Raw genomic sequence first — 56,378 nt, forward strand, 5'->3', positions numbered from 1 at the left:
CGACCTGTGCCAGCGAGGTGACTGGGTTGGCGTTTGTGACTGCGCCCAACAAGTTTGAGGCTTTGGCGAGCCATGATGCAGCGGTGTTTGCACATGGTGCGTTGAATACGCTGGCGTGTTCCATGATGAAAATTGCCAATGACATTCGCTTTTTGGCGTCTGGGCCGCGTTCTGGTCTCGGCGAGATTTCTCTGCCTGCCAATGAACCGGGGTCTTCCATTATGCCGGGCAAGGTGAACCCGACCCAGTGTGAAGCCGTGACGATGGTTTGTGCGCAGGTGATGGGAAACCAGACGGTTGTGAGCGTTGGCGGATCTACAGGACATTTTGAGCTGAACGTGTTCAAGCCGGTTATTGCCAACAGCCTGCTGCAATCCATTGAGTTGCTGGCCCACAGTATGGTCAGCTTTGCAGACCGGTGTGTGGTTGGCATTGAACCGAACATAGACCGGATTGAGGAGCTTATGGAGCGCTCCCTTATGTTGGTGACAGCCCTTGCGCCCTCCATTGGCTATGACAAGGCGACCGAGATTGCCAAGACAGCCCACAAAAACGGAACGACCTTGAAAGAAGAAGCAGTTCGCCTCGGCTATGTGACTTCTGAGGAGTTTGACCGCGTTGTACGGCCTGAGAAGATGGTCAGACCGGGTTAGAGTGGTTTAGCCCTTTGGGAATTTGTGAGGCGTTTACGGGAACTGGATCCCGGCTCGGTGGCCGGGATGACGCAGATGTTTGTTGTGGTCATTTGGTTTTGAAGGTTGATTTTGCTTAGGAGTGTCTCAAGGCAGCTAATAATTTAGTTCATCTAACTAACATTTTCGGCAGAAAGCTTGCTGATAAGACGACTATTTCCAATGCGTTCTAATTCACTTGTGAGCCATAAAATGTAGTCTGCCTTACAATTCTTTGCCTCTTCTTGAATGTTTACCTCGTGAAGATCAAAGTCATCAGGAATTGAGAATTTGAGTTCACTGTTGATTAGATTTGCTACGACATAATCATAACCTGCATGATCAGAATGATATTCGATTGCATATAGGCCAAAGTGCTTTTTTATGAGTGGATCGATATTTTTATAAATAAACTCGGTACTTATTTTTTTGGCCGCTGAACCGACATTATCATTTCCACTAGGATGATAGAAATGCTGGATCGCGTTGCGTATCTTTCTAATGTCATCAAAGCTTTTTTGGTCAGGCAATCTCTCTTTTGTTACAGCCCAAAGCATTTTAGGTAGATGTTGGAAATCGTGACTCTTCGCTTTTTGTAACAATATTTCCAAGTCCAGTTCTTCTGAGGAATTGTTATCAAAGTCGAAAATATTTTTAAAAATTAATAGTGGGTGCTGTTGAGCTATTATTGCTTTTAAAAAAAGCTCACCAGCATGGGCTGCATTTAATACAGCCATATTGCCCCAATGTTCATTTCTCGGATCGAAATAGGTGGAATGCATATTTGCCTGGATAAGGGCCCCTAGTGCACTTTTGACGATATTGTTTGGTATCTCTTCGAAAATCTGATGCATGTGCGCTACCTCAAGGCCACTTTACCACTGGAGGCATGGAGGAGAGGATTGAGGCTACGTTGCCGCCTGTTTTTAGGCCGAAGATGGTTCCGCGATCGTAGAGCAGGTTGAACTCTACATAGCGGCCACGGCGGATGAGTTGCTCTTCGCGCTGCTCTTGCGTCCATGGGGTTTGGAAGTTTTTACGGACCAGCTTTGGATAGATATCAAGGAATGCGTTGCCGACTGATTTGGTGAAGTCGAGATCGGCGTTCCAGTCGCCGGTGTTGTGGCGATCATAAAAGATGCCGCCAGTCCCGCGTGATTCCTTGCGGTGCGGCAGATAGAAATAGTCATCACACCACTTTTTGAAGTGGCCGTAATCTGCGCCTTCGTGGCCTTTACAAGCGTCTTCCATGGCCGCATGGAATTCCACTGTGTCAGGGTCTTCCTGTGTGCGGCGCGCGCTTAGTACTGGTGTCAGGTCTGCTCCGCCGCCGAACCACTGCTTGGTGGTGACCACCATGCGAGTGTTCATATGAACGGCTGGTACATTTGGATTGTGCAGATGCGCGATGAGGGAGATGCCGGAAGCCCAGAAACGCGGGTCTTCGCTGGCGCCGGGGATCTGGTCGCGAAACTCAGGAGAGAACTCGCCGTGAACCGATGAGACATGAACGCCGACCTTCTCAAACACCCGTCCGTGCATGAGAGACATGACGCCGCCGCCGCCATGACCGCCGCTGTGATCTGTGCGGTCCCACGGTGTGCGCTCAAACCGTCCGGCTGGCTGATCTTTAAGGGGCCCGTCCAGCTCCCCAGTATCGTCCTCCAGCTTTTCAAAGGCCGCGCAGATGTTATCGCGCAGTTGGGCAAACCAAACCGAGGCCTCTTTTTTCTTGTCGTCTAAATCAGCTGGAAGCGTGTTTTGCAGGTCGCTCATAGTCCCTCCTGAAGACCGAATACACTTTGCGGTCTATGTAATAGAGGGGCGGGGAGATGTACAGCGCGGGAAAGCTGGCGAACTTCTCACTTATAGTGCCGAGTAAATCAGCGGGTAGTCTGTTGGCTCGCGGAACTTACCGTCGCATGTGTGTTTGGCGCGGTACTCAATAAGCTCCAGATAGCCCTCTGCTGTGAAGCGGTGGACCTCATACGACCCGCAGTCTGACAGGCCACGATCAACAGTGAAACTGGAGAGTGCTATGCGGTTCAGATCCCAGAAGCTGTTGAAGAGCACTTTGGCACTGGTGAAGGGTTGTCCTTTTGGCCGGTGTAATGAGAGAAGACGTGCCGTCGCTTTGCTCGTCTTCTCCACCCGTACATATAGGTTGGCAAGATTATGCATACCGACCGTGCAGGCGAATTCCAGAACCTGAATGCCATTGCCAAAATCGAACATGTTATGCCCGTCTCTGGTGTAGGCTTTTTCCCATTCACAGGGGTAGGCTTCGTTGAGCATGTGGAGATGGCGTTCTAGTTGTTTGATGTCGCGTTGCTGGGTGTGGAGTACTGGTTCAACAGGTGCTCCGGCGAGTGCAATGTGTGGCACTGCCAGTAGTATTAGGAGGCCACATGGATGAGCAAATTTCTTTGATAGTTCCTGAAACATTGCAAAATAAACCTAAACCACGCAAAGCGACGCATTAAACAATGCAGTCAGTTTAGGTTGCGCTTTGATTAGAAACAACCGGTTTGGCGCAATGCTTCTCCCAAAACCATGCCGGTCGAGACAGCCATATTCAGGGAACGCATGCCGTTTTTCATCGGAATTAGCAGCCGGGCATCGGCAATTTCATGAACTTCCTCAGGGACGCCGGAGCTTTCACGGCCCATGAGAATGATATCATCCTTCTTGAAAGGAAACTGAGTATAAGAGCGAGTTGCCTTGGTGGACATGAGGATAAGTCGACGTTTTTCGGCAAGCTGCCACGCGCGAAAACTCTCCCAATCCATATGGCGTTGCAGTTTTGCGCGCTCGATGTAGTCCATCCCGGCACGTTTAAGCGCATGATCGGAAAGAGGGAACCCAGCTGGCTCGATCAAGTGGACGGTGACATCCAGACACGCTGCCAATCGCAACAGAGTGCCAGTGTTTTGCGGGATGTCTGGCTGATAAAGGGCAATATCTGGCATTTTCGCAAATACTCACTGCTGGTTTGAAATGGCAAGGCCATGGAAACATCACATGGGCATCTAGAGGAACCCAGTGAAAATCTCCAGAAGAAACATGTAGTTTGCTGATTTTCAACGTAAATTACGGAATTCTTCCCTATCGGCAACAGGGAGTTGGATGGTGTTGATAGATGGGTGTTGCGAAAAAGATACACCGCAACCTAAAGTAATTTTGTGGAATATTAGGGGTAGGCACATCTGCTCCTTTATGGGTATAAGCATCTCGCACCGGCAGAGAGCCCTCCTCAAATTTGAAGAGACTCTCCGAGTTGCTGATCGCCAGATCAGCTTATTTTAACGTTGAACCAGGGAGACATGCATGAACATCGAATTTGTATTTGTGAACATCAATGTTCTCCTCAGAACCCGTGCGAGCGATACGCTTTGCGCTGAGTGCTTTGGTCTCTTCGTTTCCGCGTAACTTGCGGATTCACAACACTTTCTAACTCGTATTAACTCAATGCAGCTCCCTCAGGGACTTATTATGTCTAGGGCTGCATGTATGTTGTCGGAGTATCTCCTATGATTACGTCATTCATCTGGGCGCAGATTGCGTCCCGTGATGGTTCTACATCTCAGCACCCTGTCGACGGTGGTCGCTATGTGCATTCATCTGTCCGTCAAAAGACAACTCTTCCGCAGAGTATAATGCATGCGCTTTGGTTCTTGCTTATTAGCGCCGGAGTTGCATTTTTCGTTGTTGTTCCAACGCTTTACGCAGAGCTTTCCTCACTTGAAGTTGTTCGGGTTAACGGTGTGAGCGAAGTTGGTTCCCTGTTTCAAGGGCGTGTGATCGATACCTTGGTTGGAGCGTTTGTTGTTGGCGTTGGTATTGCCAGTATCATCTGGACATTCGCCAGGCCGCAGCGAGACAATCGTGATCCATATGAACAAGATGAGCGGCTGCAGTAAGCAGTCGCCATTCTCTTACCATGTTGACGTGGTAGCGCGCCCAGCAAACACATATCTTAATTAGGACTTGTCATGTTCTCGTATTTTGAGAAGCTTATTGATCCATTCAAGGTCGAGGAAGTTGAAACTCCTCCAAGTAGTTTCTGGAGCTTTATCTGGTATTATACTCGTCCGGTCGCGTTTCTACTGGTGATTGTAGCAGTGTTTGCTGCGATTATTGCTATACTGGAAGTTGTCGTCTTTACGTTTATGGGTGACTTGGTGAACTGGTTAGGCACTGAGGATCCAGAGACTTTCTTTGCTGATAACTGGGGGCATCTCATTTGGATGGGTGTTGTCCTTCTGATTATCTCTCCATTGGTCTCTACGATCTGGGAGTTGTTCTTCCATCAGGGACTTGTTGGTAACTATCCAATGCTTATCCGTTGGAAAGGGCATCGGCATTTGCTTCGGCAAAGCTTAAGTTTTTTCCATAATGACTTTGCCGGCCGCATCGCAAATAAGTTGATGCAAACATCTCTCGCTGTGCGGGAAGTTATAACGCGTATTGTCGATATTTTCGTCTACGTCGTTGTTTATTTTCTGGCAGCGCTCGTTGTGTTGGCAAGTGCTGACTGGCGGCTGGCTGTTCCTTTGGTCGGCTGGTTGGGTTTGTACTTTCTGGTCATGTACTTCTTCGTGCCGAAGCTGAAGACAATCTCAAAGAAACAAGCTGATGCTCGCTCTGTCATGACGGGCCATGTCGTTGATGCATATACGAATATCTCAACGGTAAAGCTGTTTTCGCATGCTTCTCGCGAAGAAGATTACGCAAAAGAGTCCATGTCAACTTTCATGGATACTGTGCATATGCAAATGCGCAATGTCACGAAACTCAATGTTTGCCTGACATTCATCAACAATTTGCTGTTGCTGTCCCTTGGTGCGGTCTCCATTTGGTTATGGAAAGGTGCGCTGGTGACGACTGGTGATATTGCACTGGCTATTGGCCTGGCGCTTCGCTTGCAAGGTATGTCTCAGTGGATCCTCTGGGAAGTTGCTGGTTTGTTTGAGAATATCGGCACTGTGCAAGATGGTTTGGGCATGTTGTCCAAGCCTACTGAGGTTCGTGATGCTTCTAATGCTAAGGCACTCAGTGTCACCAAGGCCGAAATCTCATTTGAGGATGTGAAATTCCATTATGGCAAGGGCAGTGGTGTTCTTGAGCAACTGACTCTGGCAATCAAAGCCGGTGAGAAGATTGGGATTGTTGGTCGATCAGGTGCTGGTAAATCCACGCTGATGAACCTGTTGTTGCGCTTTCATGATCTTGAGGGTGGTCGCATTTCGATTGATGGTCAGGACATTCGTGATGTCACTCAGGAGAGTTTGCGCCAGAATATCGGTGTGGTTTCTCAGGATACATCCTTGCTGCATCGGACTGTTTTTGAAAACATCATCTATGGCCGTGAGGGAGCATCTCTTGAGCAGGCGAAAGAAGTTGCTCGCCGTGCTCATGCGCTGGAGTTTATTGACGGCTTGAAGGATCCGAAAGGAAAAACAGGTTTCGATACTCTTGTGGGCGAGCGTGGGGTGAAGCTTTCTGGTGGTCAAAGACAGCGTGTTGCGATTGCGCGTGTGCTGTTGAAGGATGCGCCGATCCTTGTGCTGGATGAAGCTACATCGGCTCTGGATTCAGAAGTGGAAGCTGCCATTCAGGAAAGCTTGTTTGAGCTGATGGAAGGCAAAACGGTTATCGCGATTGCGCACCGTCTCTCTACGATTGCTGCCATGGACCGTCTGATTGTCATGGATGAAGGCAAGATCGTAGAAATGGGTACGCATGCAGAGCTTATCAAGTCCAAGGGCATTTACGATAATCTCTGGAACCACCAGTCTGGTGGTTTCCTTGCCCAAGTTGCGGCTGAATAGGAACTCTTCGCAGGGAATCAAGAGATAAACTCAAAGTGGTTCGGGAAAGATTTGCGTCTTGTGGTTCCCGAACCACCCTACTTTTGGCCCATGCTAGTTGTTTTTTGGCCTTTTTGATCCACTGTTTTAGCCCCTATTTGCAGGTTGTCTGCGACAATAAGTCCGCAACTTTTCAAGTGATCTGGACAAGTGCGACCTTTGGTGGCAGATAGCTGCTATCAATATAAGTGCGTATTTTGCGCATTTTCACCTAAGGGCGTTAACGATCCGCATATGGAAGCTAGGTCTAATCTAATTTCTGGTGTTGAACATGATGTCCGAATAGGTGTCTCTTTCAATTTTGTTTCGAGAGGACGCGACCTTGGAACACACGGACACGGCTGAACCGACTCGCCGCGATTTTCTGTACATCGCGACCGGTGCCGTGGGCGCGGTCGGTGTGGGAGCTCTGGCTTGGCCCTTTATCCATCAGATGAATCCGGATGCATCTGCATTGGCGTTGGCTTCTATTGAAGTTGATGTTTCTGCAGTTGAAGTCGGACAATCTATCACAGTCACCTGGCGTGGTAAGCCGGTCTTTATCCGTCAACGTACGGAAAAAGAGATCAGTGAAGCCACAAAGGTGTCTTTAAGTGATCTTCCGGATCAGTTCGCACGTAATGCGAACTTGCCAGATGACGCTGATGCAGCAGACGTTAACCGCGCAACAACAGGCAGAGAAGCCTGGTTGGTGATGGTTGGAGTTTGTACGCACCTCGGCTGTGTGCCGCTTGGTGAAGCTGGTGATTTTGGCGGCTGGTTCTGCCCATGTCATGGCTCTCACTACGACACTGCTGGTCGGATTCGTAGAGGCCCGGCACCAGAAAACATGCTCGTGCCGCCTTATAAGTTTGCTGAAAACGACACCGTCGTCATCGGTTAACCAGATCCCTCAGGAGGCAGCTATGGCTGGTCATTCTACTTATGAACCGCAAAGCGCACCTGCAAAGTGGCTGGAGCGCCGTTTGCCGGTTATCTCGCTTATGCGCGGGAGCTTTGTTGATTTTCCTACCCCGAAGAACCTAAATTACTGGTGGACCTTCGGCGGTATTGCTTTCTTCGTTTTGGCTGTGCAGCTCGTAACCGGCATCGTGCTGGCTATGCATTACACACCAAACGATACAATGGCGTTTTTATCCGTTGAGCACATCATGCGTGATGTGAACTACGGTTGGTTGTTGCGTTACATGCACGCTAACGGCGCGTCGATGTTCTTCATCGCAGTTTACATCCACATGTTCCGTGGCATGTACTATGGCTCTTACAAAGAGCCTCGCGAGATTTCGTGGATTTTGGGCGTTCTGATCTTCCTTTGCATGATGGCAACTGCATTCATGGGCTACGTATTGCCTTGGGGTCAGATGTCTTTGTGGGGAGCAACGGTTATTACGAACTTGTTCACTGCGATCCCGTTTGTTGGTGACAGCATCACGACTTGGCTGTGGGGTGGTTTCTCCGTTGGTAATCCAACTTTGAACCGCTTCTTCTCGTTGCACTACCTGCTGCCATTTGTTCTGATCGGTATTGTAATCCTGCACATCTGGGCATTCCATACCACTGGTAACAACAACCCAACTGGCGTTGATCCTAAGACTGAAAAAGACACAATTCCTTTCCATCCGTACTACACGATGAAGGATTTGCTGGCGATTGTTGTCTTCACGATCTTCTTTGCCTGGTTTGTGTTCTACCTGCCAAACTACATGGGGCACCCAGACAATTACATCCTAGCAAACCCATTGGTTACGCCCGCACACATCGTTCCTGAGTGGTACTTCTTGCCGTTCTACGCGATCCTGCGCGCTATCCCTGATAAGCTCGGCGGTGTTGTCGCAATGTTTGGCGCTATTGCAGTGCTCTTCGTTCTGCCTTGGCTCGACACATCGAAAGTTCGTTCCGCGACCTTCCGTCCTGTGTTTAAAGTCTTCTTCTGGCTGTTCGTTTTCTACAGTGTGATGCTTGGCTGGCTTGGTGCGATGCCTGCGGAAGGTGGTTATGTAATCGCTTCCCGTGTGTTTACAGCACTTTACTTCATTCACTTCCTGGTGATCCTGCCTGTTCTTGGCTTGATCGAGAAACCATCGAAAGTGCCTGACTCAATCAACGATGCAGTGCTGGGTAAGACCGGCAACGGCGCTTAAGGGCGGGGGATTTTAATAAGATGAAAAATCTAGTGTTCAAAAGCGCACGTGCTCTAGCAGTTATTGCAGGGCTTGCTATTGCTGGTCCGGCTCTGGCTGCTGGTGATGGTCCACACGTTGAGAAACAGTCCTGGTCGTTTGCTGGTCCTTTCGGCCAGTTTAACAAACCACAGCTGCAGCGCGGCCTTCAGGTTTACACGGAAGTTTGTGCTTCCTGTCACGGTCTGGGACTTGTCTCATTCCGTAACTTGGCTGAAGAAGGTGGTCCGGGCTTTAGTCCTGAGGAAGTAAAGGCACTTGCTGCTGAATACTCCATCGAGGACGGGCCCGACGGCGAAGGTGAAATGTTCGAGCGTGACGGTAAGCCGTTCGACAAGTTCCCATCTCCGTTCCCGAACGAGCAGGCTGCACGTGCATCCAACAATGGTGCACTTCCACCAGACCTGTCTTTGATTGCTAAGGCTCGCGCGGTTACCCGTGGCTTCCCTTGGTTTGTTCTGGACATGGCTACGATGTATCAGGAAAACGGTCCTGACTATCTGTATGGCCTGCTAACTGGTTACCATGACGCCCCCGAAGGCGTAGAGGTTCCTGAAGGTCAGTACTACAACCCTAACTTCATCGCTGGTGCGACGCTTGCAATGGCGCCACCACTCTATGATGAGGCAGTTGAGTACTCAGATGGTTCTCCGATGACCACTGATCAGTATGCACGTGATGTAACTGCATTCCTGATGTGGGCTGCTGAGCCTCATCTGGAAGCACGTAAGCAGATCGGGTTTGGCGTTTTGGCATTCCTGATCCTGTTCGCAGCTTTGCTGTACTTCACGAAGCGTAAGATCTGGCGCGATGTGGATCACTAAGATCTGATTGTGAAAATTTAAGAGGGGCTGCCTATCGGGTAGCCCTTTTTTTTGGTTCCTTTCTATCTACAGAGATGAAGGCCAATAGTTTTGTTAGAACCTGACAAGATATAGTAATAGCATTCTTGCGATCTGGGAGAGCACTATGAAGGCGGTATTGGGCATTATTGGGGGCTCAGGCCTTTACAATATTCCCGGCTTTGAAAACGCGCGATGGGAGCGTGTTGAGAGCCCGTGGGGAGAGCCATCTGATGATCTTTACGTTGGAGAAATTGATGGTTTGAGCGTTGTATTTCTCCCTCGTCATGGCCGAGGTCATGTGCATTCACCAAGTGCCATCAACTACCGTGCAAACATTGATGTATTGAAGCGTGCAGGTGTTACCGATCTCATTTCAGTCAGCGCATGCGGTTCTTTGAAGGAAGACTACGCACCGGGGACTTTCGTTCTTGTGGACCAGTTTATTGATCGAACATTTGCGCGTGAGAAGAGCTTCTTCGGGACTGGATGTGTAGCCCACGTTTCTGTTGCTGACCCGGTCTCCCCGCTGCTTGTTGATGTGGTGGAATCTGCTTGTAAGTCCGAGGGGCTGACCTACCATCGTGGCGGTACCTATCTTGCGATGGAAGGGCCTCAGTTTTCTTCTAAGGCTGAAAGCCATCTGTACCGGTCCTGGGGATGCGATGTCATTGGCATGACAAATATGCCGGAGGCAAAGCTCGCCCGTGAAGCGGAGATAAGCTATTCCACTATTGCGATGGTGACAGACTATGATAGTTGGCATGCTGGTCACGGCAACGTTGACATCAATTCCATCATCAAAGTTTTACATGAGAATGTGGATAGTGCGCAGAAGCTGGTACTCTCCATTGCGAAGAATCTGCCGAGGGAGCACGAAGCGTGCCCGTTGGGTTCTAACAACGCTCTTGATTACGCAATTATGACGGCTCCTGATAAACGAGATCCTGCTTTGATTGCCAAGCTTGATGCCATTGCAGGACGTGTCTTGTAAACTAACCTAGTATTTAACCTACGTTTTTGGCCCTTGTGCTGAAATGAAACGACTATGCGGAAATAAACATGACCGACACATTCAATGCGATCTCTGCTGAGCTGATGGAATCCATTCGGACCATTCCTGACTACCCTAAAAAGGGCATTCTGTTTCGTGACATCACCACGCTGCTAGGGAACCCTCGGGCCTTCCGCCGTGCAGTTGATGCACTTGTTCAGCCATGGGCTGGTTCCAAAATCGATCAAGTTGCTGGTATTGAAGCACGTGGCTTTATTCTGGGTGGTGCTGTTGCTCATCAGCTTTCTGCGGGTTTTCTGCCTGTCCGTAAAAAGGGGAAACTTCCTTTCGAGACACTCGAGGAAGAATATGAGCTCGAATACGGCACAGACACCATTGAGATCCATTGTGACGCGGTTAAAGAAGGCCAGAAGGTTATTCTAGTTGATGACCTGATTGCGACCGGTGGAACCGCAGAAGCCGCTGTGAAGCTGCTGAGACGCGCTGGTGCTGATATCGTTGCTGCTTGCTTCATCGTGGATTTGCCAGAATTGCAAGGACGTGCAAGACTGGAAGCGCTAGATATTCCTGTGAGGACTTTGGTGGAGTTTCCCGGTCATTGAGTGGCACGTTTTCAGAGGAAGGCCTGCAATTTTCTGAGGCCTTCAATAGTGATTTTGAACTGTTGTTGAAATGGCGGCGTGATGTACGCCATTTCAAGCAGGATACAATTGATCGTGAAATCGTTGATAATCTTTTGCGATTGACTGACCTTTCTCCCAGTGTTGGCAATAGCCAGCCATGGCGCTTTGTTGAAGTTTGTCAGGCCGAAAATCGGAATGCTCTCTACCAGAACTTCCAGGAAGCCAATGCAGATGCTCTTCAAGGTTACAAGGGCGCGCGTGCAGAGAGTTACGCGCAGCTGAAGCTGCAAGGGATGACCGATGCTCCTCTACAATTTGCAGTTTTTTGTGATGCAGGAACATCGCAGGGTAATGGTCTTGGCAGAAAAACCATGCCTGAGACCATGGCATACTCGTGTGTTAGTGCAATAAATTGCCTGTGGCTTGCTGCTAGAGCCAAGGGTATCGGGGTTGGGTGGGTTTCCATTCTCAATCCTGATAAAATTGGGCCGTTGTTTGGCGTGCCAGACCATTGGCGCTTTATTGCGTATCTCTGCATTGGTTATCCCGTTGAGAATAATGAAAAACCCGAGTTGCAGCGAACTGGATGGCAGGCACGTACTGCCACTGAATTGCGAATGCTCAAAGATATTGATCTAGTTGGCTCAGGAGCCAAGCAGGAGTCGCCTTCGTGTCAATCCAAATAAGAACTATTGAAGCAGAAGATCGGGAGCAGGTTATAAATCTGCTCGTCAATCGTTGGACAAGCACAGAGCAGTTGCTTGATGGTGAAATGGTTGATGCGTCTAAGCTGCCGGGATACCTGGCTTTAGATGAAGGACGCCTGGTTGGTATGATTACTTTGATCAAGCGAGATCTGGAGTGGGAGATCCTGACACTCGATTCTCTTCAACGATGGGGTGGTGTTGGGACACTTTTGCTGGATGCGGCAGTGGACGCGGCTCGTCAATCGGACATTGGCCGGATCATGGTACGTACTTCTAATGATAATTTGGATGCGTTTCGGTTTTATCAGAGACGGGGCTTTCGCTTAGAGAAAGTTGTTCAGGGCGTAATCGATGAAGAACGTAAGTTAAAACCCGAGATCCCAGTAACTGGTTTGCATGGAATTCCTTTACGTGATGAGGTGATTTTCGGGCGTGACATCACTGGAAGTCGTTCTTAGCTTTACATTATCTCAGTTGGAGAGTATTTTTTGTAAAATTTAATTAAAATTATACTTGAAGGATTGTGTTGTGATCGTCCGCATAATCGAATTAGTGCGACGTTATAGAACTATACGGCTCTCTTTGCTGGCAACTGTTTTGGATTGCTCTGTCGACGAGTTACTTTATGCCGTTGATGGGTTAGAGCATAATGACATTATGCGCGTTCGTGGCGATGCCCTAGTCTCTAATGAAGCTATTGCTGAAAGTGATATTAGCGTGCGTATGCATTCTCGTTTTGCTGAAAAAAGTGCGATTGGCCGTTTGGCGGCCGGTCTGATTCATGACGGTGACAGCCTGCTTATTGAGGCAGGTAGTACGCTCGCGTTTTTCGCCAATCATTTGAAAGAGAAGAAAGAGCTCTCTGTTGCAACGACGAGCCCGCTTATCGCAGAAAGCCTTGTTCGTCATACTAGATCTTGCCAGATTGAGCTGATAGGCGGAAAATTGGAGGCTCACACGACCGCGTTACATGGACCTGAAACACTGGCGCGAATTGCTGAGCTGGAGGTTGACTGGGCGGTTGTGAGTCCCGTGAGTATGTGTATTCAGAATGGGGCTTGTTACTTCCATCAAGCTGACGCGGACACAAGTTTGCTAATGCAGCGTCACTCGAAAAAATCCATGATGCTTTGCGATAGTTCCAAGTTTGGGGTGCCAAGCCGTTTTCCTGGGCATACAACACACGGTGTAGATGTGTTTATTACAGATAACAGCGGTGAATTAGGCTTTGCTGAAATTGAAAATAAACTCACGAACTCCCGTATTTTCCGCGCTCTTTCAAAGGGAACTGATACGGAAGAATTTATTTTATTGGATAGTTGAAAAATTTTAAGTTTTTTAGATGAAAATAATCGATGTTTACTCGTGGAATTCTAAGTTGGACCTAGGTCGCTTTCGATGATTAATGACTTAATGGTGGATGTGCTTGCCAATTTGGTTAAGCGACACCGACGCATCTCCTTATCCTCAGCGGCGGATATTCTGGGCATGGACCAGAGTGAACTCGCTAGTCTTGCGAGCAGTTTGTCCATTCGTGATGAGTTCGAACTCTTTGATAATTCAATCTGTTTTCTGATGCCTCGTGATCAAGACGCCTATCGTGTAAGGCTTCGCAGCCATTACATTGAAAAATATGCAATCGGGCGACTGGCGTCTTCCTTTTTCAAATCAGGGGATCATGTGGTTGTCGAAGCCGGCAGTACAATGACGATACTTGCGCAGCATATGGCGCAGGTCGGAAGGGTAAGAGTCTCAACGAATTCATACGCTGTTGCATCCATGATCATTGGCGCTGAATCTAACTCAGATATCCATCTCATTGGAGGCCACCTTTATACAGACGGGCAGGGGGCTTTGGGTCCGATTGCCCTTGAGACTGTTAAGGGGTTAAAGGCGGACTGGGGGGTCATTAGCCCCGTGGGATTGTCTGCTGACGGCAATATTATGTATTACGACGAGGAAGAGGCGGAGTTTGCCAGAGCGATTATCGCCTCTTGCCAACGCACAATGGTGCTTTGTAATTCCAGCAAGATTGGCGTGCCAAGTCGTTATGTTGCTGGTTCCTGCTCTAAGGTGGATCTCCTGATAGTTGATAGCGGAGTTGAGCCAAGCATTTTGAACCGGTTGGTTGCTCAGGGGCTCAACGATGTTCATATTGCGGACGTAGATGCAGAAGCCGCCAGTGAAATCGTTCTGTTAGATATTTAGTATTTCGATTGTCAGAATTGAAAAAAGGCACCGAAGGGTGCCTTTTTTATCTCGCGCTGCAATGTGCTGAGCTTATGTGTTGAACTTAAACAGAAGTACGTCACCATCTTGTACGATGTACTCTTTGCCTTCGTCGCGTGCTTTGCCGGCTTCTTTGGCTGGAACCTCGCCGCCAAGGTCAACGTAGTCTTGGTATGCGATGGTTTGTGCGCGAATAAAGCCACGTTCAAAGTCTGTGTGGATCACACCAGCAGCCTGCGGAGCTTTTGTGCCCTTTGGAATTGTCCAAGCACGGGTCTCTTTCGGACCTGCTGTGAAGTAGGTGATTAGCTCCAGCAGTGAGTAACCTGCGCGGATCAAGCGATCCAGTCCGGGTTCTTCCAGACCCATGTCAGCCATGTATTCACGCTGCTCTTCATCATCCAATTGAGCGATCTCAGATTCGATGGCTGCAGAAATAACGACAGCTGCCGCGCCTTGCTCTTCTGCCATTATCTTAACTTTGTCGGAGAGGCTGTTGCCCTTATCAGCAGAGCCTTCTTCTACATTACAAACGAAGAGGACAGGCTTGGAGGTTAGCAGGTTGAGCATTTCCAGCTGCTGAACGTCTTCCGGATCGGTCAAGCCGAGTGCACGCACTGGCCTGCCTTCTTGAAGGATGGCAAGCGCCTGTTCCATGATCGGAAGAGTTACTTTCGCATCCTTGTCTCCGGATTTGGCTTTTTTAGCGAGTGGTGTAATCCGTTTTTCGAGGCTTTCCATGTCTGCGACCATCAATTCGGTCTCAACAGTTTCAGCATCAGCGATTGGATCAATCTTGCCTTCGACGTGCGTGATGTCATCGTCTTCAAAACAGCGAAGAACGTGAGCGATTGCATCAACTTCACGGATGTTTGCAAGGAACTGGTTGCCAAGGCCTTCGCCTTTGGACGCGCCGCGTACCAGACCGGCAATGTCCACAAAAGTCAGCCGTGTCGGAATAATCTCTTTGGAGTTCGCTATCTCACGAACTTTAAGCTGGCGAGGATCAGGTACTGCAACGTCACCAGTGTTTGGCTCAATGGTACAGAAAGGATAGTTTGCTGCCTGCGCTGCTGATGTTTTAGTAAGCGCATTGAACAGGGTTGATTTGCCAACGTTAGGCAGGCCGACGATGCCGCATTGAAAACCCATTTACTCTTTTCCTTTTGATCCAAAAAGTCGCTCAAGCCCTATGGCGAGCGGCCCCTTACTTACTTGTTTATCCTGGTAGCCAACTGCCTTAGGAGCAGGTTTTGCCTTAAGCTCCTCGGTGGGGTTGGCTGTCTTATCGGTCTTTGCTTGCTTTTTGTTTTGCGCGGTTTCTCTGGATGGTTCCTTTTTGTTAGGCTTTCCAGATTGTTCCGGGCGTATAGCTAGCGTGACTTTGTTTGAAAACTGGCTGTCGTTGTCTTCAGCGAGTAGGGGGCAATTGTCTGCGATGGCGTTTAGCAAAAGATCCAGCCATTCCGCATCCACTTTTGCAAAATCACCGAGCACCCACTGATGCACACGGTCCTTGTGACCGGGATGACCGATACCAAGCCGTACACGGCGGTACTGGTCGGTGATGTGAGCTGTCATGGATCGCAAGCCGTTATGGCCGCCATGACCACCGTTTGCTTTTAACCGGAACTTTGCAGCGGGAAGGTCCAACTCGTCGTAGAGAACGACAACATCTTCTGGTGCGAGCTTGAAGAAGCGCATGGCCTCTCCCACAGATCGACCAGATTCATTCATATAGGTCGTTGGCTTCATCAGGAGAACTTTCTCGCCTGCGAGTGTTCCTTCAGAAACCTGAGCCTGAAATCTGGCCCGCCAAGGGCCAAAGGAGCTATGGCGGCGATGGATCGCATCAGCCGCCATAAACCCGATATTGTGACGATTATTCTGGTAGCTTGGGCCCGGATTTCCAAGGCCGACGAACAGCTTCATGGGTATAGCTCCACGCCCAAATTACTTAAGAATTATGCTTCGCCTTCTTCGGAAGCTTCGTCAGCTTCTTTCAGACCTGCTGGTGCAATAATCGTAGAGATTGTGAAATCACGGTCTGTGATAGTAGGTGTACAACCTGCTGGCAGAGTAACTGCAGAGATGTGCTGGGAAGAACCCAGATCAGCTTCAGCCAGATCAATCACAAGAGCTTCTGGAATTGCGTTCGCTGGAACGTTCATTTCAACAGTGTGACGCACAACGTTGATAACACCGCCGCGCTTCAGACCAGGGGAAGTTTCTTCGTTCAAGAACTTCACTGGAATTTCAACTGTCAGGGTTGAACCAGCACCAACGCGCAAGAAGTCAACGTGCATCAGTGTATCTTTTACTGGGTGCAGCTGGAAATCTTTCGCGATTACAGAAAGCTTTTCGCCGTTCAGGTCGATTGTGCCGACGTGAGACAGGAAACCGCCCTTGCTAAAGATCAGTGTTGATTCTTTAATCGGCAGATTGATTGATACTGCCGGTTTTTTGTCGCCGTAGATTACTGCTGGTACAAGACCTGCACGACGAGCTGCACGAGCGGCCCCCTTGCCGGCCCGTTCACGCACCGTTGCTGTCAGCTCATAGCTGTTTGCCATGGTGGAATCTCCTAGTTTGAATATAAAAGTAAGGCCGTGGGAGCGCCAAATTTGCACGCTCGACTACGGCCAACTTTGTACGTCTCCTCCAAGGGTGTCGACGTACGCGGCTCGTATAACTGAACTTGCCTTTGAGAGCAAGGGCAACTGCAGAGCCTCTATTAGAAAAACCGGAGCGAACTCCGGTTTCTCAAAGCGTGTTATCCAGGTCTGTTACGAGTCAAACAAACTGGAAACTGAACGTTCCTGTGCAGTCCGGCTGATAGCTTCGCCAATAAGTGGAGCAATGGAAATTGTGCGGATGTTTGGAGCAGCTTCTACAGCAGCGGTTGGCTCGATGGAGTCCGTGATCACCAGTTCCTTGAGCTTGGAGGCTGAGACACGTGCTACTGCGCCGCCTGACAGTACACCGTGTGTGATGTAGGCTGTGACAGATTTTGCACCAGCTGCAAGAAGTGCATCCGCTGCGTTGCAGAGAGTTCCACCTGAATCAACGATGTCGTCCACGAGGACACAATCGTAGCCGCTCACATCACCGATGATGTTCATGACTTCAGATTCTCCAGGCTTGTCGCGTCGCTTGTCAACGATGGACAGAGGAGCCTCGATGCGCTTTGCAAGTGCACGCGCACGAACCACACCGCCAACATCTGGAGACACAACCATAACGTTTGTGGTGTCATAGCGCTCTTTGATGTCTCGGGTCATCACAGGCGCGCCGTAGAGGTTGTCGGTTGGGATGTCGAAGAAGCCCTGAATCTGCGCAGCATGCAGGTCGAGTGTAAGAACTCTGTCTGCACCTGCATGTGTGATCAGGTTGGAAACAAGTTTCGCAGAGATTGGCGTACGAGGCGCTGACTTCCGGTCCTGACGGGCGTAGCCGAAGTATGGAACCACAGCAGTAATGCGGCGTGCTGAAGAACGACGAAGCGCATCGATGATGATGAGCAGTTCCATCAGATGGTCATTTGCAGGATAGCTGGTGGGCTGAACGACAAAGACGTCCTCACCGCGTACATTCTCCTGGATTTCAACGTAGATTTCTTGGTCTGCAAAGCGGCGAACCTGGCACTTCGCCAATGGTACATCAAGATACTTTGAAATCTGCTCGGCCAGGGCGCGATTGGAGTTACCCGCGACGATTTTCATAACCCGCAAGTCCTTCTTGGGCTTTGATCTCACCCGTTGACATTTGTCGGTGGTGAGGTTGAAATTTGCGTCCCTAGGTGGAACCCGATTTCTTCTGGTAAGGAACCCTGATGGGTCGCCTTGGGCGCCTTTTAGCAACCTCACCTTAAGCCGACAATAGCCAGATCACACAGCTACGTCGCTTTTTTGGTAAAGCTAAGCTGTGCAATCTTGTATCTATTTGATTTTGTTAGGTCACTTGCTGTGAAGCCATGCTTCTAAAGATGCAATAGTTCTTGAAGCGATTCTTTTCAAAGAATCGCCGGAAACTGTGTTCCATGGATCACCAGAGTTGCCACCGGTCTGCTCTTGACCATCGATACGGTGAACTCTGTTACCATTTGCATCAATAATATCAAATACATAGAAGATAGTGGTGGTGTATTGATCACCTGCCGCAGTCAAGAAGCCTTTGACCCGGTATGTAGCAGGTGCACCAACGCGGCGAACGAGATTGAGATTCGCTGCGCTTGCGCGATTCCCTAAATTTTCAGCAAGCTCGTCTGCGGCATTACCTGGTAATCCGGTCAGTTGCTCAAATGCAAAAGTTGCTTTTGCTGGGGCTACTGTTGGTGGTGCAGATTTGGTCTCAATCATGTCCCCGATGCTGGAAGGGGGAAGTGGATTTGCCGCACAGCCTGCAAGGATCGCCATTACGGCAATGATTAGTACCCGAGGTGAATGTACAAGCTTCAGCATGTCAGTCCTTAAAGTCCGCTCAGAGAATCAAATTGGGGTGCCCATAGATTCGTAAAGATTAATTATGGCAGTCTTTACCCTGCCTTCACAGGGAGGTCGAGAGAAAGCTGTGATAATGCTTCCGGCCCATCCTCATGAGTGATGTAAGATTGGCCCAATGTCATGGCTGTTTCGCTATCTGAGTCCATGATGATCATGTGCATAAACAGAACCATGTTCTCCTGAATTTCATGGGCATTCTCTTTGAACGCCAGATAAGGAGGTTCCATCCAAGTTGGTGTGAACCGAGCGCCAAGAGAGTATCCGCAGGAGTTTAAACGGTGAGGCATCAAGCCGCGGTCATCTAGAATATGTGCGTGGGCGGCAAACAAATCCCCAAATGTGTTTCCAACCTGCATGGCTTGTTCAACTGCGAGCAGGGCATCTTTGGCTGCGCGGTGCATTTCCAGATGGCGGGGCGTTGGTTCTCCGACAATGACGGTTCGCATGGAAGCTGCATGATAACGGCGGTAGACACCCGCCCATTCCAACGTCAGTTGATCATTTTCGGAAAGCGCTCTGCGGCCAGATTTATAGCGGCAGAGGAGAGCATCGCGTCCTGAGCCGATGACAAATTCATTGGCCGGATAATCACCACCGCCTTCAAAGATGACACTTTGCATTCTGGCGAGAATGTGCCCCTCACTTGCTCCGGGCTTGATTTCTTCCATGGCCGCAAGGAACGCCTCATCAGAGAGCTTTGCTGCTGTGCGCACATAGTCCAGTTCAGCTGGGGATTTGATCAAGCGAAGAGAACGAACGATGTCGGAGGCGTCTTCAACATCAGCAAAGGAGTGCAGGGACTCATCAAGCAAACGTCCATTGGCTGCTGTAAGGCCATGGGTGTCGTACTCTACGCCAATACGGGTGCCAAGAAGGTCTAGGTCAAACAACAGCTCTTTGACCTGTCCCACGGGGGACTTGCCAGCTACATCCATCCAAAGGCGGACATCTTTGAGGTTGGATGTGTTTTTAGCCTGTCTCAAATCTGCTGAGCGGGTGAGGAGGATCGGTTCTTCACCGCTGCGATAAATGAGGCACTGAAAGAAGCAGTAGCCGAAACTATCAAATCCTGTGAGCCAATACATGCTTTCCTGCGCGAAAATCAGCAGGCAATCCAAATTACGTTCTTTGAGTTTTACGTCCAGAGCCGCACGTCGCTCAGCAAATTCTTCCGGTGAAAAGTGCAGGGCCATGGCCGTCTCCCAATCCATAGTTTTGCAAAGCGATTTGTAACCGAGCCTACTCTGGCTAGTTTAAGAGTAAAATCAAGAGGTCAACATGATAGTTGATATCTGTCGCCCGTAATCTGGCTCTTTTCTGTGCGTGGTTCTTCGGTAGGAAAAAAACCTATCAGCATCTGCGTAGGTGCAGAGCTGCAAATCGACCACTTGTTTGAGGCCAAGAGTATCCAGCTGCGCTTTGATGAAGCCCGGTAGATCAAACATGCTGTGATCAGCTTGCTTTGAGGGACTGAAGTAGTGCTGGTTGTCCTCTGATCTATCGAGAAATCGCTGGACGAACTCTGGTCCGACCTCATAAGCCCCTTGGGAAATCATCGGCCCCATTACTGCAGTGATGCGATCAGCCTTAGCGCCTAATTGCTCCATTGCGATAATTGTGTTGGGAAGGATACCGTCAAACGCCCCTTTCCAACCAGAGTGAGCAGCTCCGATTACACCAGTTTCATGATCAGCAAAAATAATCGGCCCGCAATCTGCAGTTAGGATGCCAATCGCGAGATCTGGTGTGTTGGTCACGAGTGCATCGGCGCGTCTGTCGTCTGCTTCGGTAAATGGTGAGGAGACGGTCAGGACTTTGGAGGAGTGAATTTGATAGGGTGTTACCAGTTGGTCTGATGTGGTTCCCATTTGGGTGGCAACGCGCTTGCGGTTCCCCAGCACATGCTCGCGGTTGTCATCGGACCCAAGGCCAACATTCAGGCCTTTATAAATGCCGGTGGAAACGCCGCCTTCGCGTGTGAAGAAACCATGTGAGATGGTGGGGATCACCTCAAAGACTGGCGCTTTAATCATCGACTTCTCCCGCTTCTGTGGTCATTCAGCTGTTAAAAGGTATGGGCTGGATTGCACTTGCCGTCAGACACAAAACTTTGAAAAGCGTTCCCATTTTATCTGGTGCGGCGAGGCGTTCCACATCCTTGCGGATTTGGTCCTGATCGAGTGTGGACTTTCCTGCGCCTAACTGTCCAGCACGTTCCAGCAGGCCAAGAGCCAAAAGGAAGTCGCCTTGTCCAATCGGTCCATGCGCGTGAGCGCCTTCAGCTTTCGCTGCATTGGCAAGGGCTTGGAAATTGACGTGTGCTGTCAGATCAGCTTCACCACAATGCTCCAGAACAGAAACGTATTCATGGCTCTTCATTGCCTGGAAGCTGTCGCCAGTTGCCGTTTTGGAATAGCCATAATCAATGACTAGAGCTGCGCCGCCGTTCTCTTTGATCCGTTGTGCGATGCTTGACGCAATTGCGTTGGATGCCGGAGAAACCTCTAATGTGTCTCCCAGCTTTGCCTGCAGGTTGGCTTTGGCCACATCAACTGGAGACAAAGTGCCGGAGCCAATGCCAATAGCGAGTTCTTGGTCGTCATTAAGGCCAACACAACGCTCACGCCAGCCTGTATCTGTTAGCTGGTACTGGTGAATTGGCAAGGCATCGAAAAGCTCGTTGGCAACCAGAAGAGTTGGCCCTTTCGGGATGTTCTGAAGGTTGTCGTGCCACTTGATCTCATAGGCTTTAAGCTGTTTCTTTTGTACTTTGCGAAGAGATGGGCTTGTTTCTACGAGATGGATTTGGGTTTGTGCCAGCATCTGTGGGCGCAATGAGATGACGCGAAGGATGTCCTTCATCAAGGTTCCACGGCCCGGACCGATCTCGACCAGCTGGATAGGGTCTTTAAGATCCTGTGAAATCCACTGATGCAGCAACCATGCGCCGATCAACTCTCCGAACAATTGCGAAATTTCGGGTGCCGTCGTGAAGTCACCCTTTGTCCCGAATGGTTGCTGGGTCATGTAGTACCCATGCTTTGGATCAGACAGGCACAGGTTCATGTACTGGGCAATTGTCATTGGCCCATGATCAGCAATATGTTGCTTGATTTTGGCAAGAAGGGGCGTGGTAACTGTTCCGGTCATTTGGGGTTCTTTATTGTGCGGATGCGTTTTTTCGAAGAGCCCAAAGCACAACAAGTGCTCCGATGAGAACCATTGGAAGGCTTAGCAGCATGCCCATTGTCAGGAAACCTGACAGATAGCCGATGTGGGCGTCCGGTTCCCGGTAGAATTCCACGAATGTGCGCGCAAGGCCGTAGCCAATCGCGAAGCTCCCTGCGAGAACGCCGGGCTTTTTTAGTAAATGAAAGCGGTGAGACAGCACTCGAAGCACGATGAATAAAACCAGCCCTTCTAACCCGGCCTCATAAAGCTGGCTCGGGTGACGTGGTTCTGGCCCGCCATTTGGGAACACAACTGCCCAAGCAACATCCGTTGGGCGGCCCCAGAGCTCGGAGTTGATAAAGTTCGCAATGCGACCAAAAAACAATCCAATCGGCGCTGCAATCGCTGCCAGATCGAACATGGACCATACGGACAACCCACGTAGTCTGGAATAAAGGATCAGCGCAACAATCATACCCAGCAGGCCGCCATGGAAGGCCATGCCGCCTTCCCAAACTGCAAAGATATCTGCCGGGTTTGCGAGGTAATAGGGCAGGTTGTAAAACAGCACGTACCCCAACCGACCACCTAAAACGATGCCGATGGTGGCCCACATTACGAAGTCGTCAATGTCTGTCTCATTGGGATGTGATGCCTTGCCCCAAAGGCTGGTGTTGCGAACGGCGAGGATCATATAGCGCCAAGCCAGCAGGATACCGGCGATGTAAGCCAAGGCATACCAACGAATGGCCAGTGGTCCGAATTCGATCAGAACCGGGTCAATCATCGGGAATGGGATAGCGAGAAGCGGCATATGGAAACCTACAGTTATTGGATGTGCGAGCATTCCGATAAGTGAAGGGTCAGGTCAAGTGGTTTGTCGCTTGTGTTCAACACAACCTTTCGGCATTCACGTTACTGACAAGTTCTTTGTACTTCTGGGCTCAATTCTGCTCTCAGTGCTTGAATATCGAGGGCCGGACCAATACTTGTTTGACAGGTACAATATTTATGAGGACGCCATGAGCCAGTCTCCAAATCGCATGTTTGACGAGTTTGCCAAGCTGATGACCGACGCCGCAGGCGTTGCACAGGGCGCAAAGCGGGAAGTCGAAACCGCCTTCCGCGCGCAGATGGAACGTTTCATGGCAGATATGGATCTGATCTCTCGTGATGAGTTCGATGCAGTTAAAGATATGGCCGTGAAAGCTCTTGATGAAGTAGACAAGCTGGAGGAACGCCTTGCGGCGGCTGAAAAGCGCCTGGCTGCTTTGGACGAAAAAGCAGAGACCGAAGACAAGACGTAGGTCTGGCGGGAATTTACATGTGAATATGCTGTGGGCGGCCTTGAGTCGTCCACAATTTTCGCAATGAACTGTCTGTTCCCCCTATAGGGCAAACTCCAAAACTATCGGTATATTGGCAAAAAGGGGATTCGATGTGATGCATGAACAGTTCCTTCCGGAACTTCCTTTGTAGCGCACGGTTCTAGCCAAGAGCACGCAAGTGTCTGGTCCATGATCAATCAACCCACCTTTGCTTGGTGGGGGTAGAGTAACCATTCCTCAAACGGAAAGAGGACCGGAAATGAGCCTAATTGAGTTTGAAATGGAACGCCCCCTAAATCCGGTTGATACCATCGAGAATTTGGCAACCGGGAATGACTGGTCGTTTGAGCGTCTAGGCGATGACGAAATTTCTATTTCAGTCACAGGAACTTGGTGTGATTACCATGTCACGTTTTCCTGGATGGAAGAAGTAGAAGCACTGCATATGGCAAGTGCGTTTGACCTGAAAGTTCCAGCTCCGCGGAAAGATGAAATCGTTCGTTTGCTTGCGCTCGTTAATGAGCAGCAGTGGATGGGGCATTTTGATATCTGGGGCCGAGAAGGTGTTGTTATTTTCCGCCAGTCATTGTTGTTGGCTGGCGGCGCTGAAGCCAATCCTGCGCAAATAGAAGTCCTTCTTTCCAATTCACTTGATTCCTGTGAACGCTATTACCAAGCGTTCCAATTTGTTGTTTGGGCTGGCAAAACGGCGCAGGAAGCAATGGAAACAGTGATGTTTGAAACCGCCGGGGATGCATGAAATTAACGAATGAACGTCCGCTTGTTCTTATTGGAGCAGGTAAAATGGGCGGTGCTATGCTTGCGGGTTGGATGAAGCAAGGTGTTGCTGCCGATTGTGTTGTGGTTGTTGATCCTAATCCCCTTACGGAAATGGTGGATCTTTTCCGAGCTCATAGCATCAACTGGCATAAAACCGTGCCTGAAGGTGTTGTTGCCGGCGTGCTTATGCTGGCGATTAAGCCGCAAATGATGGAAGCCGTCCTACCGGCTCTGACGAGCCTTGCTGATGATCGCAGTGTTATTTTGTCCGTCGCTGCAGGAACAACAATTGCTCGTTTCAAAGATAATTTTGGTGCTGATCAACCCGTTGTGCGGGTTATTCCAAATACTCCCTCTCAGGTTGGGCGCGGCGTAACTGCGGGCTATGCCACTGCAGAACTTACGCAAGACCAGAGGGATCTGGTCAGTTCCCTGCTGGAATCTATTGGTGTGTTCCTTTGGGTTGATACGGAAGAGCAGATTGATTTTGCTACAGCTGTTAGCGGATCCGGCCCTGCTTATGTCTTCCATCTTGTGGAGGCAATGAGTGAAGCTGGGAAGCGTTTGGGGCTTGCACCTGAGCTTGCGGAAGCGCTTGCGCGTGGGACTGTTAGTGGTGCAGGGGAGTTGCTCTACCAATCACCTGAGGACGCGGCTGTCTTGCGCAAGAATGTAACGTCTCCGGGCGGAACAACAGCGGCGGCTCTTTCTGTCTTGATGGGGGATGATGCTCTCGCAGACCTTATGAGTGAGGCGGTTGCGAAAGCTGCTCATCGTGCCACTGAGCTTGCGGGCTAATTGTTTTCTTGTTTTGTTAACTTTTAAAGTAAAGCCTCGGTTACTAGCCTGAGGCTTTTTCTTTGTAACTGTATGGTTCCTGTGTGTATGATTAGGTGTTGATGCGTAGATAGACCGCCGGTCACACAGGAGCGTGCAATGCCTACCGAAAAGACCCATCAGAAAGTCACCGCAAGTTTTATCGAGCTGCTGGAAACTCATCGTGTTGATGAGGTGACTTATGCTGCGATAGCCGAAAATGCAGGTGTGAAGATTGACGTGGTTCGGGCATGTTGCAATGGAAAACTTGACCTCCTTGCTGCCTTTATGAGTGAGCTTGATCAGAAGGTTCTCAAAGAACGTGATCCTGATCTGATGACTGAGACTGCGCGTGATCGTCTGTTTGATGTTTTGATGTGCCGCATGGATCTTATGGAGCCACACAAAGAGGCGATTAGAAACGTTCGCAGGACCGCGCTTAAAGATCCCGCTTTCGCCATGCATATGCATAAGCTTGTGGTTCGCTCAATGAAGTGGATGCTTGTTGCGGCCGGTATTGAAGAGTTTGGCCTGCGCAGTGTCGGCATGTCCAATGCGCTTGCTGTTGGATTTGAGCGAGTAGGGCGAATTTGGCTGGAAGATGATGTTCCTGGGCATCCAAAAGCCATGGCTGCTGTTGATGACATGCTTGCAAATGGTGAAAAATGGATGGGACGGGCCTGCCGTGTCGAGAAGGTGGCTGCACCATTTATTGAAGGCTTCGGGAGATTGTGCAAGGGTCCGCTTCGGTCTCAAAGAGATGATATACGGCCTGATACTTCCAGCGATGGAGCCAGCGAAGTGAACCCATGAATTTGAAATATTGAGAAAATTATGGACCAAACAGAAGATACTAAAACGATTTCAATCGACGATTTCCTGAATGTTGATATTAGAGTTGGAACCATCATTGAGGCTGAAGATTTTCCTCAGGCTCGCAAGCCCGCCTATAAGCTGAAGATTGATTTTGGTGATGATATCGGTGTGAAGAAGACCTCCGCACAGATCACCGTGCATTATACAGCGGACTCCCTTGTGGGTCGTCAGGTACTCGCTGTGGTGAATTTCCCGCCGCGTCAAATCGGACCATTCATGTCTGAGGTGCTAACCTTGGGTTTGTCAGACACAAATGGCGATATTGTTCTGTTGAAGCCAGACCTTGCGGTGCCAAACGGGGGCAGAATGCACTAAGCGTAGTTTTTAGATCGGGATCCGCACCCGAACTCGAAGACCCCCGAGTGGCGATTGGCGGAGGAAGATTTCTCCGCCGTGACTTCTGACTATATCTCGCGCGATTGCCAACCCTAGACCTGAGCCACCGCTGTCCTGATTTCGGGCCGTGTCGAGCCTGTGGAACGGGCGGAACACATTCTCACGCTCTTCTCTCGGAATGCCGGGACCATCATCGTCTACAGTGATTATAAGCCAGTCCGGGGTGCGGTTGCCTTTGATGCGCAGTGTCTTGCCGTATCGTGCTGCATTTGAGATGACGTTGAGCAGACAACGGCGGAAGGCGCGACCTTTGACGATGACCAACGGGTCGCCATCGAAAGAGGATGCAACGTCCGCGCCTACGACTTCAGCTTCAACCTCCAGATCCTCCAACATTAGTGCAATGTCTACGGCGGCAGGTGGCTCATCGCCGTAGCCTTTGGAGAAGGACAGGTAGTCCTCCAGCATACGAGCCATTTCATCAACATCCCTGCGCAGGGCATCTGCTTCTGGAGATTGCGATAGAAGAGCCAGTTGCAAGCGGAAGCGGGTGAGAATTGTGCGTAGATCATGGCTCACACCCGCGAGCATTGTCGTTCGTTGATCAACATGACGTTCAATACGGCGGCGCATATCAACGAAAGCCAGTGCTGCTCTGCGAACTTCTCGGGCTCCGTGTGGGCGGAAGTTGGAGACTTGTCTGCCTTTACCGAATTCCTCAGCTGCATCGGCGAGCTGCTCGATTGGCCGGATCTGATTCCTTAGGAAAAGCACCGCGATGATGATGAGCACCAGAGACGTTGCGACCATCCACACAATGAAAATGTGTGAGTTGGAAGCATATGTCTGGCTGCGCCTTGCTATGATGCGGAGGGTTTTGTCTTCCAACTGAATACGGATTTCAACAAAGCGAGACGCACCGACCGTATCGATCCAGAACGGTCTGCCTATGCGCGCTGCAATCTCGCGGGTCATGTACCGATCAACCAGATCAAACAATGATTTAGGTCTTGCTGCAGGGAGAGGTTCTTTAGGAAGAACAGAGACTGACAGGCCTAACGCACCAGCACTGATGCGTTTCAGCGTCGCATAGTTGTCATCCTGGGCGTAGGTTTCAGTCATATCCACGACTGCAGCGATTTCCCGGACAACAGCCTCTGACAGGCGGCGTGTCACTAAGTCGTAGTGGCGCTCCAAAAATACAAAGGCGAGCACAGACTGCAAGATCAGGAACGGAATAACGATGATCAGCAGCGCACGAACGTACAGACCTTTGGGAAGGCGGTAGTGCAACCAGCTGGTAAACGCAAAGTAGGGCGTTAAAAGCGTTTTGACCCATTGTGGGAGTTTGAAACGTGCAGATAAGCCCATATTCGTTCCGTCGATTGAATGGTGCCTTTGAGAACCGGCATAGCAACTAGTTTGTAATTAAGCGATACCCTATCCCACGTACTGTTTGCAGGTACAGGGGATTGCCCGGGTCTTCCTCAATCTTTCTGCGCAGGCGATTAACTTGCACATCAATGGTGCGCTCACCTAAACTTGCGTCCGTACCGACGAGATCTGTCCGCGCAACAGTTTGCCCCGGTTTTTCGGCAAAGGTATTGAGAATCTGCTTTTCGCGATCTGTTAGGCGTACATGCTCTTCCTGCCGTTTTAACTCGCCGCGCTCTGCGTTGTATTGGAAGGGGCCGAAGGCAAGCACCTCCAGTTTCATTTTTGGCTTTGGACCGCCTCGCCGCAATATGGCCGAGATACGAAGAAGAAGTTCACGCGGCTCAAATGGCTTGGAGACGTAGTCATCCACCCCTGCCTCCAGCCCCTCAATGCGGTCTTCTGTGTCAGAGCGGGCGGTTAACATCAGAATTGGAACTGATTTGGAGCGGCGCAGGTCTTTTGCCAGCTCAATGCCGCTTTCGCCGGGCATCATTACATCGAGAATGAGCAGATCGAATTCCAGCCCGGATAGGCGTCGACGCGCCTCTTCGGCATCCTTGGCAACCGTTACGCGAAACCCGTTTTCTCCAAGAAATCTTTGGAGTAGGTCACGGATGCGGCTGTCATCGTCGATGAGAAGAATGTGAGGAGCATCATCTTCCAAAAGAGCAGAGCGGGCCACGGTATATCCTCAATCTGTTTGTTTGGTGATGAGACGAGCGACTTCACTGCGTTCGTTCTCATCAATCATAAGATATAAAAACTGGCGGACAATCTCATCACTGCCATCGGGCATTAACGAGATGGCTTTGTTCATACGCTGAGACTGAAGTTTTGAAAGTCTGGCACAAAATTCTGTACCCTTTTCAGTAGTATAAAGCAGGCGTTGGCGCCGGTCCAGAGCACCGGGCTCCTGACATATAAAGTCATCATCTACCAACTGTTTCAAAACACGTCCCAGACTTTGCTTGGTAATTTTTAATATATCCAGCAGATCGGAGACGCGAATTCCGGGGTTCCTGTGTACAAAATGGAGGACACGGTGATGGGCACGACCAAACCCCAGCTCTTCAAGAAGCACATCGGGATCACCAGTAAAGTCACGATATGCGAAGAAAAACAGTTCAATAAGGTCAAACCGTGGTGAGTCACTGTCTTTTTTGTTCATTCCTGATCCCGGAAAATTGCCCATTTTTTAATCTTACAATAAATACGTCAGCTATGTTGACTTATTTCCGAATGATAGTTACTAATAACTCATCGCTGAAGAAAGGAAAGAACTCAACAGGTGCTCATGGCGCAATAGTTGAAATTTTCACCTTCTCATCAGTCAATCATTATGGATAGCAAGTGACCGCCTACAACTGAAATGTGGTTGGACATCGTGCTATCCCTCATAGAACTCATTAATTTAGCTAGAACACACAGACTGGCAAGGCTTTGCTTTGCCTGCACCGTGACTTGTTCGCCATATTGGAGAAGAGAAATGGCGGGTATTCCCTTTGATCAACTGGAAGGCTCAATCTGGTTGGATGGAAAAATTGTTCCGTGGTCAGAGGCCAAGGTGCATGTGCTAACCCACGGGCTTCACTATGGAAGCAGCGTGTTTGAAGGTCAGCGCGCCTATGGTGGCGAAATTTTCAAGTTGGAACAACACACAAAGCGTTTGCATGCATCTGCTGAAGTTCTGGGTTTTCAGATTCCGTGGAGTGAAGAGCAGATCAATGATGCGTGTATGCAGATGTTGGTTGAGAACAATCTGGTCGACGCGTATCTACGCCCTGTTGCATGGCGCGGCAGTGAGATGATGGGGGTTTCAGCGCAAGCCAACACCATTCACCTCGCGATTGCTGCATGGGAATGGCCTAGTTATTTTTCACCGGAAGAGCGCTTAAAGGGTATTCGTCTGGATATGGCAAAATACCGTCGTCCTGATCCGGCAACTGCTCCGTTCAAATCCAAAGCGGCAGGCCTTTACATGATCTGCACCATATCCAAACACGCGGCTGAAGCAAAAGGCTATTCAGATGCGTTGATGTTGGATTGGCAGGGACGTGTTGCAGAGGCGACTGGCGCGAACGTGTTCTTCATCAAAGATGGCGTGATCCATACGCCGATTGCCGATTGTTTCCTTGATGGTCTGACCCGCCAGACTGTTATTGGTCTGGCGAAGGCACGGGGCATTGAAGTTATCGAGCGCCGTATCATGCCTGAAGAAATGGCCGACTTTGATCAATGCTTCCTGACGGGATCAGCTGCTGAAGTGACGCCGGTATCCGAAATCGGCCCTTACAGCTTTGCTCCAGGTGAGATCACAAAGGTACTGATTGAGGATTATATGGCGGCGGTACAGCCAGCTCAGCAAAGATTGCTTGTTGCCAGTTAATCTCATTGGTTTTAGAAAAATTAAAGCCCGCAGCTCTGATTGAGATGCGGGCTTTTTGTTATTCGGCAGCTAACTGTTGTTCGTGCTGGGGTTTAAACAATCGGCCATTTTCGGTTATCAGCACACAGATCAATCCCATAATCGAGAACAAGGCGACTCCGTAAACGAGTGGTAGCTCTGTTCCGTCATAGAGTTTGCCAACACCCGCGCCTAATAACGCACCTATCAAAGTGGTGACAAAACCGATCACAGCAGAACCTGCTCCTGCGACACGGCCCAATGGCTCCATGGCCATGGTGTTGAAATTGGGGCCAATAAACCCAAAGAAGAACATAGCAAGTGATTGGACAGCGATAAACAGCGCAACAGAAAGAGTGCTGTTGTAAGCAATGGCAACCATCAACAGGGAGGTTGCAGTGAAACCGAGCAACGCCATGTGAGACATTCTTCTCAAACCGTATTTTTCAACCATTTTGGAATTGAGATAGGATGAGGCAGCCATAGATATGGAAATGGCTGCAAATACAACCGGGAAGAGCTCAGCGAGCTCGAAGCGTTCCATGAAGACCTGTTGTGCCGAGTTTATGAAGGCAAACAGGCAGGCAAATATGAATGACATTGCCAACATGTAGCCAACAGTCACGCGTGTGGTCAGCGCCAACTTGTAGGCGCTCATGATGGATCGTAGTTTTAGAGGACGTTGGTTTGCTGGGTCCAGACTTTCTGGTAGCCGGAACAAACACCACACCAAAACGAGGACACCGAAGAGAGTGAGCGCTGCGAAAACACCTTGCCATGGGGCAAATAGCAGGACGATCTGCCCTAAGAATGGAGCAACCACAGGCGCGATCTGAAAGGCGACCATGACCAGCGACATCACTTTACCCATCTGGCGACCACTGTACCAATCCCGGATCATGGAGATGGACGCGACACGGGGAGCTGCTGCACCGATGCCCTGGATGGCTCTGGCTACAAGCATTTGCTCAAAGCTGACGGCAAAGGTGGAGTATATCCCACCTATGATGTAGAGGCTTAGCCCGATCACCAATGTGGTGCGGCGACCTATTGAATCCGAAAGCGGACCGAAGAAGAGTGAAGCACAAGCGAGGCCAACCATATAGGCTGTGATCACCAGCTGGCGATCGTTGGATGCAACATTCAATGCTTCGCTCATGGCTGGGAGAGCCGGAAGCATCATAGATGTTGCAACTGCATTCAGCGCCATAAGCGCTGCAACGAGCGTTACAATTTCCAATAAGGAAAGCCCAGGGTGAGGTACTCGCTCATGCTGCAGAGGTGTTACTGCAGACATTAGGAACCTGTTGTTGGGTGCAAACTAAGGAAAGGGCGGCAGATGCCGCCAAACAAAATCAAATTAGACCCTATTTGAACCAGCAAACAGGGCTCTGTCAAGGTGCGCGCTTAGCTATGGCAGGGTAGCTGTTATGTTAGGTGCATGTCGCTCAACTCAGAGCTAAGTGGTCGTCCAGCGATCAGCGTCCGCATCATCTGCGGCTTTGGCCTCAACCCACGTGCCTTCCGTCGCACTTTTTAAATGTTCTTTCTTCCAGAACGGAGCCTGAGTTTTCAGGAAATCCATCAGAAAGTCTGCGGCTTCAAAAGCTGCACGGCGATGTGAGCTTGTTGCAATCACTAGTACAATGTTCTCACCGGGAGGGATTTTGCCAACACGGTGAATAATGGTGAGGCCAGTGATTGGCCAGCGCTCCACTGCCTGTTCCGCAAATTTGGAAATCTGCGCCTCTGACATACCAGGGTAATGCTCCAGCTCCAACGCGTCCAGTGTTCCGCCTTCATCGCGGCACAGGCCGGTGAAGGTGACAATGGCCCCTACATCCTGTCGTCCTGCCGTCAGTTTTTTCGTCTCTGCGGAGACGTCAAAATCGTCTGGTTGAACACGTACAGTGAATTCGATTTTACTGGAGTTTGTCATGGTACTCGTGGGTTTTGTTGTACAGAGGGGTTAGCAGAGAGGGCAGTTTCAGCCGCCAGTCATTGGCGGGAAGAACGCAACTTCCTCAGTACCCTTCAGTAGGTGATCGGTTTCCACGTGTTCCTGATCAACAGCAATGCGAATGGTTTCTGATTGCTCGAACGCAAAGGCATAGCCTTCATCACGTGCAGACAGCCACGTCATCAGTTCGCCGGTTGTTGTTACACCTTCAGGAAGCTCAATGGTTTCCTCAGAGGTTCCAGTCCGTTCCCGAAGCCAGGCAAAGTAACGAATTTTCATAGGAGTAAGCCTCGGTTATTCTTTTGGTTTCCCGATGGTGGGAACCTCTTTATTCGCGGAATTTAGTCTTCCATCAGATGGCCAATTCCAGCACGGAAATAGTCATAACCCGTATAGAGGGTCAAAATCGCTGCGACCCAAAGTAGCACTATGCCGGTTGAGGTGTTGTACGGGAAAACAAGATCACCAGCTTCGCCGGCCAAAAGGAAGCCAAGGGCAACCAGCTGAACTGTGGTTTTCCATTTTGCAAGCTGAGTAACAGGCACTGAGACACGCAACTCAGCCAGAAACTCACGCAGTCCAGACACCAGAATTTCACGGCATAAAATGATGACAGCTGCAATGATGGACCATTCGCCAATGGTGCCATCCCAAGCCAACATCAGCAGGCATACGGAGACAAGGAGTTTGTCGGCAATGGGATCCAACATTCTGCCAAGTGCAGATTGCTGTTGCCAAGCCCGGGCGAGGTAACCATCAAAAAAGTCGGTGATTGCTGCCACTAGGAAAATGCCTACAGCAACCCAGCGTGCCGTGTTTCCTGGAAAGTAAAAACATACTGTAAGAGCTGGTACAGCTAAAATACGGCCGTAAGTTAGGATATTGGGAACCGAAAATAGGAGCTTACGGGACATAGGGACCTTCAAGTTTACGCGGCTAACGAGCGTTCAAGAGCAGGGTGTGCACAACAGGGTGGGTCCTGTCAATTGTGGCCCGAGTATTTGTGCAGGACTTTGCTGGAACCTTCTGAACTATGTGAACATTCCATCGCCCATTTCCTTAATGATTTGCTTTGCCTTGCGGGAAGAAAACTCTACGGCCTCCTCCTCAGAGGCATGGGTATCAGCACGAATGAACGTATGTTCCTTTACATCCTCACCAAAGTGTTTGGTGATGCGACCGCTGGTTTGCCATTGACTGCCACGACGGGACGGTTCTGCATAAATCAGGTAGCCGTTGAACTCCTCTGCTTTTGCAGTAGGCGCTGATTTTTCTTCTGATTTTCCGCCAAACAGACGTGAGAAAATGCCCATCAATACTCTCCCGGACTAAAGTTATTTAGAGTTCTACAGGTTCGCACATCATTTCAGCGACTGCATCATTGTTTTTGTCAGTAGGATCACCAAGCTTGCATAAAGACCAGTGCTTTCTGCAAAGCGAAATATAGGATTCCTCACCCCCGATGACAACCTGGTCACCTTCTTCAACAATATTGCCAGCTTTATCCAGACGGGCAACCATCGTTGCTTTGGAGCCACACCAGCAGATGGTGCGAACTTCACGGAGAATATCGGCAATTGCGAGGAGGGCTGCGCTGCCCGGGAACATCTTACCTTGAAAGTCCGTTCTGAGACCGTAGGTCATCACTGGAATGCGAAGATGGTCCGCGACGCGTGCAAGCTGCCAAACCTGTTCTTCTGTTAGAAACTGGGCTTCATCAACGAAGACAGCATTGATTGTCTGCTGGTTGATCTGCTGTTCTATGCAGGTAAAGAGGTCCATCTTGGTATCGTAGACGAGAGCTTCGGACTTGAGGCCAATCCGGGAGGAAATTTCGCCAATTTTGGTGCGGTTGTCTAGCGCTGCGGTAAACAGCAAGCTGCGCATACCACGTTCCTGATAATTGTAGGAAGCTTGCAGGAGCATGGTGGATTTACCGGCATTCATAGCGGAGAAATTGAAATATAGCTTTGCCATTGGCCCTTTGCAGCGCTTAGCGCCCCATCGCGTTCAAACTGTTCAGGACTTCATACATGGATTCGCGAGGGAGGCCACAACCGTGGAGGGTTACTCACACTGTTCAACTGGAAAGTTTTGTTGAGATGCGCATCTGGCTATCAATTTAGGGGGTTCTTGTGACAATCCGAAGGTTCTCTGCAAAGATCCCTAGGTCATTCTATGGAGAAAAACGTATGGTTGCGAAAACTGGAAAATGGTCGGAGCCGATGTCATCGCCGATAATGAGGTTTTCAATTGTTGCATTCTGCGAGGTCGCGATGTGATCGACCTTTGAGCCAAATAGGATTTTCAGAGACGAGTGTAGGAAATACCGGGTGGTTTGCGGGAGAATACCGGTGAGAGCAGTTTTAAGATTTAGCTCTTCTAATAACCTTTGGAAGGTATTTGACCAGACGGGTGTGTTCCAGTCTCCGATTATTACCAGGGGGTCTTTATCTGCCTGGATTTTTATATGATTGGTTAGGTATGAAAAATATTTTGTTCTGCCTTCTAAACGGTTTGGGCCTCTTGGGCTGGCAGGGTGGACTGCATAAAGCTGTAGGAGCTGCCCATCAACCTCGACTTTTGTGCTTAAGAATTCTTTCGGGATATGAGAGCCTTCTTTCAAATCAGGAACATAGATCATCTCCGCATTTCTAAGCGGATATTTGCTGAAGAGCGTGATGTCTGTGTCATGATTTTTCGGTGGCAAAACGGAATATTCGTAGTTTTTTGAAAGGAATGCTTTCAGCCTTGGCGATGCGCTGGCTGTTTCCTGAAAGCTGATCAGGTCTGGTTGTTGACTTTCGATCATTTCCTGAAGGGCTTGCTTTTCAAACATCATATGCAGAATGTTGAGGCTCATGACCTTCAGCTCGATCGTTTCAGACCCATTGGCTGAAACGATGGGTGACTGGACCACCTGATGTATGGCCGTGACCATCCAATACCCTGATAACGCCAATCCCAAGAGAGACGCGATATGGAGCCAATGCAGAACCTTGGCCAGAACAATCCAGATGAGCAGTCCGGTAAACCCAAGGGCAATGAGTTGCGGCACAAAAAACGCAGAGGCTTCGGTTAGCAAGTTACCGGGCAGGAGAAAGGTCAGGAGCAGCAGCATTGTCACGGCTATGGTTCCAGCTCGTGCCAGACGCAACAGAATAGAGGCATTTCTTTCTTTTTGCAAAAATGCCATGAAGGACTGCACGGTATTTACCTTTTTTACGAAATGAAATTCACCGAGGGTATCGCACAGGTTTTGTTGTTTTCCAACACGCAACCCGTGCGAGCGCGTTTATTCGTGGAAGTGATTGTAGACCAGCTGCGCAATGCTCTCTGATATGCCTTCAACGGATGTGAGATCATCGACGCCTGCTTTGGACACAGCTTTTGCGGTGCCAAAATGGTGGAGGAGTGAGCGTTTGCGTGCCGGGCCGATGCCAGCGATTTCATCCAGTGGGTTTGCGATGGTCGCTTTTTTGCGCCGGGCACGGTGAGTGCCGATAGCAAAGCGGTGAGCTTCATCGCGCATACGCTGAACGAAGTACAACACCGGGTCGCGTTCGGGCAGCATGAAACTCTGCTTTCCTGTGGCGAAGAACTTCTCGCGGCCTGCGTCACGGTCCGGCCCTTTTGCGATGCCGACAAGTGGGATATCGGTGATGCCCATCTCTTCCAGTGTTTCGCGTACAGCACTGAGCTGGCCTTTGCCGCCATCGATCAAAACCAGATCGGGCCAAGCCGGGATGTCTGCATTGGAGAGTGAGGCTTCCTGCTCCTCTTCGTTGCTTTGAACCGGGGTCTCTGCTTTTCCCGCAAAACGGCCTGCTTGCTCATAGCCTTCCGGGTTTTCCTTGATCAGACGCGCGAAACGTCGGGACAAGACTTCGCGCATCATGCCGTAATCATCGCCCGGGACTAGATCTTCCGACTTGATATTAAATTTGCGATACTGGCCTTTGGCAAAGCCTTCGGACCCAGCAACAATCATTCCGCCCACGGCATTGGTGCCGGAGATGTGGGAGTTATCGAAAACATCAATCCGGCGTGGAGTGCGATCCAGACCAAAAGCTTCTGCAACGCCTTTCAGGAGACGCAGTTGGCTGGATGTTTCAGCTAATCGGCGGCCAAGTGCACCTTTCGCGTTGGTGAGTGCGTGTTCCACCAGCTCGCGCTTTTCACCGCGTTTGGGAGTCAAAACTTCGACCTTACGGTTGGCTCTGGCGCTGAGGGCTTCCGCTAGGAGGTCTTGTTCTTCCAACTCATGGGAGAGTAGCACCAGACGCGGGGGTGGCTTGTCATCGTAAAACTGGGAGAGGAAGCTTTCCAGAATTTCAGTAGGCTCGTAACTCTTATCCGCTTTAGGGAAGTAGGCGCGGTTGCCCCAGTTCTGTCCCGTACGGAAGAAGAAGACCTGAACGCAGGTTTGTCCGCCTTCCTGGAAGGTGGCGAAAACGTCTGCTTCCTCAACATTTTGAGGGTTGATGCCTTGATGACTTTGAACGTGGGACAAGGCGGAGATGCGGTCCCGATAAACAGCAGCCTGCTCAAAGTCTAGGTTCTCGGAAGCCTTCTCCATTGCCACTGCCAGATCTTTTTTGATGAGCTGGCTTTTGCCGGAGAGGAACGACTTAGCTTCTGCAACGAGGCCTTTGTAGTCCTCTACAGAGATTTCGCCGGTACACGGGGCTGCACATCGCTTGATTTGATGGAGCAAGCAAGGGCGGGTTCGGTTTGAGTAATAGCTGTCTGAGCAATTGCGAATGAGAAACGCTTTTTGCATGGCGTTGATTGTGTCATTCACTGCGCCAGCTGAGGCAAACGGACCGAAATAATCCCCTTTTCGAGCGCGTGCTCCCCTGTGCTTGATGAGTGCCGACGCTTCATGGTCTGCACTGATCAGGATGTAGGGGAAGGATTTATCATCACGCAGCAACACGTTGAACCGGGGGCGCAGGCGCTTGATCAGGTTGGCTTCCAGCAGCAAGGCTTCTGGTTCGGTGCAGGTTTCAACAAACTCCATGCCAGCGGTTGCCATGATCATCCGTATGATGCGGTTGGATTGACCTTGGAGGCGCGTATAGCTGGTGACACGCTTTTTGAGTGACCGTGCCTTGCCGACATAGAGAACTTCACCGTCTTCATCAAACATGCGATAGACGCCAGGGCCGAGCGGGAGGCGTTTAACAAAATCTGCGATGACTTCAGCGCCCTTTACTCCCGGGTTGCGGGGCGTGGCGTTGTTCTCAAAAAGGATCTCGGGACTTTTTCCGGGCACATCGACATTTTCTTCTGCTTGAGCAGGGATGTCTGATGTGGATTTTGTCATGGTCCGAAAACTCTCAATGTTTTGTGACGGGGATAGGCACAACGCACCTTATCCGATTCATCGGGGATGCGTTATGGTCTGCGTCGTTGATGATCCGTAATTTAGATGGGGTCTAATGCAAATACGCCGTAAATATAAGCGGCGTAAGCCAAGCTGAGGAAAATACCCCAAGTTTTGCCAAGGCTCATTTTGCGAGCTGCAAAGATGTAGAGCAGAACTGCACAGGCCATCATGATCCAAATGTCATAGTTGAGGATCTGCTCTGGGACAGCAATTGGGGTTGTTGTCGCTGTGATGCCCATGATGGCGAGCAGATCAAAGACGCTAGAGCCAATAACATTGCCCAATGCAACACCGTTGATACCAACTTGTGAATAGAAAATGCTCGCACGTTAGGTTAGATCACCTAGCGTAAACAGATAGTTGATAGAAATGCCATATTTCTTCCGAAATTTGCCTTGAATTTACCGGAATTCGCGTCAGATCCAGCCACAAAATCAAATCATAACTTGCTCCATCTTAGGGCGTTCTTATTTGAGTGCTCTCCCTGAGTGGGTGCGCTGTATGCATTCTACTCATAATAATAATTGGAGAATAATACATGCTGCGTATTGCGTCTTGTACCGCTGTTGCACTTGGCCTTATGGCTGGCACTTCCCTTGCTGCTGACATCCCTCAGCCAGTACAACCTGAAATTTCTTACGAAACACCGGCTACCTTTTCTGCGTACGACTGGTCTGGCGCTTACATTGGTGCCAACGCGGGCTGGGGTTTCCTTGGTGCTGATGGCAAAAATGGCACATCCGGCGTTCTTGATGACAATCAGAACGGTGTAACCGTTGGTGTGCATGCTGGTTATAACTTCGTAGTTGCTCCAAGCATTGTTCTTGGTGCAGAAGCTGACATTCAGTACAACAACCTTTCTGAAAAAGATTCTGCTGAAGAGCTGAAGTCTGACTGGAACGCGACTGTTCGTGGTCGTGCTGGTTACGCATTCGATCGTACACTTGTATACGGTACAGGTGGTGCGGCGTTCAAAAACGTGACTGCTAAAAGTGGTTCTGGCAAAGACGACAAAAACATCGTTGGTTACGTTGTTGGTGCCGGTGTTGAACATGCTGTAACTGACATGGTTACTGCACGTGTTGAATACCTTTACCAGGACTTTGGTGACCAGAAGTTTGATTTCGATAGCGCAGAAAGCAAAACAGATCTGAGCGAGAACCTTGTTCGCGCAGGTGTTTCTGTGAAGTTCTAATTTTGCGGGTTTCCGTAAAAGAAAAGGCGCGTGCCATGAGCACGTGCCTTTTTGCGTTTGGTGGGCGAGATTAGCTCTTTTCCAGCATTTCCGGAGCAAGTGTTGCGTCGTAAGCTGGGACCTGCTCAATAAAGGCGGTATGCCACTTTACCAGATCCGGGTTGTCTTTTCTCCAGTCGCCATTTGCGCGTAGGTCAAGATAACCCAATGCACAGGCCAGTGCGATCTGAGCACAGTCAGGAATGCCGTTGGATTGCTCTGGTGTTGGTAATGGATTGTCGTTGAAGGCTTTCAAACAGCGATTAACCTTGCCGAGCTGACGCTCTATCCAAACATTGTTCCAATGCTCTTCCGGGTGGTTTCTTGTTTCGATTTGCGCCTGAATGGCCGCATCGACGATACCATCGGCCATTGCCTGCTTTGTGAGCACTGCGATGCGTGTGTCGCCTTTGGGAATGATAACGCCGCCTCCAGCCATCTGGTCCAGAAGTTCAAGCACAACCCGGCTGTCATAGACGACATCTCCATTTTCCAGCAGTACAGTTGGAACTTTGGCAAGTGGATTCTGGTCGTACAACGATCCGCTTGTTGCTCTGGTATCTGCCCAATCGAGCTGAACCTGATCTTCAATGCCTAAAACCGCTACTGCAATTCTCGCCTTCCGCCCATAAGGGGACGTGGGGGACGTTCGAAGAGTGATCATCTTGGTGACGACTTTCTGGATAAGCTTTATTCAGGGCGTGTTTTATCGAAGGCAGGAACGCTGGATGCGAAATCTTCCAGCCATGCAACCAACTTCGGATAGGAGTTACGCCATTCACCGCCAAAACGCAGGTCCAGATATCCTAGAGAGCATGCCAGAGCGATTTGAGCTGCATTTGGTGAGTTGTGTTGAACTTGGGGAAGCGGGTTGCTTTCAAACGCAGTCAAAGCGCGGTCTATTTTTAACTGCTGATAATCTACCCAGTCTTGATGTCTCTTCTCTTCAGGGCGCATACGGCTTTCATATACGATCTGAATGGCCGCATCGCAGATGCCATCTGCCAAAGCTTGTTGGGTCAGGACGTCGAAACGTTCTGCACCAGCAGGGAAGAGTTTCTCACCGCCTGCCATGTAATCCAGATACTCGGTGATGACGCGACTGTCATACAACACGTTTCCGTCTTCCAGAATGAGACATGGGATTTTGCCAAGTGGATTTTGAGCGCGTAGATTATCCTCTGGGTCCAGAGTGTTGGCGAGATCCACCTTCACCTTATCCGCGAGGCCCAAAACAGACAGAGCGAGTTTGATTTTCCGGCCAAATGGAGAAGCGCTGGAGGAACGAAGAGTTTGCATAGCAGCCACCTGTAAGACACAATTGATTTCGTGATTAGTGGACTGCACGATATCCGTGTTTCTGCTGAAAATGCAAGTAGCTTCACTCTGTTAGGATTGAGCTGGTTGCCAGATTGCCAATTCCTCTGCAAAGCCGTGGACTGCGTTCCAGTCCGTGAATTCGATGGCGAGCTTTGGATCTGTTGGCCCCTTGCTCATGCGCATAATGAGCTGAATCATGATGCGATCCCACGGTTTGTAATCTGGATAATTCAATGCCCCTGCAAAAACAGCGCAGTGTTTTGGGAGGAACTTTGATTTTACCAAGAACTTCTTGAGGTAAGCGTTGGTTTGTGGCGTGCATTTCTCTGGCTTGCGGGCAGTGAGGTTTACAGAGAAGAAGGCAGTTTGGGCGGCATTGAGAGCTACCAGATTGTTCGTGATGAACCTACGAACTGGAACTAGGTGAAAGCCGTAGCGAACGGGCGCGCCAATCAGCAAACATGACTTATTCAGATCCTCGGGAAGGTGCTCTTGCCCTGTTGTGAGTGGGAGAAACACCATCTCATGGGCGTTGTCTTCAAGGATGCTTGCGATTTTACCAATGATCTTTTTGGTCTGACCATCGTGGCTGGCATAGGCGAGATAGTATTTCATAGGATTGGTGCACCGTAGGGCTGATCTACTGGTGAGCTTAAGGCACACAGCCGAACAGTCCTACGGGGCATGATGTAGCATCTCTGCTAAGCGCATGTTGTTGTCCGCCTTTCGGACCGACTTTTCGGCAATACGCTTTAGCGGGGAATAATTTCTTGTTCAGGCCGCACTGTTCGGCATTCCCCATCGTAGACACGATATTTGTCGAGACCATCCAGACAGGCCTCAACGCCCCAGGATAGGCCAAGGAATCCATCATATTGGATGAGAGCATAATAGATGCGGTGACGGGTATCATCGGTCAGAGTTGCGACGCCATTGCAATAACGGCGGGCAATTGGGCTGGGTCGCCGTATTGTAAAATCAGACTCGCGAATTTCTTCTAATATTTTGATTTTCCGGCCATCGTAATAGCTTGGAACAGCTCGTGCGATACGGCGAGCAACAGCTCTTTGGGCTTTGCCGGAGTCGCACTCAGGTAGATATGCACCGGACCAACCAAAATACACCTTGTCATCGGGATCAATGAGGTCTTCTTCGTCGATCTGAGGCATGGAGGCATCATAGGAGCCGGGGGGAACCAAGTCCGCTGCGTAGGTCGCCCCAGTTGCAATACTCAATACGGTTGCTGTCAGTAGTCTAAGTAGGGATCTCGCGCGCATAAACTCTCTCCATGGAAAGGCTGGCATGTTCTGAAGCAATATGAATTGCCTGCAGGAAGCGGGAATGCACCAGCCTCAGAAGAGGCGCGACGAGATACAAAAAGCGCATTGGCTTTAACCCTGCGCTTTAAGCAATCAGTGATTTGCGTTTGTGGGTCAATCAAAGGTTCTGAGGGGTCACTCAGGAATGACCTGTTCTACGTTCCATGCTGCATTCTTGCCCTGTGTCAGGGTTTTGCAAAGCCATGGAAGTGCAGTATTCATATCCTTGGTGAGTGTCCAGGGTGGGTTGATGACAATCATGCCGCTGGCTTTCATCGCCGCATCGTCACTTACCACGCCTGCAGAAAGCTCAATTTTAATCGTGTTCCGAATGCCAGCTTCTTCAAGTGTAGCAATGAGTTGTCTGACAGCGCGGAATTTTTTAACTGGGAACCAAATGGCGAAAATACCCGTCTGCCAGCGTTTCCACCCGCGAATAATGCCGTCTGCCAAACGGTCAAATTCATCTTCGACTTCATAGGCGGGGTCGATGAGCACGACGCCGCGACGTTCTTTTGGCGGAAGGAAGCTACCCAATGCTAACCATGCATCCAAGGCAATAACCTTGACTTTTTTGTCCCCGCCGTAATTGTTTTTCAGCTCTTCAAAATCTTCTGGATGAAGTTCTGTCAACGTCAGACGATCCTGCTTTCGGGCCAGCATGCAGGCAATTTCAGGGGACCCTGGGTAAAATTGCACACCACCACCTGGGTTAAGATTCCCAACAGTCTCCAACCAAGGGGCAAGCGCCTGCTTAACGCCCTCAGGAGCCTCATCGATCTGCTCCAGTACTTTGCCGACGCCCTGTTGCCACTCGCCCGTTTTCTGCGCCTTCTCCGAGGTCAGATCATAAAGACCGACGCCTGCATGAGTGTCCAGCACACGGTAGGCACCCTCTTTCTTTTGAAGGTACATCAGGATGTTTGCGAGCACGGCATGTTTCAGCACGTCGCCGATATTGCCTGCGTGATAGATGTGGCGATAATTCATTTTGGGTGACGTCAGTCCTTGGTGAAGCGCTTTGGTGCGGGTGACTGCTGGTGTTGGTCGCGCCTGTTTCTCTCAGCATACCGTTTTCGAGCTTATAGTCTGAGGAGAGCGCAAGAAACAAGGAACATTATGGGATGGGCGTGGATTTAGACTTACAGAAAAACTAAAGGCAGCTCGATGCTGCCTTTAGAAAAAGATGAGAATAGGGAGGTAGGTCTTTTAATCTTGACCCACATCCGCCATTTCTGGCTGAGATTGTGGTTCCTCAGCAGTCGCAGCAGCTCCGTCTTCCAGTCGTAATTCGACTGCTTTTGGACCTTTGCCACGGCGATCTGGTTCTGTCTCAAAGGAAATACTTTGACCGCTATCAAGTGTGGTCAGGCCAGAGCGTTCTACAGCTGAGATATGTACGAATACATCGGTGCTGCCTTCATCTGGTGTGATGAAGCCAAAGCCTTTATCTTGCTTGAAGAATTTAACTATACCTGATTGGCGTGGCCCACGCTCTACTGGTGGATAACTGCGTCGTCCGCCGCTGCCACCACCACCATCGGGACCATCCCGGAAGCCGCCGCCGCCGCCTTCGCCACCACTGCGGTTATTATCGCCGTGCCCATTTGCACGATAGCCATCATTTCGGTCTCCGCCGTTTGCTCCCGGTCCTCGGTTGCCGAAGAGACCTCTGTTACCGCTTTCTACTGGAGGAGGCGCGTAGGCATCACGCCCGGTATCGCTTGGAAAATAAGAGGGTGCCCCAAATTCCGGGCCGAAATCTTGCGAATCCCCAAATTCGCGCTTGCCGCCTCGTTTGCTGCGCGGCCGACGACCCGAATTCCCATTATGCATTACAATATCGCCTTTCCTGCGGACAGAAACCTGCCAGTGTCCGCATGTACTCGCTTTGTCAAAGCCAAATGCTCCAGCCGAAAACAAATAAAAAAACTAATCAAATGTCTTAGTGGTGCCTTGGTTAAGAGCTCCTACCTGCCATACACTGCAAATACTCACTGATATGCTTGCTCAGCTAATAGTACTGGTCAGAACATCACAGCCAGTATTTGCGAATGTGCGACATATCATAGGGTTCAGTCGGGTAATAGAGCAAGCTTTTCCTAGGGAAGGCTAACGTAAATCCATATTATATAGGGGGCATATCGTTGAAAATTGGATTATTTGCCTTTGTTTAACTCCAGAAATTTGAAGTTTTTTTCAGAGTACAGCCGAAATTTGCATGTTAGACTGTGATTGCAATCTAAAATGGTATTTATTTGGACTTGTAGCCTTGGTTATATTTGAAAATCATAATATTTGCTGAGTCCTGTCAAGCGCGAGGTTTTCTATAGACTGGTCCATTAAATCTCATTGGAGTATGTTGCTGAAAATTCATCATTTGGAGACCAGCCGATAATGACTGATACCAGCAACAAGGCAGATTTTTCAGAGGTGCAGATCACAGTCGTTCCTGTGACTGCTTTTCAGCAAAACTGCAGCATTGTTTGGAACAAAAACACGCGTAAAGCTGTCGTGGTGGATCCAGGTGGAGATGTAGACCAGATTTTGGCGGCTCTTAAAGAGCTTGATGTGGTTGTTGAGCACATTCTTATTACGCACGGTCATATTGACCATATTGGCGGTGCAACTGAACTGGCGGAAACGCTAGGCATTAAAATCATTGGTCCTCATAAAGCGGATCGTCCGTTGATTGAGCGTGTTGAGGAGCAGGCCAAACAATTCGGCTTGGCTTCAGTTCGTAAAGTTGAACCGGATCAATGGCTTGAGGACGGAGACACCGTTACAGCCGGTGGCGTTGAATTTGATGTGCTGCATTGTCCTGGTCATGCGCCCGGTCATGTGGTGTTCTTCAACCGAGATATGAAGCTTGCAATTTCTGGTGATGTGCTGTTTGCAGGTTCTGTTGGTCGTACTGATTTGCCGGGTGGTGACCATGCAACACTGATTTCCTCCATTAAGGAAAAGATGCTCCCGCTTGGCGATGATGTCACGTTCCTGCCGGGGCATGGTCCAGCTTCGACGATTGGCGAGGAAAAAAAGACAAACCCTTTCCTTAAATAGGGTCCTTGTGTTTGTTGTTCTAAAGGGGAGCCTGAGCTCCCTTTTTCATTTAAGCAAGGCTCTGAGGTCTTCAATCCGTTCGTTTATGAGCCAGCCATAATAATTCTCTCTTGGCAGGAGGGCCGGCCTGACATTACGCTTGTTTCTGAAAGAAATTGCGCGTTCCCAGGGGTTTCCTAGATTGTAGAGTGTGGATGTGAGGCCGGGGTTTAATGAGATGTCGACATTGGCTACCTTGCGATAGGCATCAATGGCGTCTTTCAGAACAGCTGCCGTGTAATGAATGGACTTTGCGGGATCCATGACTGTCTTGTAGAGACCTGAAGCGTCCTTCGGGTTCAACTTTGGCAGGCCACTAATGGTATTGACCATGTCATTCATCTTGAGGGCAGTCAGGGGAGTTATCTGCCCCAGACCAAAACTTTGTCCCGCAAACATGGGTCTGAAAAAGGTTCGATGAAAACGCTCTCGCGGATATTTGATGCCATCCACTTTTCTGCCGAGGAACGTCCTGTTCCAGACAAGTTCATAACAACGCCATTTGCCGTTGCTTGTTTCTTCTCTCTGGCATTTGTTGAATTGGGGTCTTTGAATGAAACTCCAGATTTTCTCGCCATCATATTGGAATGAAAACGGTATTCTGGCGTACTGCAGGGCTTTCATATAGTAGCTCTGGGCGCTGTCCAAACTATCGTAATTATAGGTGTGCTCTCCGACGATCGCACCCAAAATGTGAATAGGATCAATCCTGTAGAGGTCTGCAACTTTTTTAATGCGGGAGATAAGCCTGTCTTCACGTTTCAAAACGGACAGGATGCGTTTGAATTTTTTTTCATAGGTGCGATTGAAGGCACTGGTGCGTGTGGCCGACGCGTTGGGGATGTTGGGCTGAGCCTTCAATCTGTTACCTACGGGAACAGCGAGGGGTACGCTTGCCTCAATGGGTGCAGTGAAATAGGCCTGTGATGATACAATAAGTAGTGAGGCCACAAGAATTGAACGTGCTTTACTCGATGATACCATAGCAATTGAGCTCTTATTTATTGTTTATTCATGGACGCATATCTCCTTTGTTGTAATTGAATTGTCCTAAAAATTTATTCATTTAGAAGTTCTGAAGTAAAGCTGAAGTTACGTGTTATTTTTTACATGCGTGTCCTGTCAGGTATTTCTTGAATTCATTTGCTACTGTTATTCGAACTGGTGTAACACCATTGTCCATGAAGTCGAGCTCAATCGCCGCCGCTTTGGAAAGGTCTATGAGCCTGCTCTTTGCATAAGGGCCTCGATCGTTCACTCTAACCGTCAACGTTTTGCCGTTTGATAGGTTGGTGACCATAACCTGCGTTTCCATTGGGAGCGTGAGATGGGCAGCCGTTAGCTTGCTAGGGTCCATCATTTCCCCATTGGCCGTTTGAGATCTGAGCGCATACCACGATGCCTCGCCGCACTGAGAGGTTGTTGCAATTTCAGTGTGATGAGGGCGGAGGATAAATGTGACAAACACAAGAATGATCGCAGCAGTCAATATGACCAGAGCATAAACGCGGCTTCTTTTGCGTATTAAGCCTCTGTTATTCAACGACATCTCATGTCCTCTTAGTCATTTCTGTCTCCCATTTATACAGAATTTCCTTGGGTTTAGGGAGCGGAGAGACTTTATGGATTGGGGAGTTGGTTTATTCTTTCTGAAGATTGTCGGGGTGTTTGGATTATTCCAAAGATCTCTTCGAAGGATTGAAAGGGAACAACGTGCAACAGAACACATTGCCTGGTCGACTTATTCTCGCGGATGCCGCACGCGGATTAGCTTTACTGGCAATGGCAGTTTACCACTTGTCCTGGGACCTATCCTGGTTTGGTATTGTGGGGTGGGATGTTTCTGGTGCGCCTGCATGGCAACATTTTGCGCAGATTATCGCCGGGAGTTTTATGTTTCTGGTTGGGTTCAGTCTGGTTCTCGGGCATAAAAACGGAATTCGCTGGGAACGGTTTTGGACGCGGGAAATCCGCGTTGCTATAGCTGCGCTTGCGGTCTCCGTCGTGACTTACTTTATCTTTCAAGATCAATGGGTTCGATTTGGAATATTGCATTCCATTGTGGTTTCCAGCTTGATTGCCCTGCCGTTTGTGCGGTTGCACTACGCTTTTGCGTTGCTATGTGGGGCCGGTGTCATCGCGCTGTATATTGGGCTGGGGGATTACATTCTCCCATACCGGCAGTTTTTTTGGCTTGGGCTGAACTCACTGCCAGAAATCTCCGTTGATTATGTGCCACTTATTCCTTGGCTCGGGCCAGTTCTGCTTGGTGTGGGTTGCGGGGATATCCTAACGCGTTTTGGTCTTCTTCGGGTCTTGCGTGGATCTGCGTCGCCACACGTTGTTATGCGTTGTTTTGCGTGGTTTGGCCGGCATTCGCTCGCAACTTATCTGCTACATCAGCCGATCCTGTTTGGAACGGTTTGGGCGCTTTTGCATCTGGGTTTGTTTGGAGATGTTCAAACACGAAACTTCCAAAGCTCGTGTGTCGCATCCTGCAGTCAGACAGTAGATGTGAAGCAATGTGAGTTGGCATGTAGCTGCACGTCTGATCGACTGAAGGCGAAGGGACAGTGGCAAGCTTTGTTGGCGTCACCGAACGATGCAAATCTACGTAAAGACGCGGGACAGGTCTTTCAAGCGTGCTTGTTGCCTTAGAATCTGTGTTGTTGTGTTGAGCTGGTTGTCGCCTATTTCGGCGGGTTAAGAGTGTTGCTCATATATTACATTGTGAAAAATGCGAATTCCCACCTACTTAATTTTCTGAGGCTTCGACTAAGGCATGCTGCGTCTCCAGACAAAAATAGCATTGTAACTTCCCCTTACGTAACATACCGAAAAGTCAGAGCTAATTCAATTTTAGCTAGATCGGGCCATTTGAACTCAAGTCATTTGTTGTCGTATTATTCTGCTTACATAAGGGAAGTAGAAGCTTATATATGCCTGATTATCCAATATGATGGTATTGACCTGAATAATAGCTTGGGTAATATGCACTACGGTAAATATACATACGTATTATTGAAGTGGTGTTGAGGGAAGTTTCTAGAATTTGAGCTTAGATAATTTTTCAGTTCATGTTTTACGTTTAAAACTATGTATTGTTCAAAATTATAGTTCGTTTTCTTTTTTTGCGTGTCCTTGCACTCCTTCCAAAATAGGCCAGATCGGGAGCGTTCCTGTGCGGCCTGTGTGTTTTTTTGGGGGAAGAACATGGGTGTTTTAAAAAGTGCAACACGGGGAGTTGCATTGGGGTGTTTTGCACTAGCTGGATCAGGAGCCGCTTTTGCTGGCGCTTGGGACACGCTTGGCATTGGCTCGTTGGATTTGTTGTACGCGCCAGAGGACTTTGTGGTTGAGAGCTCGGTTACCTATGTCAACCGCAATGTTGATTATGATGTGACTGAGGCAAGTCATTCCGGTGGTACTGGAGTAACTACCGGTCCAGTTTCCTCTCGTGCGACGCCAAATATTTGGAATTACCAAGGAGCTATAAAATTCGGGATGATGGACAATGCGGATTGTCTTGCCCGGATAAACAATCCGTTTTCAATTGAGGAGGAGATGGATCATGATTGGAGAGGACGATTTTCCGGTTACGAGACTCAAGCAAAAACTTTTGCGATTGATGCGACGTGTTCCTACAAATTCCAAGTGGGTGAAGGGCGATATCTGCGGGCAATCGCCGGTGCTAGAGCTATGGATATGACTTACTATTCACAGGCTGCGCACCCCGCTGGTGTGCCTGCGGTAGTGGATCTGAAGTCAGACGGGTTGGAATATGGATGGCGTGTTGGTGTTGCTTATGAGGTGCCAGCCTATGCCATGCGTGCGAGCCTAATCTATGATTCTGAAATTAACGCTGATCTTGAAGGCCATACAGAAGTAACAGGGCTGGCCAAGTTTGATAGCTTCTCGTCTCTGACCTTGCCACAAGCCGTTGAGCTTAATGTGCAGTCTGGTGTTGCCCCGGGTTGGTTAGTGAGCGCTGGTGTTAAATGGGTTGATTGGTCTGTGATTGACGTCCTTTCTGTAACAAACGCTGCGGGTAATGAAACTGTTCACCGTAAACTGAATTTCAAAGATGGTTGGACGGTTAAAGCCGGTGTTGGTCATGCGCTGAATGAACAAGTGAGCGTGGGTAGTTCTTTGCAGTGGGATCGTGGTGTAGGTGGAAGTTATTCTGATACTTACACAGTCGGCTTCGGCAGTTCCTATGCGGCCAACAAAAATGTCAAATTTACGCTAGGGACAGCTGCTATTTACAAGACATCGGGTTCCGGGAATGCTAATAATCTCGCTAGCCATACTGTGAATGAATATGAGTATGATGGATCTTGGGCGTTTGCGGTAAATACAAAAATTCGCGTATCATTCTGAGTAAATCATAGAGACTCACTCAGGGTCATTTGAGAATAAGAGCTGGAGGTCTTGCCTCTGGCTTTTATTTTGTCTGCTTTGTGTATGAACTGTGCAGGATGCAGTTATTTTGTTGTATTTTGGCAACGATTTTGTGGAGAAATGGGCATGGTTGTTTCTTCGAGATGCTATATCAAAACTCCTAAGTAATTTCCGTATAGGTAAGGTTGACTATAGTCTCATACTTAACCAGCTCCTTTGTGGCCGTTTTATTTTATTTGCTCCTCTTCTTTGCCTTTACTTGATTACCTTGCGTGGGGTTGATGTATAAAAAACCATGACCCCATGTATTCACTCAGTACTTATACGAAGGGTGGGGTGAATAATTCTCACAATGAGATATGCATACATTCATGAGTTTTCCGGCTTGCTTAGCAAACTGGGGGGGATGCACTGCAACGCTGATTATTCAGTGGTCGTTGGGTATGGATGTATTGCTTAAGCCGCGTCTGAGATGACGTTTACTTTCCGTGCTTTAGGCAAGTGTTCCCGCTTATAGAAGATGCAATTGATTGCGCGCTTTGACGCTCAATCTAGCGAACAATGAGGGGGAGGGGACATGCGAGTTCTCAAAGTATTAGCAAGAACGACCGTTCTTGGCTGTGCGGTATCACTTTTACCTGCGTCTGCATTTGCAGGCGGTTGGTCTACCGAAGGCATTGCAGATTACGATCTGTTGTTTGCAAAAGAGAAATTTGCGTTTGAGGGGCAGTCGACTTACGCGGATCGTAATGTTGATTTCAAGAATGCTAAGACCACGATTGGTGGCAATCCTGCCGATGCAGTGGCTAAAAATCCAGGAAAAAATGGTGCAGGTGATATCGCCCCCAATGTCTGGTTAAATTCCGGTTCTGCGAAGATTGGCCTTACAGACAATATTGATTTCTTTGCACGCATCAATCAGCCCTACGTTATTAGCGAGCAACCTGGTTTTGACTGGAATGGTAAGTTTGCGATTGGTGAAACCAACGCTGAGTCGCTCGGTATTGACGCGATGTTGAGCTATAAGCACGAGGTCTCATCGGGGAAGTTCCTTCGTGTGTTTGGTGGGGTTCGCTCCGTAACCGTTGATTACGAGCAGCTTTCTAATACTCTCATAGTTCCACCATCAACTGCGCCAAAATATGATTCTACAGATGTTTCTTTGGAAGTAAATACTGACCGTGAATATGGTTTCCGACTAGGCGCTGCCTTCGAAATGCCGGAAATTGCATTGCGTGCACTGGTTGCCTATGAGTCGGAGATTGACCTCAATCTCGATGGTGATTTTGGGATCTCATTGCCAGCACTTTTGGGTGGTCCAATATCTGCGGAAGCATCAGCCGAAGCGTCTTTACCGCAATCCATTGAGGCTAAAGTTCAAAGTGGCGTTGCGCCCGGCTGGTTGGTTTCGCTCGGTGTAAAATGGGTTGATTGGAGCGTACTTAATAAGCTGGCAGTAAACCTTACCAGTGCTGATGTGAGAGCCCCTTCTAGTGTTGTGCGTGATCTAGGCTACTCAGATGGTTGGACTGTTGAAGCTGGAGTTGGTCATCAGTTGACTGAAAAACTTAGCGTTGGCAGCACTTTGACATGGGATAAAGGTATTGGTGGGCCATATTCTGATTTTTACGCTCTTGGATTAGGTGGATCTTACGATGTAACTGAGAAGGTTAAGTTTTCTCTTGGTGGTCGTGCTATTTATAAGACTGCTGGAGAAGGTTCATACAATATTGCGAGAACCACTGGTACAGACGTCGCTGAAGTCAACACAGACTACGAATACGACTCCTCTTGGAACTTTGCTGTTTCTTCAAAGATCCGTGTCGCGTTTTAAACGATATTACCTATGAAATTTTGGGGTCGAAGGAGAGATCCTTCGGCCTTTTTTATTTTGGGAGAGTGGCTGTGAGGCGGCATTCGAACTGGTCGTTGTTGCTGAAAATTATTTCGACGGATGGTTGTCTGAACGCTCTGTTAAGCCTGAAAATAACGGCTTGAGCGCCTAAGTTAACGAGGCGTGCTGGCAAGGTGTTGCTGAAGAATTTGTAGTGGGCTTTGATGGGGTGTGCTGTCAGTTTGATGACTTCTCCTGCTATCGCGATTTCTGCATACGAGCCGCTTGAACTTGTGTTGATTTCATAATCAACAAGCACTGCTGTGTCCTTTAACTTAGCGAATATGGACTGGCAGTGCCCTGTCATATCGGAGGATGCCGGTCCTGAAGTTACTGCAGTTCCGTAGTGTGCAATGACTAGGAGGAGCTCTTCAGAAATCAGTTCGGCTTTAGATGACGTTCCTGCGAGTAACGCATAACTAAAGAGCACTACTGCTGAAAGTGAGGGTAATGGAGACCTGTTCCTTGCTTGATGTTTGCATGACATCTGCAATTATTGTCTCAGCCTGAAAGCTTCGGTGCTGAGGAAACATTTATCCGTTGGCTTATCGCCTGCTGCTATGATGTGAACCACCTCATCATTGAAGTCATCTTCCATCGTAAAGATAAGACGCATAAAGCCTTTCTTCTTCAGGACGTCGGGCATTTTGTCTGATGTGAAGGAATAGGTATCAGGGATGCCAAGCGGTGTGAGCTTCACTTCAGTGTCTTCTACCAAGGCGACGGCTTTGTTTTGTGTTGCGCTTATCTGGTATTCAACGAATATTTCCTTCCCCATTTTGATTTCATATTTATCTTCGCAGGCTTTTGTCACAGATGGGTCCAGCAAACCGTCTTCTTTTAAGCCTGCTACATAGTTGAGAGGCACCAACACTTCGCCGCTGACGTTTTGCGGGGGGGCAGCTTGGGTTGACGCGGCCAGGAACAGACTTGCAGCGAATGCGGAGGCTGCACTGAGGCCTAAATTCTTGTTCTTCATTTTGTTGGTCCTGCTCGGCTGTGATGAGAAGGAGCGTCGCGCTCGCTTTTCTGTGTTGAGGACTAGTCTGCGGCAACCTCTGGACACACTCAATTTAATGCGCGTGCGCTGGTTAAGGGAGAGCAACGTTGCTGTTTAAAAGCAATCTAACAATTTAAGAGGATGATTACTTGAAGGTGATGGAACGAAGTAAGAACATACTTTCTTTTCGAAATGACTCACGGCATAGTGTGCCCATGACAAAGCGCCCTACAAAATCCTCCAAGTCTTCTTCTCTTCCTGAGTCCGATGAAGCTGCTTCCGGTTTCGGAGAGGCTCCGCAATCTGCATTATCTGGCAGTCCGTTGTCTGGTTCGATCTCAGACTGGGCTGGGCAGATAGCTGAGGAAGACCTGTCTGAATTGAAGGCGGTTAAAGAAGCTGAGCAGCTTGTTGAAGCTAAGGCGCCGGCTAAGAAAAAGGCTGCGCCCGCAAAAAAGCCTGCTGCCAAGAAGCCAGCCGCAAAGGCGAAGAAGGCCCCGGCTAAGTCCGCGCGTGGAACCTCCATGGGGGCGACCAATGATCCGCGTGAGCGGGCGAAGGGTGGCTTGAACCCGGTTGCTGGGTTGGATATCTCGCTGGAAGAAGCGGAAAAGCTGCTTGCGACTCATGTGAAGGATACCAAGAAGAAGAGTAAGAAGGTCAAGGAAGACATTTTCACCGGAGCAACAGCGACTGTACAGGCGCTAGCCCGGTTGATTGAGCAGGGCCGGTCTGATGAGTCTGGTGAGGATGCATGGGTTCCGCACCGTCCTGAGCGCCCCTCAAAGTCTGAGGGTGGTATTCCTTTTGAGCTTCAATCCGAGTTTGAACCCAAAGGGGATCAGCCCACAGCGATTGCTGATTTGAAGTCAGGTCTTGGGGATGGTGATAAAACGCAGGTTCTGCTTGGGGTAACCGGGTCGGGTAAGACTTTTACCATGGCGCAGTTGATCGCGCAGACCCAGCGCCCGGCCTTGATCCTTGCCCCCAACAAGACGCTGGCCGCGCAGTTGTATGGTGAGTTTAAAAGCTTCTTCCCGAACAATGCCGTTGAATATTTTGTTTCCTACTATGACTACTATCAGCCGGAAGCCTATGTGGCCCGGACGGATACCTTCATTGAGAAGGAAAGCTCTATCAACGAGCAGATTGATCGGATGCGGCACTCGGCTACACGTTCTTTGCTGGAGCGCGATGATGTGATCATTGTTGCATCGGTCTCCTGTATCTACGGTATCGGCTCGGTTGAGACCTATACGGCGATGACCTTCCAGCTGGAGGTTGGCGAGAAGATTGAACAACGCCAGTTGCTGGCTGATCTGGTGGCGCTACAATACAAGCGCAACGATGTGGCCTTCCAGCGTGGTACGTTCCGAGTGCGGGGCGATACCATTGAAGTGTTCCCGGCGCACTATGAGGACCGGGCGTGGCGTATTTCTCTTTGGGGTGATGAGGTTGAGACCATCACAGAGTTTGATCCGCTGACGGGTAAAAAGTCCGGCGAGCTTCAGCTGGTGAAAATTTACGCGAATTCGCACTATGTGACGCCGAAGCCAACGCTGAACCAAGCCACCAAGTCGATCAAGGCAGAACTGAAACATCGCCTTCAGGAGCTGAATGATCGTGGCCGATTGCTGGAAGCGCAGCGGTTGGACCAGCGCTGTACGTTTGATCTGGAGATGATGGAAGCCACTGGCGCCTGTGCAGGTATTGAGAACTACTCCCGTTACCTGACAGGACGTGCGCCGGGTGAACCGCCGCCAACGCTGTTTGAATACCTGCCTGATAATGCCTTGGTCTTTGTTGATGAGAGCCATGTGACTGTGCCGCAAATTGGTGCCATGTACAAAGGCGATTTCCGCCGGAAAGCAACCTTGGCAGAGTATGGCTTCCGGTTGCCATCTTGTATGGACAACCGACCTTTGCGGTTTGAAGAGTGGGATGCGATGCGCCCGCAAACTGTTGCTGTTTCTGCGACCCCCGGTAACTGGGAGATTGTCGAGGCAGGCGGTGTGTTTGCTGAGCAGGTTATTCGCCCGACTGGTTTGACTGATCCTGATATCGAGATTCGCCCTGCGAAAACACAGGTTGACGATTTGCTGGGCGAGGTGCGCGAAAAGGCGGCTGAGGGTTATCGGACGTTGGTGACAACGTTGACCAAGCGGATGGCGGAGGATTTGACCGAGTATCTGCACGAGAACGGTGTGCGGGTGCGTTACATGCACTCCGATATTGATACGCTGGAACGGATCGAGATCCTACGCGATCTGCGCCTTGGTGCATTTGATGTGTTGATCGGGATTAACTTGCTGCGTGAGGGGTTGGATATTCCAGAATGTGCGCTGGTTGCCATTCTGGATGCGGATAAGGAAGGCTTCCTGCGCTCTGAAACCTCATTGGTTCAGACCATTGGTCGTGCGGCGCGTAACGTGGACGGCAAGGTTATCCTCTACGCGGACAGGATGACCGGCTCTATGGAACGGGCGATTGCGGAAACCGACCGCCGCCGGGCCAAGCAAGAAGAATACAATGTGGAGCACGGGATTACGCCGGAAAGCGTGAAGCGTTCCATAGGCGATATTTTGGAAAGCGTTTACGAGCAAGATCACGTTTCTGTCGATGCTGGCTTTGCTGAGGAAGGGGCTACGATCGGGCACAACCTCAAGGGGCATATTGAGGACCTTGAGAAACAGATGCGCGAAGCGGCGGCTGATCTTGAGTTTGAAAAAGCGGCTCGTTTGCGGGATGAGGTTAAGCGACTTCAGGTAACCGAGCTTGCGATCTCTGATGACCCTATGGCGCGGCAACGGACGGTGGAGCAGCAAGCCGGTGGGTTTAGCGGTTCCAAAAAATACGGCAAGGCAGGCAATTTGCCGAAAGAAAATGCCAAGAAAGAAGGCGCCAGCAAAAGCAAGGTTCACAAACCGGGCCTTGATGAAATGGGGCCGGGGACAGACATGCCAACTCCTGCAGGCGCTTCAACCGAGAAGAAGCCACGCAGAACTGCCAGCGGGCGAAGCTCAGGCGGGCGTCCGGGAACCCGGACTTACAGGAAGTAGAGCCTATAGAGCTGTTTGCCGTTAAATCGGGAATACGCTTTATTTTTGAGCTGGCTGCGTTAGATCAATGTGGCCAGCTTTTTTGCAGCGCATGTTGATAATAGTTCCGAATTGCAAGTGAGTTATCTCCCATGAAAACGACTTTATCAGCTCTTTTTGTAAGCGCGCTTCTATTGGGCGGCGCGCTGGCTGAGGATGCAAAAACTTACTCTGTTAGTCAGGTGACTGACGCCAGTGCATCCAAGCTGTCACACATGTTCCGCTTTGAACCTGATTTGTTGCAAGTGCCTGCTGGAGCAACGGTTTCATTTGATAATTTTGACGGCGACCACACTGTTGTTTCGATCAAGAAAATGACACCGGATGGTGGACCCTCTTTTAAGTTTAACAAGCTTGATGCAGATCGGTCCGTTACCTTTGACACACCGGGCATTTACGGTGTCACCTGTGGCTTGCATGGGCGTTTTGGCATGGCGATGCTGATCAATGTGGGGGATGGTTCTGCAGATATTGCTGGTGGCCGATCTGTTGTGCCGGGTGGTCGCAAGGGCAAGAAACTAATCGAGCTACTGGATAAGCTGGAGGCGCAATAAGCTTCTTGTGCATAAATGGGTATGGCGCGTAGCGCGCGAAAGGCAGCTTGTTGGCTGCCTTTTTTTGTAGTTTGATCTAAATGCCGCGCGACTATTCAGGGACGGGCGTTCGTCGGAATTTGATGAAGTGCGGGCCAACTTCCACCAGCAGAATGCTGCCGAAGATCAGGGCACAGCCGAATATTCCTGCAAATGGGAGCCTCTCTCCCAGGAAGAATGCCGCTGCCAGTGCTGCAAAGAGGGCTTCGGAGGACAGCATGATCGCTGCGTCTGATGGGGTGGTCCATTGCTGAGCGAAGGCTTGAAACGTGAAGGCGACACCACCGGAAAGGGCGCCCGCGAAGAAGATCTCAAACCATGCATCCTGAATGGCTTGCAGAGTATAGGTCTCGTAAAAGAATGAGATGATGAGCGTGACCACGCCAATGAAGGTGAATTGCAGTGCTGCAATGGCAATCGGGCGGCCTGAGCTGGTTGCAGCTTTGCCCATGTAGATCATTTGCAAGGCCCAGAAGAAGGCGCAGATCAACATGAATGCATCGCCCATGTTCAAGGTGGTCAGTCCGCCACCGAGCAGGTAAATGCCGAGCAAGGTTATTATGCTGGCGGGCCAGACGAGAAAATTCGGGTGCCCTTTGAAGAAGACCTTCACCAGAATTGGGGTCAGCACAACGTAAACGGCAGTTAGAAAGCCTGCGTTGGTGACAGAGGTGACGAGCATACCAAATTGCTGGAGCACTGTTCCAAGCGTAAAGCTGACGCACACGATAAATATCATGGGCCAATGGGCTTTGCTGATCTTCCTGGTGGAATGAACGCGTCGTTCTCGGAGTGCAAACGGAATTACCACTAGAGCGGCCAGAAGAAAGCGCATAGCGGTAAATTGCAAGGGGCCGAGGCTCTCCATTGCAGTGGATTGCGTAACAAATGCTATGCCCCAAATGAGGCCAGCCATAAGAAGAAGAATGTTTGCAGATGCCCTAGTCATCTCGAAGATGTACTTCAAGCGTATGTGCCCTGCAAGCGTCTACTTATAGGGTAAGTTGAGTTTCTCTCATGAAGGGTCGGCTAATTTCTGGCGGTTAGAATACAAAGAGAACCAGAAACATTACGCCGACAAAAGCGCCTATTAACGCGGCCGCTACTGGCCATGGTGATTGAGTGTGACTGGTCTGATCTTGGCGATGGTATTCAAATGGCGAAGTGCTCATTGTTTCCCCCTGTGACCCCGGTCAGTTGTGTTTCTGAGTAAGGGCCTGATAACGCGGATTACATCGACTACAGAGTTACTATATTACTGGATTTTGGTGTGTTCGA

60 protein-coding genes and 1 pseudogene (1 of these 61 only partly in view) are annotated in these 56,378 nt (G+C 49.7%); 25 read left to right on the forward strand and 36 right to left on the reverse strand.

The genetic code is table 11. The features are described from left to right. On the forward strand, positions 1-653 hold the 3' end of the coding sequence (gene fumC / locus BLS62_RS23095; RefSeq protein ID WP_093186755.1) for a class II fumarate hydratase. 754 nt of this gene lie to the left of the window's left edge; the window shows 653 of its 1,407 coding nt (coding positions 755-1,407); its start codon lies beyond the left edge, outside the window; the stop codon is at positions 651-653. Positions 654-805: 152 nt separating this feature from the next. Here fumC and BLS62_RS23100 read toward each other — a convergent pair whose 3' ends face one another. The 4 genes from BLS62_RS23100 to BLS62_RS23115 form a co-directional block, all read right to left on the reverse strand. Beyond that, entirely contained in the window at positions 806-1,525 is a 720-nt protein-coding gene (locus BLS62_RS23100; protein ID WP_093186760.1) for a hypothetical protein, read from the reverse strand. 10 nt (positions 1,526-1,535) lie between these two features. Further along, complete coding sequence (gene hemF, locus BLS62_RS23105) at positions 1,536-2,447, reverse strand: oxygen-dependent coproporphyrinogen oxidase (RefSeq protein ID WP_093186763.1); 912 nt, start codon at positions 2,445-2,447, stop codon at positions 1,536-1,538. Between the two features lie 90 nt (positions 2,448-2,537). Next, complete coding sequence (locus tag BLS62_RS23110) at positions 2,538-3,116, reverse strand: DUF1176 domain-containing protein (RefSeq protein WP_093186766.1); 579 nt, start codon at positions 3,114-3,116, stop codon at positions 2,538-2,540. A gap of 68 nt (positions 3,117-3,184) precedes the next feature. Next, positions 3,185-3,640 carry a tRNA (cytidine(34)-2'-O)-methyltransferase gene (locus BLS62_RS23115; protein ID WP_093186769.1) on the reverse strand — a complete coding sequence of 152 codons (456 nt, stop codon included), beginning with the start codon at positions 3,638-3,640 and terminating at the stop codon, positions 3,185-3,187. 561 nt (positions 3,641-4,201) lie between these two features. Here BLS62_RS23115 and BLS62_RS23120 point away from each other — a divergent pair. The 11 genes from BLS62_RS23120 to BLS62_RS23170 all read left to right on the forward strand — a co-directional run bounded on the left by BLS62_RS23120 (position 4,202) and on the right by BLS62_RS23170 (position 14,116). After that, on the forward strand, positions 4,202-4,591 hold the full coding sequence (locus tag BLS62_RS23120) for a hypothetical protein (RefSeq protein WP_093186772.1): 390 nt from the start codon (positions 4,202-4,204) through the stop codon (positions 4,589-4,591). Positions 4,592-4,663: 72 nt separating this feature from the next. Further along, positions 4,664-6,502 (forward strand): ABC transporter ATP-binding protein, encoded by a 1,839-nt coding sequence (locus BLS62_RS23125; protein ID WP_093186775.1) that lies wholly within the window; start codon positions 4,664-4,666, stop codon positions 6,500-6,502. 361 nt (positions 6,503-6,863) lie between these two features. Continuing rightward, positions 6,864-7,424 (forward strand): ubiquinol-cytochrome c reductase iron-sulfur subunit, encoded by a 561-nt coding sequence (petA, locus tag BLS62_RS23130; protein WP_093186779.1) that lies wholly within the window; start codon positions 6,864-6,866, stop codon positions 7,422-7,424. Positions 7,425-7,446: 22 nt separating this feature from the next. Then, positions 7,447-8,682: a cytochrome b gene (locus BLS62_RS23135; RefSeq protein WP_093186782.1), complete on the forward strand. Its 1,236-nt coding sequence runs from the start codon at positions 7,447-7,449 to the stop codon at positions 8,680-8,682. A gap of 20 nt (positions 8,683-8,702) precedes the next feature. After that, on the forward strand, positions 8,703-9,545 hold the full coding sequence (locus tag BLS62_RS23140; RefSeq protein WP_093186785.1) for a cytochrome c1: 843 nt from the start codon (positions 8,703-8,705) through the stop codon (positions 9,543-9,545). Between the two features lie 145 nt (positions 9,546-9,690). Further along, positions 9,691-10,557: an S-methyl-5'-thioadenosine phosphorylase gene (locus tag BLS62_RS23145; protein WP_093186788.1), complete on the forward strand. Its 867-nt coding sequence runs from the start codon at positions 9,691-9,693 to the stop codon at positions 10,555-10,557. Between the two features lie 68 nt (positions 10,558-10,625). Next, positions 10,626-11,180 carry an adenine phosphoribosyltransferase gene (locus BLS62_RS23150; protein WP_093186793.1) on the forward strand — a complete coding sequence of 185 codons (555 nt, stop codon included), beginning with the start codon at positions 10,626-10,628 and terminating at the stop codon, positions 11,178-11,180. Next, on the forward strand, positions 11,177-11,887 hold the full coding sequence (bluB, locus tag BLS62_RS23155; protein WP_093186798.1) for a 5,6-dimethylbenzimidazole synthase: 711 nt from the start codon (positions 11,177-11,179) through the stop codon (positions 11,885-11,887). The genes BLS62_RS23150 and bluB overlap by 4 nt, the downstream gene beginning before the upstream one ends. Next, complete coding sequence (locus BLS62_RS23160; protein ID WP_093186802.1) at positions 11,872-12,366, forward strand: GNAT family N-acetyltransferase; 495 nt, start codon at positions 11,872-11,874, stop codon at positions 12,364-12,366. Before bluB ends, BLS62_RS23160 begins: the two co-directional genes overlap by 16 nt. Positions 12,367-12,436: 70 nt before the next feature. Then, on the forward strand, positions 12,437-13,231 hold the full coding sequence (locus BLS62_RS23165; RefSeq protein ID WP_093186807.1) for a DeoR/GlpR family DNA-binding transcription regulator: 795 nt from the start codon (positions 12,437-12,439) through the stop codon (positions 13,229-13,231). 75 nt (positions 13,232-13,306) lie between these two features. Beyond that, on the forward strand, positions 13,307-14,116 hold the full coding sequence (locus BLS62_RS23170) for a DeoR/GlpR family DNA-binding transcription regulator (RefSeq protein ID WP_208991048.1): 810 nt from the start codon (positions 13,307-13,309) through the stop codon (positions 14,114-14,116). Positions 14,117-14,188: 72 nt separating this feature from the next. On the opposite strand, the gene ychF is transcribed toward BLS62_RS23170, so the two are convergent. The 9 genes from ychF to lgt form a co-directional block, all read right to left on the reverse strand. Then, positions 14,189-15,289: a redox-regulated ATPase YchF gene (gene ychF / locus BLS62_RS23175; RefSeq protein WP_093186812.1), complete on the reverse strand. Its 1,101-nt coding sequence runs from the start codon at positions 15,287-15,289 to the stop codon at positions 14,189-14,191. Then, a complete protein-coding gene (pth, locus tag BLS62_RS23180) occupies positions 15,290-16,069 on the reverse strand; it encodes an aminoacyl-tRNA hydrolase (protein WP_093186816.1) in 780 nt (259 codons plus the stop codon). A 32-nt stretch (positions 16,070-16,101) separates the two neighbouring features. Beyond that, entirely contained in the window at positions 16,102-16,710 is a 609-nt protein-coding gene (locus BLS62_RS23185) for a 50S ribosomal protein L25/general stress protein Ctc (protein WP_093186820.1), read from the reverse strand. A 213-nt stretch (positions 16,711-16,923) separates the two neighbouring features. Next, positions 16,924-17,859, reverse strand: coding sequence for a ribose-phosphate pyrophosphokinase (locus BLS62_RS23190; RefSeq protein WP_093186824.1), 936 nt, complete (start codon positions 17,857-17,859; stop codon positions 16,924-16,926). Positions 17,860-18,093: 234 nt separating this feature from the next. Continuing rightward, a complete protein-coding gene (locus tag BLS62_RS23195; protein WP_208991049.1) occupies positions 18,094-18,495 on the reverse strand; it encodes a hypothetical protein in 402 nt (133 codons plus the stop codon). Between the two features lie 176 nt (positions 18,496-18,671). After that, positions 18,672-19,850 carry a M24 family metallopeptidase gene (locus BLS62_RS23200; RefSeq protein ID WP_093186832.1) on the reverse strand — a complete coding sequence of 393 codons (1,179 nt, stop codon included), beginning with the start codon at positions 19,848-19,850 and terminating at the stop codon, positions 18,672-18,674. Positions 19,851-19,904: 54 nt separating this feature from the next. Then, positions 19,905-20,672, reverse strand: coding sequence for a peptidoglycan editing factor PgeF (pgeF, locus tag BLS62_RS23205; protein WP_093186835.1), 768 nt, complete (start codon positions 20,670-20,672; stop codon positions 19,905-19,907). 25 nt (positions 20,673-20,697) lie between these two features. Then, positions 20,698-21,789 carry a class I SAM-dependent methyltransferase gene (locus tag BLS62_RS23210; protein ID WP_093186839.1) on the reverse strand — a complete coding sequence of 364 codons (1,092 nt, stop codon included), beginning with the start codon at positions 21,787-21,789 and terminating at the stop codon, positions 20,698-20,700. A gap of 10 nt (positions 21,790-21,799) precedes the next feature. After that, positions 21,800-22,624, reverse strand: a complete 825-nt coding sequence (gene lgt / locus BLS62_RS23215) for a prolipoprotein diacylglyceryl transferase (protein ID WP_093186843.1) — start codon at positions 22,622-22,624, stop codon at positions 21,800-21,802. Between the two features lie 208 nt (positions 22,625-22,832). On the opposite strand from lgt, the gene BLS62_RS23220 reads away from it, so the two are divergent. The 5 genes from BLS62_RS23220 (at position 22,833) to BLS62_RS23240 (ending at position 25,925) form a co-directional block, all read left to right on the forward strand. Continuing rightward, positions 22,833-23,117 (forward strand): accessory factor UbiK family protein, encoded by a 285-nt coding sequence (locus tag BLS62_RS23220; RefSeq protein ID WP_093186847.1) that lies wholly within the window; start codon positions 22,833-22,835, stop codon positions 23,115-23,117. 280 nt (positions 23,118-23,397) lie between these two features. After that, complete coding sequence (locus tag BLS62_RS23225) at positions 23,398-23,898, forward strand: type III secretion system chaperone family protein (RefSeq protein WP_093186851.1); 501 nt, start codon at positions 23,398-23,400, stop codon at positions 23,896-23,898. Beyond that, a complete protein-coding gene (gene proC, locus BLS62_RS23230) occupies positions 23,895-24,716 on the forward strand; it encodes a pyrroline-5-carboxylate reductase (RefSeq protein WP_093186855.1) in 822 nt (273 codons plus the stop codon). The genes BLS62_RS23225 and proC overlap by 4 nt, the downstream gene beginning before the upstream one ends. Positions 24,717-24,854: 138 nt before the next feature. After that, on the forward strand, positions 24,855-25,547 hold the full coding sequence (locus BLS62_RS23235) for a TetR/AcrR family transcriptional regulator (RefSeq protein WP_093186858.1): 693 nt from the start codon (positions 24,855-24,857) through the stop codon (positions 25,545-25,547). 21 nt (positions 25,548-25,568) lie between these two features. Beyond that, positions 25,569-25,925, forward strand: a complete 357-nt coding sequence (locus BLS62_RS23240; protein ID WP_093186862.1) for a tRNA-binding protein — start codon at positions 25,569-25,571, stop codon at positions 25,923-25,925. 9 nt (positions 25,926-25,934) lie between these two features. On the opposite strand, the gene BLS62_RS23245 is transcribed toward BLS62_RS23240, so the two are convergent. Genes BLS62_RS23245 through BLS62_RS23255 form a run of 3 tightly spaced genes read right to left on the reverse strand, consistent with a single transcriptional unit; the run spans position 25,935 to position 28,551 of the window. Further along, complete coding sequence (locus tag BLS62_RS23245) at positions 25,935-27,317, reverse strand: ATP-binding protein (RefSeq protein ID WP_093186865.1); 1,383 nt, start codon at positions 27,315-27,317, stop codon at positions 25,935-25,937. Between the two features lie 46 nt (positions 27,318-27,363). After that, entirely contained in the window at positions 27,364-28,065 is a 702-nt protein-coding gene (locus tag BLS62_RS23250; protein WP_093186869.1) for a response regulator, read from the reverse strand. A gap of 9 nt (positions 28,066-28,074) precedes the next feature. After that, positions 28,075-28,551: a MarR family winged helix-turn-helix transcriptional regulator gene (locus tag BLS62_RS23255; RefSeq protein ID WP_093186872.1), complete on the reverse strand. Its 477-nt coding sequence runs from the start codon at positions 28,549-28,551 to the stop codon at positions 28,075-28,077. Positions 28,552-28,869: 318 nt separating this feature from the next. Between BLS62_RS23255 and BLS62_RS23260 the strand changes: the two genes are divergently transcribed. Continuing rightward, entirely contained in the window at positions 28,870-29,769 is a 900-nt protein-coding gene (locus BLS62_RS23260; protein WP_093186875.1) for a branched-chain amino acid aminotransferase, read from the forward strand. A 58-nt stretch (positions 29,770-29,827) separates the two neighbouring features. Here BLS62_RS23260 and BLS62_RS23265 read toward each other — a convergent pair whose 3' ends face one another. The 9 genes from BLS62_RS23265 to BLS62_RS23305 all read right to left on the reverse strand — a co-directional run bounded on the left by BLS62_RS23265 (position 29,828) and on the right by BLS62_RS23305 (position 37,423). Then, complete coding sequence (locus BLS62_RS23265) at positions 29,828-31,084, reverse strand: multidrug effflux MFS transporter (protein WP_093186879.1); 1,257 nt, start codon at positions 31,082-31,084, stop codon at positions 29,828-29,830. A 162-nt stretch (positions 31,085-31,246) separates the two neighbouring features. Continuing rightward, positions 31,247-31,726 (reverse strand): molybdenum cofactor biosynthesis protein MoaE, encoded by a 480-nt coding sequence (locus tag BLS62_RS23270; protein ID WP_093186883.1) that lies wholly within the window; start codon positions 31,724-31,726, stop codon positions 31,247-31,249. A 48-nt stretch (positions 31,727-31,774) separates the two neighbouring features. Further along, entirely contained in the window at positions 31,775-32,026 is a 252-nt protein-coding gene (moaD, locus tag BLS62_RS23275) for a molybdopterin converting factor subunit 1 (protein WP_093186887.1), read from the reverse strand. Positions 32,027-32,088: 62 nt separating this feature from the next. Then, positions 32,089-32,661, reverse strand: a complete 573-nt coding sequence (pgsA, locus tag BLS62_RS23280) for a CDP-diacylglycerol--glycerol-3-phosphate 3-phosphatidyltransferase (RefSeq protein WP_093186891.1) — start codon at positions 32,659-32,661, stop codon at positions 32,089-32,091. 117 nt (positions 32,662-32,778) lie between these two features. Next, positions 32,779-33,060: an HlyU family transcriptional regulator gene (locus BLS62_RS23285; protein ID WP_093186896.1), complete on the reverse strand. Its 282-nt coding sequence runs from the start codon at positions 33,058-33,060 to the stop codon at positions 32,779-32,781. A gap of 25 nt (positions 33,061-33,085) precedes the next feature. After that, entirely contained in the window at positions 33,086-33,724 is a 639-nt protein-coding gene (locus BLS62_RS23290) for a thymidine kinase (RefSeq protein WP_093186901.1), read from the reverse strand. A 199-nt stretch (positions 33,725-33,923) separates the two neighbouring features. Next, positions 33,924-34,943: an endonuclease/exonuclease/phosphatase family protein gene (locus BLS62_RS23295; RefSeq protein WP_208991052.1), complete on the reverse strand. Its 1,020-nt coding sequence runs from the start codon at positions 34,941-34,943 to the stop codon at positions 33,924-33,926. 99 nt (positions 34,944-35,042) lie between these two features. Further along, positions 35,043-37,076 carry an excinuclease ABC subunit UvrC gene (gene uvrC / locus BLS62_RS23300; protein WP_093186909.1) on the reverse strand — a complete coding sequence of 678 codons (2,034 nt, stop codon included), beginning with the start codon at positions 37,074-37,076 and terminating at the stop codon, positions 35,043-35,045. Positions 37,077-37,177: 101 nt separating this feature from the next. After that, positions 37,178-37,423 (reverse strand): hypothetical protein, encoded by a 246-nt coding sequence (locus tag BLS62_RS23305; RefSeq protein ID WP_208991053.1) that lies wholly within the window; start codon positions 37,421-37,423, stop codon positions 37,178-37,180. A 254-nt stretch (positions 37,424-37,677) separates the two neighbouring features. Here BLS62_RS23305 and BLS62_RS23310 point away from each other — a divergent pair, with 254 nt between their 5' ends. After that, positions 37,678-38,334, forward strand: coding sequence for an outer membrane protein (locus tag BLS62_RS23310; RefSeq protein WP_093186912.1), 657 nt, complete (start codon positions 37,678-37,680; stop codon positions 38,332-38,334). A 70-nt stretch (positions 38,335-38,404) separates the two neighbouring features. Here BLS62_RS23310 and BLS62_RS23315 read toward each other — a convergent pair whose 3' ends face one another. The 6 genes and pseudogenes from BLS62_RS23315 to BLS62_RS32840 all read right to left on the reverse strand — a co-directional run. Further along, on the reverse strand, positions 38,405-39,037 hold the full coding sequence (locus BLS62_RS23315; RefSeq protein ID WP_093186916.1) for a glutathione S-transferase family protein: 633 nt from the start codon (positions 39,035-39,037) through the stop codon (positions 38,405-38,407). Positions 39,038-39,063: 26 nt separating this feature from the next. Beyond that, positions 39,064-39,672, reverse strand: coding sequence for a glutathione S-transferase family protein (locus BLS62_RS23320; RefSeq protein WP_093186920.1), 609 nt, complete (start codon positions 39,670-39,672; stop codon positions 39,064-39,066). Between the two features lie 90 nt (positions 39,673-39,762). Next, entirely contained in the window at positions 39,763-40,308 is a 546-nt protein-coding gene (hemG, locus tag BLS62_RS23325; RefSeq protein WP_093186923.1) for a menaquinone-dependent protoporphyrinogen IX dehydrogenase, read from the reverse strand. 137 nt (positions 40,309-40,445) lie between these two features. Then, on the reverse strand, positions 40,446-40,970 hold the full coding sequence (locus BLS62_RS31785) for a hypothetical protein (protein WP_208991054.1): 525 nt from the start codon (positions 40,968-40,970) through the stop codon (positions 40,446-40,448). A gap of 177 nt (positions 40,971-41,147) precedes the next feature. Then, on the reverse strand, positions 41,148-42,002 hold the full coding sequence (rlmJ, locus tag BLS62_RS23335; protein WP_093186927.1) for a 23S rRNA (adenine(2030)-N(6))-methyltransferase RlmJ: 855 nt from the start codon (positions 42,000-42,002) through the stop codon (positions 41,148-41,150). A gap of 294 nt (positions 42,003-42,296) precedes the next feature. Beyond that, positions 42,297-42,485: pseudogene (locus BLS62_RS32840) on the reverse strand (cold-shock protein); the annotation flags it as partial. Between the two features lie 924 nt (positions 42,486-43,409). Between BLS62_RS32840 and BLS62_RS23345 the strand changes: the two are divergent. Further along, positions 43,410-44,075, forward strand: coding sequence for an MBL fold metallo-hydrolase (locus BLS62_RS23345; RefSeq protein WP_093186932.1), 666 nt, complete (start codon positions 43,410-43,412; stop codon positions 44,073-44,075). A 45-nt stretch (positions 44,076-44,120) separates the two neighbouring features. On the opposite strand, the gene BLS62_RS23350 is transcribed toward BLS62_RS23345, so the two are convergent. Together BLS62_RS23350 and BLS62_RS23355 are read right to left on the reverse strand one after the other, a co-directional pair. Beyond that, positions 44,121-45,098, reverse strand: coding sequence for a DUF1402 family protein (locus BLS62_RS23350; protein ID WP_093186934.1), 978 nt, complete (start codon positions 45,096-45,098; stop codon positions 44,121-44,123). A 115-nt stretch (positions 45,099-45,213) separates the two neighbouring features. Further along, positions 45,214-45,663 carry a septal ring lytic transglycosylase RlpA family protein gene (locus BLS62_RS23355; RefSeq protein WP_093186936.1) on the reverse strand — a complete coding sequence of 150 codons (450 nt, stop codon included), beginning with the start codon at positions 45,661-45,663 and terminating at the stop codon, positions 45,214-45,216. Between the two features lie 164 nt (positions 45,664-45,827). Between BLS62_RS23355 and BLS62_RS23360 the strand changes: the two genes are divergently transcribed. The 3 genes from BLS62_RS23360 to BLS62_RS23370 all read left to right on the forward strand — a co-directional run bounded on the left by BLS62_RS23360 (position 45,828) and on the right by BLS62_RS23370 (position 50,349). Then, positions 45,828-46,772 (forward strand): heparan-alpha-glucosaminide N-acetyltransferase, encoded by a 945-nt coding sequence (locus BLS62_RS23360; protein ID WP_093189487.1) that lies wholly within the window; start codon positions 45,828-45,830, stop codon positions 46,770-46,772. A gap of 555 nt (positions 46,773-47,327) precedes the next feature. Next, complete coding sequence (locus BLS62_RS23365) at positions 47,328-48,494, forward strand: OmpP1/FadL family transporter (RefSeq protein ID WP_093186939.1); 1,167 nt, start codon at positions 47,328-47,330, stop codon at positions 48,492-48,494. Between the two features lie 598 nt (positions 48,495-49,092). Beyond that, a complete protein-coding gene (locus BLS62_RS23370; RefSeq protein WP_093186942.1) occupies positions 49,093-50,349 on the forward strand; it encodes an OmpP1/FadL family transporter in 1,257 nt (418 codons plus the stop codon). Positions 50,350-50,401: 52 nt separating this feature from the next. Here the strand turns inward: BLS62_RS23370 and BLS62_RS30835 are convergent, their stop codons facing one another. Together BLS62_RS30835 and BLS62_RS23380 are read right to left on the reverse strand one after the other, a co-directional pair. Then, positions 50,402-50,902, reverse strand: a complete 501-nt coding sequence (locus BLS62_RS30835) for a hypothetical protein (RefSeq protein WP_143521591.1) — start codon at positions 50,900-50,902, stop codon at positions 50,402-50,404. Next, positions 50,903-51,388, reverse strand: a complete 486-nt coding sequence (locus BLS62_RS23380; RefSeq protein WP_093186947.1) for a hypothetical protein — start codon at positions 51,386-51,388, stop codon at positions 50,903-50,905. 236 nt (positions 51,389-51,624) lie between these two features. Here BLS62_RS23380 and uvrB point away from each other — a divergent pair, with 236 nt between their 5' ends. Both uvrB and BLS62_RS23390 read left to right on the forward strand, forming a co-directional pair. Further along, positions 51,625-54,468, forward strand: a complete 2,844-nt coding sequence (uvrB, locus tag BLS62_RS23385; RefSeq protein WP_093186950.1) for an excinuclease ABC subunit UvrB — start codon at positions 51,625-51,627, stop codon at positions 54,466-54,468. 131 nt (positions 54,469-54,599) lie between these two features. Beyond that, on the forward strand, positions 54,600-55,061 hold the full coding sequence (locus BLS62_RS23390; RefSeq protein WP_093186953.1) for a plastocyanin/azurin family copper-binding protein: 462 nt from the start codon (positions 54,600-54,602) through the stop codon (positions 55,059-55,061). 91 nt (positions 55,062-55,152) lie between these two features. Here the strand turns inward: BLS62_RS23390 and BLS62_RS23395 are convergent, their stop codons facing one another. Further along, positions 55,153-56,067 (reverse strand): DMT family transporter, encoded by a 915-nt coding sequence (locus BLS62_RS23395; protein ID WP_208991055.1) that lies wholly within the window; start codon positions 56,065-56,067, stop codon positions 55,153-55,155. Positions 56,068-56,378 lie beyond the last annotated feature (311 nt).

This window comes from Pseudovibrio sp. Tun.PSC04-5.I4 (assembly GCF_900104145.1).
GTDB lineage: Bacteria > Pseudomonadota > Alphaproteobacteria > Rhizobiales > Stappiaceae > Pseudovibrio.

Bases quoted from the DNA above. Each gene is read 5' to 3' on its own strand.
- BLS62_RS23100 (WP_093186760.1), bottom strand. From the start codon at position 1,525: ATGCATCAGATTTTCGAAGAGATACCAAACAATATCGTCAAAAGTGCA.
- hemF (WP_093186763.1), bottom strand. From the start codon at position 2,447: ATGAGCGACCTGCAAAACACGCTTCCAGCTGATTTAGACGACAAGAAA.
- BLS62_RS23110 (WP_093186766.1), bottom strand. From the start codon at position 3,116: ATGTTTCAGGAACTATCAAAGAAATTTGCTCATCCATGTGGCCTCCTA.
- BLS62_RS23115 (WP_093186769.1), bottom strand. From the start codon at position 3,640: ATGCCAGATATTGCCCTTTATCAGCCAGACATCCCGCAAAACACTGGC.
- BLS62_RS23120 (WP_093186772.1), top strand. From the start codon at position 4,202: ATGATTACGTCATTCATCTGGGCGCAGATTGCGTCCCGTGATGGTTCT.
- BLS62_RS23125 (WP_093186775.1), top strand. From the start codon at position 4,664: ATGTTCTCGTATTTTGAGAAGCTTATTGATCCATTCAAGGTCGAGGAA.
- BLS62_RS23135 (WP_093186782.1), top strand. From the start codon at position 7,447: ATGGCTGGTCATTCTACTTATGAACCGCAAAGCGCACCTGCAAAGTGG.
- BLS62_RS23140 (WP_093186785.1), top strand. From the start codon at position 8,703: ATGAAAAATCTAGTGTTCAAAAGCGCACGTGCTCTAGCAGTTATTGCA.
- BLS62_RS23145 (WP_093186788.1), top strand. From the start codon at position 9,691: ATGAAGGCGGTATTGGGCATTATTGGGGGCTCAGGCCTTTACAATATT.
- BLS62_RS23150 (WP_093186793.1), top strand. From the start codon at position 10,626: ATGACCGACACATTCAATGCGATCTCTGCTGAGCTGATGGAATCCATT.
- BLS62_RS23170 (WP_208991048.1), top strand. From the start codon at position 13,307: ATGATTAATGACTTAATGGTGGATGTGCTTGCCAATTTGGTTAAGCGA.
- ychF (WP_093186812.1), bottom strand. From the start codon at position 15,289: ATGGGTTTTCAATGCGGCATCGTCGGCCTGCCTAACGTTGGCAAATCA.
- pth (WP_093186816.1), bottom strand. From the start codon at position 16,069: ATGAAGCTGTTCGTCGGCCTTGGAAATCCGGGCCCAAGCTACCAGAAT.
- BLS62_RS23185 (WP_093186820.1), bottom strand. From the start codon at position 16,710: ATGGCAAACAGCTATGAGCTGACAGCAACGGTGCGTGAACGGGCCGGC.
- BLS62_RS23190 (WP_093186824.1), bottom strand. From the start codon at position 17,859: ATGAAAATCGTCGCGGGTAACTCCAATCGCGCCCTGGCCGAGCAGATT.
- BLS62_RS23195 (WP_208991049.1), bottom strand. From the start codon at position 18,495: ATGATTGAGACCAAATCTGCACCACCAACAGTAGCCCCAGCAAAAGCA.
- BLS62_RS23200 (WP_093186832.1), bottom strand. From the start codon at position 19,850: ATGGATTGGGAGACGGCCATGGCCCTGCACTTTTCACCGGAAGAATTT.
- pgeF (WP_093186835.1), bottom strand. From the start codon at position 20,672: ATGATTAAAGCGCCAGTCTTTGAGGTGATCCCCACCATCTCACATGGT.
- BLS62_RS23210 (WP_093186839.1), bottom strand. From the start codon at position 21,789: ATGACCGGAACAGTTACCACGCCCCTTCTTGCCAAAATCAAGCAACAT.
- lgt (WP_093186843.1), bottom strand. From the start codon at position 22,624: ATGCCGCTTCTCGCTATCCCATTCCCGATGATTGACCCGGTTCTGATC.
- BLS62_RS23220 (WP_093186847.1), top strand. From the start codon at position 22,833: ATGAGCCAGTCTCCAAATCGCATGTTTGACGAGTTTGCCAAGCTGATG.
- BLS62_RS23225 (WP_093186851.1), top strand. From the start codon at position 23,398: ATGAGCCTAATTGAGTTTGAAATGGAACGCCCCCTAAATCCGGTTGAT.
- proC (WP_093186855.1), top strand. From the start codon at position 23,895: ATGAAATTAACGAATGAACGTCCGCTTGTTCTTATTGGAGCAGGTAAA.
- BLS62_RS23235 (WP_093186858.1), top strand. From the start codon at position 24,855: ATGCCTACCGAAAAGACCCATCAGAAAGTCACCGCAAGTTTTATCGAG.
- BLS62_RS23240 (WP_093186862.1), top strand. From the start codon at position 25,569: ATGGACCAAACAGAAGATACTAAAACGATTTCAATCGACGATTTCCTG.
- BLS62_RS23245 (WP_093186865.1), bottom strand. From the start codon at position 27,317: ATGGGCTTATCTGCACGTTTCAAACTCCCACAATGGGTCAAAACGCTT.
- BLS62_RS23255 (WP_093186872.1), bottom strand. From the start codon at position 28,551: ATGAACAAAAAAGACAGTGACTCACCACGGTTTGACCTTATTGAACTG.
- BLS62_RS23260 (WP_093186875.1), top strand. From the start codon at position 28,870: ATGGCGGGTATTCCCTTTGATCAACTGGAAGGCTCAATCTGGTTGGAT.
- BLS62_RS23265 (WP_093186879.1), bottom strand. From the start codon at position 31,084: ATGTCTGCAGTAACACCTCTGCAGCATGAGCGAGTACCTCACCCTGGG.
- BLS62_RS23270 (WP_093186883.1), bottom strand. From the start codon at position 31,726: ATGACAAACTCCAGTAAAATCGAATTCACTGTACGTGTTCAACCAGAC.
- moaD (WP_093186887.1), bottom strand. From the start codon at position 32,026: ATGAAAATTCGTTACTTTGCCTGGCTTCGGGAACGGACTGGAACCTCT.
- pgsA (WP_093186891.1), bottom strand. From the start codon at position 32,661: ATGTCCCGTAAGCTCCTATTTTCGGTTCCCAATATCCTAACTTACGGC.
- BLS62_RS23285 (WP_093186896.1), bottom strand. From the start codon at position 33,060: ATGGGCATTTTCTCACGTCTGTTTGGCGGAAAATCAGAAGAAAAATCA.
- BLS62_RS23290 (WP_093186901.1), bottom strand. From the start codon at position 33,724: ATGGCAAAGCTATATTTCAATTTCTCCGCTATGAATGCCGGTAAATCC.
- BLS62_RS23295 (WP_208991052.1), bottom strand. From the start codon at position 34,943: ATGGCATTTTTGCAAAAAGAAAGAAATGCCTCTATTCTGTTGCGTCTG.
- uvrC (WP_093186909.1), bottom strand. From the start codon at position 37,076: ATGACAAAATCCACATCAGACATCCCTGCTCAAGCAGAAGAAAATGTC.
- BLS62_RS23310 (WP_093186912.1), top strand. From the start codon at position 37,678: ATGCTGCGTATTGCGTCTTGTACCGCTGTTGCACTTGGCCTTATGGCT.
- BLS62_RS23315 (WP_093186916.1), bottom strand. From the start codon at position 39,037: ATGATCACTCTTCGAACGTCCCCCACGTCCCCTTATGGGCGGAAGGCG.
- BLS62_RS23320 (WP_093186920.1), bottom strand. From the start codon at position 39,672: ATGCAAACTCTTCGTTCCTCCAGCGCTTCTCCATTTGGCCGGAAAATC.
- hemG (WP_093186923.1), bottom strand. From the start codon at position 40,308: ATGAAATACTATCTCGCCTATGCCAGCCACGATGGTCAGACCAAAAAG.
- BLS62_RS31785 (WP_208991054.1), bottom strand. From the start codon at position 40,970: ATGCGCGCGAGATCCCTACTTAGACTACTGACAGCAACCGTATTGAGT.
- rlmJ (WP_093186927.1), bottom strand. From the start codon at position 42,002: ATGAATTATCGCCACATCTATCACGCAGGCAATATCGGCGACGTGCTG.
- BLS62_RS23345 (WP_093186932.1), top strand. From the start codon at position 43,410: ATGACTGATACCAGCAACAAGGCAGATTTTTCAGAGGTGCAGATCACA.
- BLS62_RS23350 (WP_093186934.1), bottom strand. From the start codon at position 45,098: ATGGTATCATCGAGTAAAGCACGTTCAATTCTTGTGGCCTCACTACTT.
- BLS62_RS23355 (WP_093186936.1), bottom strand. From the start codon at position 45,663: ATGTCGTTGAATAACAGAGGCTTAATACGCAAAAGAAGCCGCGTTTAT.
- BLS62_RS23365 (WP_093186939.1), top strand. From the start codon at position 47,328: ATGGGTGTTTTAAAAAGTGCAACACGGGGAGTTGCATTGGGGTGTTTT.
- BLS62_RS23370 (WP_093186942.1), top strand. From the start codon at position 49,093: ATGCGAGTTCTCAAAGTATTAGCAAGAACGACCGTTCTTGGCTGTGCG.
- BLS62_RS23380 (WP_093186947.1), bottom strand. From the start codon at position 51,388: ATGAAGAACAAGAATTTAGGCCTCAGTGCAGCCTCCGCATTCGCTGCA.
- uvrB (WP_093186950.1), top strand. From the start codon at position 51,625: ATGACAAAGCGCCCTACAAAATCCTCCAAGTCTTCTTCTCTTCCTGAG.
- BLS62_RS23390 (WP_093186953.1), top strand. From the start codon at position 54,600: ATGAAAACGACTTTATCAGCTCTTTTTGTAAGCGCGCTTCTATTGGGC.